Here is a 55,746-nt window from a genome sequence, read left to right as displayed (position 1 = left end):
TCATATTTTAGAAATCCTTGCAATATTTTCACAGGGTAGAAATCAGTTTTTCCCAATAGTTATGCGGGCTGGACGGGATTTTAAGGGAGGACTATATAGGAAAGCAATCTTTTAAATACGCATCGCACATCACGTGACTCTCGGCGTTCATTCCTCGCCATAACTATTAGCGGCTAATTTTTTAATCGCTAGTCTCCTAGCCTTTGCAGAGGCTCGCCACCGATTTTAAAAGAGGCGTTCTTCCCAGCAAAATGAAAAGCGTAAATCCGTTTTATCAAAAAATCATGAAAATTTGGAACGACGAAACCATAAATTTCCCGGTAAAATTTTATCCCAAACGCAGCCGACGACATTCACTTGAAAAGATTTCTTGAATTCATATGCGGAACGACAAGAATTTTTAGAGCAAAATACTTCTGCCGTTTTTCCAAAGGAATCGTTTACAATCCCCTAAAAAACTATCTTGCAGAACATGATTGCTTTACCCATTTTATCTACCGTAGCAGCTCTTGCCATTGCGATAGAACTGGTGCTGACCTGGAAAGAAATAAAACCAGAAATGCGAAAAGCCCTGGTTCTTCCCTCGCTGTTTCAAATTTTTGCGATTTACGTTGTTTTAGCTCAAGGAGGATGTTCCCCACGATGGATTCCCGAAGGCATTCAATCCGGCATCTGCTATTTTTTCAGCATTTATTTGACCTTTACTTCGATTGTCACCTTCTGCGCTGTCGGTAAAAAGCACAGCTTCAGAAATGCCATCCTATGGAGCATAGCCTCACTCTGCTTTTGGATTTTATCCATTTGCGGATGAGTCAAACTTTTTCGCTTCAACGTTCCGTAGCATTCGCCTTCCAGCTTTTAAATCCATGCCAGAATAGAAAAATCCCGAACGGATGTTCGGGATTTTTTTGTCGCTAAAACAGACTAGGCTTGCGGCGGCTCTGCGGGAGCATCTCCCTGCGGCTCTGCCGGTTTTTCCTGATGCTGAAGTGCCTTGATCGAAAGCTTGACCTTTCCCTTCGGATCAATGCCGAGACAGAGAACGGTAACTTCGTCACCCACGTGAACAATATCTTCGACCTTTTCGACTCGATAGTCGGCAAGTTCGGAAATATGTACAAGTCCATCTCGTCCGGGAAGAATTTCAACGAATGCGCCAAACGGCTGAATCGTTTTGACTTTTCCCTTATAGATGCGACCCGGTTCGGGTTCGGCAGTCAGCTCTTCAATCATACGGCGACAGATGGCACCAGCCTTGGCGTTCGGTGCCGCGATATCGATATCGCCAGATTCTTCGATATTGATTTGGCAACCCGTCTGCGCCTGCATTCCCTTGATAACGGAGCCACCGGAACCGATGACGTCGCGAATCTTGCTTGTCGGAATGCGCATCTTGAGCATGGTCGGAGCTTTCGGAGACAAATGGTCTCGCGGAGCCGGAATCGCTTCCTTGATTTTGCCCAAAATATGCAAGCGGCCTGCACGAGCCTGTTCCAAAGCGCTGCGCATCAATTCCGGGGTGATGCCCTTGATCTTGATGTCCATCTGGAACGCAGTGATACCTTCTTCAGTACCCGTGACCTTGAAGTCCATATCGCCAAGGTGGTCTTCCGTTCCGGTAATGTCGGTGAGGATTTTGATCTTGGCATCATCGGCATGACCCGTTTCGGAAATGAGTCCCATCGCCACGCCCGCAACCGGAGCCTTGATAGGAACACCGGCGTCCATCAACGAGAGAGTTCCGCCACAGACGGATGCCATCGAAGAGGAACCGTTGGATTCCAAAATTTCCGAAACAATGCGAATGGTGTACGGGAAATCTTCCGTGACGGGAAGAACCGCCTTGAGCGAACGTTCCGCCAAGTGGCCGTGCCCGATTTCACGACGAGACATGCCGAGCTTTTTGCATTCCCCGACGCAGAACGGCGGGAAGTTGTAATGGAGCATATAGCTCTTGGAGCCTTCGCCCTGCAAGGTTTCGTAGCGCTGTTCATCGGCCTTGGTGCCGAGAGTGCAGCTGACCAGAGCCTGGGTTTCGCCGCGCTGGAAGACGGCGGAGCCGTGCACGCTTGGAAGGAGTCCCAACTGAATTTCAATCGGGCGAACCTCTGTCGTGGCACGACCATCGATACGACGACCTTCATTCAAAATCATCATACGCATCGTCGTGCGTTCCAATTCGGCAAAAATGGCCTTCGCATCGGCGAGGAGCGCCGGATCCTGGGCATCGCCTTCACCGATAATCGAAAGAATCTTGGGATCAGCGACGACCTTGGCTTCCAGTTCGGCCATTTTCGGATAAAGCTGCGTCTTCACCATATTAGCGTGAAGCGCCTCGTTCAATTCGTCAAAAATGACTTCCTTGACCGTGGAAACGAGCTTTTCATGCGCTTCGCCCTTGTTCTTCGGGGTGAGGACCATTTTCGGCTTGGCAAATTTGGCGACGAGTTCAGCCTGTGCTTTGCAAAGAACCTTGATCGCTTCATGCCCGGTCGTAATCGCCTTGATCATCGTATCTTCGGAAACTTCGTAAGCACCGCCTTCCACCATGCAGACCGAGTTTTCCGTACCGGCGACCACGAGATCCAGATCGGCTACAGAAACCTGTTCATAGGACGGATTGACAATGTATTCGTCTCCGATGACGGCAACACGAACCGCCGCAACCTGTTCTTCAAACGGCAGTTCGGAAAGACCGATGGCCAAAGACGCCGCAGAGACACCGAATACGTCCGGCGCAAACTTCTTGTCCGCAGAAAGGACGTTTACAATGACCTGTACTTCACGGGTGAAGTTTTCCGGAAACATCGGACGAATCGGACGGTCGATGATACGGGCGGAAAGAATTTCCTCGTCGCTCGGACGGCCCGCTTCACGCTTATTATATCCACCAGGAAGACGTCCGGCAGCATAAGCCTTTTCGCGATATTCCACAGTCAGCGGGAAAAAGTCTCCGTCCTTTTCCGGTCCAAAGCAGACCGTAGCCAGAACAAAGGCATCTCCGATTTTAACAACCGCAGATCCCGAAGCCTGCTTGGCAAGACGCCCCGTCTCCAGAACGACTTCCGTTCCGTCGGGGAGCTTTGCCGTCGCCTCTTTAGGCGCTAGCATTTGATATTCCATAAGCATCCTTAAAAATTAACCGCGGAGGCCGAGGTCTTTGATAAGCTGACGAGCCGCATTGATGTCCTTATTGCTGAAATACTTCAACAGATTTCTGCGCTGGGCAACCATCAAGGACAAGCCACGAAGAGAATGGTGGTCATTCTTGTTGGCCTTGGCGTGTTCCGTGAGGTTCTTGATTCTTTCCGTGAGAATCGCAATCTGTACACGGACGTTTCCGGTATCGTTTTCATTAGCGCCGAACTTGGCGGTGAGTTCCTGAATCTTTTCTTTTGTAATGGTAGCCATATGCCGTCCATTTCCTTTTTGGTTTTATGTGAAAGAATTACTTTTAGCCCCATCTCTGCCTGCACCCAGTGGAATTTGGCGATTCTGGTCTGCAGATCCGGGACAAATGCAACTACTTGGCGCAAAAAATAGAAAATTGTCCCCGCCGTCAAGCGAACTTCTCCACAAAAGACGCCCAAATACGGATATTCGCCGACATGGATGGGCAAATGGACGAATTCAAGGTTGCCGGTGATATTGAGTGGGCAGTTGGGAAGTTGGAAGTGAGAATTCAGTTCTCTGTTCCGACTCCCAACTCCTAACTCTTAACCGGTCCCTGCCCTTCGATAAACTCAGGAACCGCCTGTCGAAGGGCAAGCAAATCGGGTGGAGTTTTGTATATAAGTCCCAAATTTTAAAAATGGCCTAAAACCACTTCTGGGGAATTTTTTGCACGACTTGCCGCATTTCCTCTGGGAAATTGGCAGCCATAAACCACTCCGAATTTTTGCCAGGAATGGCAATCTGTGCGCGATAGGCGAAAAGCATCTGCGTGTGCGCGCCCAGAATCCGGAAATCGTCTTCCGAAAGCGGCCCTTCGACGAGTTTCAAATAAAACGACCCGTCAAAATCGTAAAGTTTGTCCCCGACAATCGGATGGCCAAGGCTCGCGAGATGCGCCCGAATCTGGTGCTTGCGACCCGTGAAAAGTTCCGCTTCGACAACGGAAAAAGGGGCTTCGATATCGCCGATGTTTTCCCGAAATTCCGCCACTTTGCGAAAAACGGTTTTGCAGGGCTTTCCATTTTCGCGAGGGAACATCTTGATGCGAATCTTATGCTGCGGATCTTCGGCTAAAGGCAACTCGCAAACCGTTTCGCCTTCGGGGAAACTCCCGCGGACAACGCACAAGTACAACTTGCGCAAAAGAATGTGCTCCAGTGATTTTTCAAAGCGCTTTAAAGTATCCGCATTCATCGCCAAAACCATGATGCCGCCCGTGTCCCTGTCCAAGCGGTGCATCGGCGAAATTTCATCGTTTTGAAAAGCGCGGCGCACGACTCCGGTAAACGTATTGTAAAAGATGCGGCCCGTATGGTGCACAGGGATTCCCGCCGGTTTGGAAAGAATCAAAAAATCGTCGTCGCGATAGAGCGTTTCAAAATGCGTAGGCACTTCCGGTTCGGCGTAATCGTCCACCCGATAGACAATTTTATCCTTGGCCTGCACAATCGTTTCGGGACTTGCCACTTCGCCGTTCAAAGTGACTACGCCGTTTAAAATCTTTTGCCGCCATGCGTCCCGGGAGAGGTAGGTAAAGCGGGCTGCCAGCGCATCTACAAGGAAAAAGCCTCGCTGTTCGTTGCGGACGACGCTTTCAAAAAAAAGAGTGCTCGGAACTTCGTTCATAGACGGTACAAATTATTGTTTCGGATATAGTCGAACACTTTTTCATCCAGGCCTTCCGGCTTTTTTCCGGAACCAAAGAAAAGTTCCTTGCGGATTTCGCTGCTCGCATATTTGCCGTCAAAATTCTGTTCGCGTCCTACCCAGAACATCTGCGCATAGCCTTTTGCCAAGTGCCCCGCCATGTCGGGTTTCGGAGAACCCCGGCGTTCAAAAACAATCAGTTCAAATTCTTTGAGGAGCTGAGCACCGTTAAATTCCGTTCCAAAAAAATGCAAGGGATCCCGCCAATGCGGAATGCCCAGATAGCTGTCCGCCCCGACAAGGAGCCGGAAATTCACGCCCGGAAATTTTTCGCGGAACAAACTCATCGAAACATAGGAACCCCGATAATCTCCCATGTTCAATTCCATTTCAGAAACACGAATGCGCGGATCGTCGCCCACCACCAGATCCAGCATGGCAAGCCTATCTGCCGGAGAGGCAAAAAGTTTTTTGTCCCATCTGTCGGGACTCGGAACAAACCAGAGTTCATCGCAAAGTTTTAAATCCAAGCAAAGGCGGGCAAGGCGAACATGATCCCGATGAACCGGGTCAAAAGCTCCGCCGAAAATAGCGACCGATTTAGAAGACATAGACCATAAAACCGACATTAAATTGAAGACGGCTTCCTTTTACACGCAAATCCGCGACCGGATCGTAATGGGAAAGAATCCAGCGGTATTCCAACTCCGTGACGATAGCCGCCGTGGGAAGCACCTGAAAAGTCGCCCCACCCCCAACACCCCATTCATACCAGGTTACGTCCCCGATATTGGAGAGCTTTCGGGCGCGGGAAAAAGACCCGATGAAATAAGGACGTCCGGCTCCGCCCGGCGCGATATTCAAAGAGACGTTCAATGCCCGGGAACGAACCGAAAGATGATCGCCCTCGCCGTCCGTTCGCGAATAATTGTAAATGCCATAGCCCAAGCGCAATGCGCCTATGCCCTGCAACCAGATGCCGACAAAAGGAGTCATCCTGTTTAGCCCCGCCCCTTCCGAACCGTCATCCAAAATGCCGTAACCGGATTCCGCGACAGCGCCGACAACAAAAGGCATTTTTTGAGCAAAAGAAGCCGAGAAAAAACAGAGTGCCAAAAACAGAATTTTTTTCATGGTCCCTCTAAAAATGGCGCTGGAGAAGGAACGTCGAGAGAGACCGAGGATATTTCGACGGGTTCGGCAACCGATAAGACACCCCGAAAAGCGGAGCAACGAAGCAACCCGAAACAGCGCAACGCGTCGCAACCGAATTTTTGAAAAGGCATTTTTAGAGAAGGTCCTATCATAGAACAAGCACAAGGAGCAAGAAGGCACTCAAAAAGATATTCAGCAGGGCGTCCGCTTTGAGAAGCCCGTAAAAGCGTCTGGAAAGCGTACGTTCCCTGTGGATGACAAGGCAATGCAGCTTGTCCGAGAAGCAGCAGGAAAGCGTAAATTTCGCAGCCATTAAAGCGAGAAACCACAAAGTGAAACCGGCGAGATGCGCCAGCACGACATAACCCAGCGCCAGAAAGCCGTTTTGCAAAGTATTGATCCGGCGGGTCGCATCAGGAGGGGCTTCGTATTCCGCAAGCATCTGCCGATAATCCTGCATTTTCTTTTGAACCGTGCTAAAGCCATCGATAAGGCGAGAAAGGCTGTAACCAAATAGAACTACAGACGCCAAGATCAAAACGTAGGAGCAGATATCCACCATCGCGAGTCAATATAATTTATTCTCGAGGGCACAACCATCTGCGCGCCGTTTCCAACGTCCAATTCTTGCGCCGGGCGTATTCCAAAAGCTGGTCTTCGCCAATTTTCCCGATGGAAAAATAGCCGCTTTTCGGATGCGCAAAATAATAGCCGCAAGTCGCATTTTCGGGAATCATCATAAACGAGTCCGAAAGAGCGATCCCCGTTTTTTCCTGAACCCGCATCGCTTGCCAAATCGGCAGTTTTTCCGTATGGTCCGGGCAAGCCGGATACCCGGGAGCAGGCCTTATTCCAAAGGGTTCCGCATTTTCCGGCAAATAGCCCCAATACTTTTTCATCACGTCCAAGTGCAATTTTTGGGAAAAAGCCTCGGTCAGGCGACCGCCCAGCGATTGGAGAAGTAGCGCCGAATATTCATCGCCTTTCTTTTTGAACTCTTCCGACTGTTCCGCGATCTGGAAACCGGCGGAAACCGCAAAGAGTCCCATGTAATCCGTTTCCTTCGGGTTCACAAAATCCGCCAGCGATCGATTTCTGCAAATGCCACTGCGCACTTCCTGTTCCCGCAAAAATTCAAAGCGGAACGAGCCAAATTCGGAACGCAATTCCAGAGTTTCTCCATGGCGATTTACCGGAAACACTCCACAGATTCCATTCGCCCGAATCCACTTTTTCGCTATCGCCTTTTGAAGCAATTCTTGCGCATCGCCGTAGAGTTTCCGCGCGGCTTCCGCCTTAGGCGAGTCCCCTTCCAAAAGTTCCGGAAATTTTCCCGGAATCCGCCAGCCGTAAAAAAAGTAAAACCAGTCGATAAACGGAACCAGCTCTTCGAGATTCTGGTCGAGAATCACCTGCACGCCAGGCATTTTAGGGGGCGGCGACGAACGCCATTTTATTTTTTCGTCTTGCATTTCTGCGCACCAAGGGAGTTCCTTTCCCAAAAAATACCATCCGTATAACCCTGAATGGAATTGTCCGATTCCGCCAGCTCCAATCTTTTTTCCGCAAGGCAGGCGTATTCCAGATTTTGCTCGATTCCACAAAAACGGCGGCCCAATTTTTTAGCGACAACGCTTGTCGTCCCGCTTCCCAAAAAGGGATCAAAAACCATATCGCCCGGATTGGAAGAAGCTAAAATCAGTTTTGCCAAAAGCTTTTCCGGTTTCTGGGTGGGATGATCCGTATTTTCGGGCATACTCCAAAAGGGAATGCTGATGTCGTCCCAAAAATTCGATGGAGCCGTATCACGAAATTTTCCGCAATCCGAATCGAGCCAATCCTTTGGAAGGCCATCCGTTTTATAGGGAGCGATTACCCGTCGGCGCAAGCGCACCGCGTCCGCATGAAAGGTGTAAGCATTCGGATTTTTGACGGCGAACCAAATATCCTCCATGCTGTTTTTCCAGTTTGACAAAGCCCCTCGTCCCTTTTCGCGTCCCCAGGAAATGCGGTTCATCACCGTTAATTTGTTTTCAATAGAACGCTGAATTGCCGACGTGCATTTCCAATCGCCACAAACGTAAAGCGAGCCCTCCGGTTTCAAAATCCGGACAAGTTCCCCCATCCAAGAATCGAGATAGGCTTCGTAATCCTCAGACGACATGGCAGAAAAGCGGTTGCCATTAAAATTTTTGGAAAGGTTGTATGGCGGATCCACAATGAGCAAATCCGCAAAAGAGGACGGAATCTTGGGAAGGACTCGCAAAGAATCCCCAAGAATCGTTTTTTCGACAAGCGTCGGCAAGGAATTTTCCCCGGAATCCACAACAAGCCGCTTTTGCAAGCGAGCGATTTCTTCGGAAGAAATGGTCAGCGTCCGATTGCGAGGAGCCCGAGTTTTAGAGTTCAGCGAGGCCATAGGTCATAAAGGGACTGTTCGTCGTTCACCAGCATTTCGCGGGGCTTGGAACCGCGTTTCGGTCCGCAGACTCGCAACCTTTCCAGCTGATCCAGAATTTTTCCCGCACGGCTGAACCCGACAGAGAAATGGCGTTGCACTTCGGAAGCGGAAAGGGAGCCTCGCTCCATGCCGTAGCGAGCGACATCCATGGCCAACCCGTCAATTTTACCAGACAGATTGGCGGCGCCGTCGGCGTTTTCGGCATCCTCGGCAGGATCGTCCACGTCAAAGGACTCCAATCTTTCAAAATGCACATTCTGGTCCGCGCAAAAATCCGCCAGCTTCTCCACTTCTTCATCCGTCAAAAAGCCGCCGTGCACACGAATCGGTTCCGGATCGTCCCCAGAACGGTAGAGCATATCGCCCCGACCGAGCAGTTTTTCTGCACCGCCCCGATCCATTACGGTCCGGGAATCCACAAGGGAAGCGACCTTAAAACTGATTCGCGCGGGAAGGTTCGCCTTGATAAGCCCCGTAATCACATTGACCGAAGGACGCTGCGTCGCAATGACCAGATGGATTCCGACCGCTCGCGCCTTTTGCGCAATCCGGGCGATGTATTTTTCCACTTCCTTTCCCGCCACCATCATCAAATCGGCAAGTTCGTCGATGACCACGACGATATAGGGCATATTTTCCATGATGTCCGTGGGCATCGGAGGGATATCCTTTGGGTCGGGAATTTCGGGAACCACCTGAAGAGCCGGAGATTCCCCGCTGGCAGTCGCCCGTTCCACCTCTTGCCGGTTTTCTTCTTCGATTTTTTCGGCAAGGGCCTTCGCCGATTCGTAAGCCGCCTTCTTTTCTTCTATCTGGCGAATCAATTCCTGCTGTTCCCGGCGTTTTTGATTATAGCCGACCAGATTTCGCACTTTATACTGAGCGAGAACTTCATAACGGCGATCCATTTCCACACAGCCCCAACGCAAAGCGCTCACGGCGACATCGGGCTGCGTGACCACCGGAGCGAGCAAATGCGGAATGTTCTCGTAGAGTTTCAATTCCACGACTTTCGGGTCCACCAGAATCATCCGCAATTCATCGGGAGACTTGCTGAAAAGAAGGCTCGCCATCAGCGTGTTGATGCAAACCGACTTGCCCGAACCCGTCTGACCGGCAATCAAAATGTGCGGTGCGCGGCAAAGATCCATCGTATAAGAATTTCCGGTAATGTCCTTGCCCAAAGCGATAATCAATTTATCCGGCTGCGGTTTAAATAGAGGGCTTTCAAAAATCTCCCGACAATAGACCGTCTGCAATTTGCGATTCGGCACTTCCACGCCGACCAGGGACTTTCCGGGAATCGGAGCCAGAATCCGAATGGACTTCGCTTTCAGCGCCAGGGCCAAATCTTCATGGAGAGTCGTAAAACGCGAGACCTTCACGCCCGGCCCGGGTTCCACTTCAAAACGGGTAATCATCGGTCCCGTCGAAATGCCCAGAACTTTCCCTTTCACTTTAAAATTTTCCAATTGCTCTTCTAACTGGTGACTGATTTCATCCAGTTCTTCCGCCGTATAGTCTGGCTTCTGCTCCGGCGGCGTATCGAGAATTTCGGCGACCTGGGGAATCACATATTCGTCATAGCGCAATTCCGTTGTCGTATTTTCCGCGGTCTGAGGGGACTCCGACGGCAAATCCGCCGCAGATTCTTCTGCGGGAGCCTTTACTTCCTGAAGATTTTCCGGACCGATCTCCTCGGGCAAATCTTTCTTGGCAAAATCGTTTCCGCGCACCACAACGCCTTTAATTGTCGGACGGCTATGGCGGTCGTTTTCCCAATTGTTCATTTGCTGAACCTGACGCAAGTGGGCAATTTCGTCTCGCAACGCTCGGACTTCCAAGGCGCCCATGCGCTTTTCGTTTTCGCGCAAATAGCGTTCCTTCTCTTCGATTTCCCTCTCCGCCACATTGGAAGAAGCCTCTTCGTTGGAAGGCGTTTCCGAAGCGGTCGCCTCCGGACTCACCAAAGACGGCGTTTCCGTTTCTTCCCGGAACGGAGCGGGCTGCTCTACAGGAAGAGTTCCGTCAAATGCGCCTGCGACTCCGCGAAACGGTTTCGCTTCGATGCCCAACATGGTATAATCGCTATTCCATTCGTTCGCTTTCGCCGCCTTGGCTTTTGCTTTTTCCAAAGATTTTTCCGCAGTTCCTTTTGTTTTTTTCAAATCCGATTTCGGGCTTGCAATTTCCTTTTCCGAACGGGCGAACATCCAGCGGACAAAACCGGCAAAGCCGACAAAAGGCATTTTTAAAAATCCCAATTTCGCCAACGGGAAATGAAAAAAGGCTACAAAAACAACAAGGAGAACTAAAAGCAAAAAGAGGAACGGCAGGACAAAATTTTCTTTTCCAAAAACAGGCCAAAGCAATGTGTGCACCAAAAAGAAACCGAAACGACCTCCCGACGCATACAAAGCTTCGTCATTTAAAGACAGGTTTCCGGAATGGGCGGCGAGCAGAGAAAATATCGCCGGGCAAAGAACGCAAAGGATGGATATGCCGAAACAAACTTTTAAATATTTCGGGCATTCCCTGGAAAGAAGAATCCAAATTCCCCAGCATATCGAGCAGACGGACACCATGGTTGCCGAGAACTTTCCAAACACATAAATAAAAGCCTGCGGAACCGCTGTCCCAAAAATCGGGCCAAGCCCATTTTTTTCACTGCCGATAAACGAGACCAGCGAAACCAGCAGCAAGAATCCAAAAGCCAGCAATATAACGCCCAAAATCCGTCTGGGCGTTTTCGGATCCATTTGCTTTCCCTTTTGTTTGGAACGTTTTTTCATACGGGAGCAAATATAATTTATTTTCCCGAAGGATTTTGCCTCGGTGCAAAAGCAAAACCGTTCCTTTGAAAATGCGCCCCCGAAAGCGACGCGGCGAACCGCCAACATTTCCAATTCGCCGGAAGAAATTGGAAACGGAAGACGCTGCAAAACAAGTTAGTGGTTAGTGGAAAGTTAGGAGAATCGATTTCTTCTCCGCCGCTTGCACTGCCGCATCATTCATTTTCTTTGCTATGTTTTGCTTGTGAAATTCAAGCATCCCAAAAAAATCAAGCGCACATTGGCAGGGCTCCTCGCCGGCGTTATCATGACGCTAGTCCTGCTTCTGATTCCCTCCGACATTCTTCACCGTGCCGAATACATTTTTTACGACGGATTTTCCAAATATCTCTCCGACCATGAAGAAAGCCATTCCGAGGACATTCTGATTGTAGATATCGACGAGAACTCTCTTTCTAAATATGGTCCCTATAACGAATGGACGCGGGAAACCCACGCCAAAGTCGTACAAAATTTGGAAAAAGGCGGAGCGGCCGCCATCGCATTCGACATCCTATTTAAAAACGCCGACTTCGGAAACAGAAATGCCAGGCGCACCGAAAAAGTACTCGGCGAACTTTACCCAGATCGCGATTGGCGTGCGGACTTCAACAAAATCCGCCAGTCCTACGATTACGATTCCATTCTGGTGAGAACCATCGCCCAAAACAACAACGTCATTGTGTGCGGAACATTCAGCTCCAGAACGGACTACAAGCACCAATCGCAATGGATGCCCCTTAGCACGGGAAATCGGGCAAAGCAAATCCGTTCCAGACCGGTATTTCAGCTAGAGCAAGTTTCCGACCCCTCTCAAATCGAAGAGAAAGATCTTCTCGACAATGTTTTCCCGGAGCTTTCCAACGCGTCCAAAAATTTTGGAGTCGTCAACGCGACCCCTGACGACGACGGCATTGTCCGCCGAATGCGCCTGTTTTACCGCTTTCCCAATTCCGCAATATGGCCCGAAGAAAAATCCCAGGTTTACCCGATTCTTTCCATCTCGGCCCTGATGCATCTTTTTCAGGCGAATCCGGATTCGGTACAAATCATTCCGGGGAAATACGCCGATTTGGGAAAACCTTTCGCCATTTACCGCGACAGTTCCGGAATTTTACGCACAACCTATCCGCAAATCACCTACCCGATGATCCGGCATCTCCTGCAATATAAATCGCTCCTTTCCCAGGAACCTCAGGACAGCCTCGCCGAAAATTTCGTAGAAATCACGTCTCAAGTCCAAGCACTCAAAAACGAAGATGGAAACGTCACCATTTTGACCAATGAAGGCGACTTCGATATGGACGACGAAGAATTGAGCGATTACGACAGGGAAATCATCCGCTTTTTCCAACCGGAAATCCAAAATCTGCGCGAAGGCGAAAGCAGCTGGCTCTCCGCCCTGCTGGATTTCCACTACAGCAAAAAAAAGAAACGCTGGGTTTCCAACTTCTCCATTTTCTCGCCCGATGTCCTCGCCGAAATTTTCCAAGCCGACACCAATCAAATCCGCGGACTGAAACCGGGTGAAGAAATCCGTTTTGGCAAGCGAAAACAAGTCCCCATCGACGAACACGGGGATTTTATCCTGCACTACAAAAGCGCTTACAACATTCCCGCACAGCAGCGTACCTTTCAGCACCTTTCCTATTACGACGTCATCGAAGGCAGGATTCCCCCCGAAACCTATCAGGGAAAAATTTTCATTTTGGGCAGTGCGGCTCCCGCCATGTTCGATTTCTACAACGCGCCTCAAGAAGATCATTTCCCCGCCGTCCTCGTCCACGCCACCATCATGGACAACATTCTGAACAACGATTATATGATTTCGGATTTTCCCCATCCGGCTTTATACATCGTCATGGCGATTCTCGCGATTCTCATCGGCCTTTTTGCCTTCCAGTATCTGGCGATTCTGCTTCTTATCTGCCTGATGATGTTAAACGTCTTCATTTCGTTCCACTTTTTCAAAAACGGCTTCTATATCGGCTGTGCAACATATATCATCGAAATTTTCTGGGCGTTCCTCGGTTCCTTCCTCGTCCGCTTCTATTTTGAAAACCGGGACAAGACGTTTTTGGACAAATCCTTCAAACAATATATTTCCAGTGTTTTAATCGACCAGATGCTGAATAGCGAAACGCTCCCGAAACTCGGCGGAGAAAAGAAATACCTGACCGCCTATTTTACGGACATCCAGGGATTTTCTTCCTTTTCGGAAAAGATAGGCGACCCCGAAAAACTGGTCGTCCTGTTGAACAGCTACCTGAGCGTCATGACGGACATTCTCAAGGAAGAACACCAGGGAACTTTGGACAAATACGAAGGGGATGCCATCATCGCCTTTTTCGGCGCGCCATCGCCTTTGAAAAATCAACGAAGAAACGCTCTCCTCTGCGCCCTTTCCATGCAAAAGAACCAGTTGCTGCTGCGCGCCCGCTGGAAAGCCGAATCGGAAAACGGCAAAGCGGACTGGCCGGATTCCGTTTACAAAATGCACACGAGAATCGGCATCAATTCCGGGGAAATCGTCGTCGGCAACATGGGTTCGGAAACGCGGAAAAATTATACCATCATGGGCGACGCCGTGAATTTGGCTTCCCGGCTGGAAAGCATCGCTAAGCAATACGGCGTTTACATTCTAGTGAGCAAGGAAGTCCTGACCGGAGAACAGGATCCCGACGACAAAACGGACTACCGAAACGAATTCATCACCCGATACATCGACAAGGTGAATGTCGTCGGCAAAACCGAACCCGTTCAAATCTACGAACTGTTGGCTTCAAACACCGACGAAGACGCGGGCCAATTCAAGCTCCTGGTCTCCTTCTGGAAGAAAGCGCACGAACTCTACTTTGCCGAAAAATGGGACGAAGCCATTGCCGCATTTGAAGAGTGCAAACTTTTGGAACCCCATACGCAAGAAAAAGATCCGGGTTCTCCGCCCACGCCCTCCGAAGTCTTTATTGCCCGCTGCCAGACGTATAAATTAAATCCTCCAGTCAAAGCAGGAGAAGTCTGGAACGGCGTGTATAAGGCGACAGAAAAATAAAGTCCGACCGGATCAGTGATTAGGGGGTAGCGGCGAGCGGTCAGCAAGCGCGGATTTCCAGGGCAATTTTCCGCAACGCCTGTTCAAAAGCGGACGTTTCCGTCAAAAGGCTCACAACAATCCAACCGTCTTCCGGAAAGTCGAAAAGAAATCCCGGCTGCACCAGAATTCCATGTTTCCGAAGGAGACGCAACGTCAAAACATCGTCCTCTTCCCCGTCAAAATGCAACGCCGCATACCAGCCGCCCTGCACATTCGGCACCACCTCCACTTGGCCAAAAACTGAGCGCAAAACGGACAAATTGTCGCAAATCCGCTTTTGGATTTTCGCCTTGTATTCCAAGGAATGCGAAAGCATCGGAGTCGCCAAAGCAAACGCCGGCGAAGACACGCTCAAGTAGGCGTCCGCCACATATTCCACAGCTTCTTTCAAACGTGCGCCCAAACGCCCCGGACGATAAGCCGTCCAACCGAGCTTCAGCTGCGGCGAGCCGACGGATTTCGAAAGGCCGCCCAGAAAAAACACGGGAACATCCTTGGAATCCCAATTCCACGGGCGTTCCGTCCCATCATAAATAAAATCGCCAAAAACTTCATCCACGACAATTGCCCAATTTTCACGGGACGCCATTTCCACGGCGGCATTCCATTCCTCTTTGGAAAAAACATGTCCCGTCGGATTATTCGGCGACACGATTAAAAGAATTTTCGTCTGCGGCGGAAAAGCGCACAGCGAGCCTGAATCCAGACGCCATTTTCCGTCGGCGCATGTCAAAAAATACGGGAAGGTTTTCAAAAATTCCAAAGCGGCAAGGGAATACAAAAGCGGATAGCCCGGAACAGGCGTCAAAATGGCATCGCCCGGATTGCAAAGCGTTTTGAATAGGATCGAATACGCTTCGCTCGTACTCGCCGTCAGCTGGATATGCTCCACATCAAAAGAGCCGCCCCGTTCCGCAAAATAGCGCGTCACGGCCTCTCGGGTTTGCAGCCAGCCGCTCGAATCCGGATTCCAGACTGAAAAATTTCCAGAAGCTGCGGACAAAACCGAATCCAAATCAAAAGGAATGCCCGCCGAGAGCGGCGTGGAAACCGTCAAATCCGTCCAAGTGCCCACCTTGCGCTTTAACGCCGAAAGCTGCAAAAAAAACGGAGAATCAGAAAGATCCTCCGGAAGTCTGGAAGAAAAGCCAAGCTTCATTTTTTTCGACCTTTCCAAAGGACAAAAAGAATCGTCGCCAGCAAAATGCCCGCCGGGAGCGCAAGCGCCACAACGAGAAGCAGCCCTTTGCGCCACCAGGGAAGATCCTGAATTTTTTCGCGGAAATTCAGAATTCTCCGTTTTGCCTTTTCGATCAATTCCATAGCGACTTCAGCTTACTTCAAATGGGAGAAGATCCAACCGGAAAGATCTTCAATCCGGACGTGTTCCTGCTTCATGGAATCGCGTTCGCGGACAGTGACCATGCCCTTGAGCTCCGGATTCACATTGTCGCCCTCGCCGATCGTGTCGAAATCCACGGTAATGCAGAACGGCGTTCCGAGTTCGTCCTGACGGCGGTAGCGCTTGCCGATGGACTGCGTCTCGTCGTATTCCACGTTGAAGTGCTGAATCAAATCCTTATAGATATTCTCGGCGACTTCCTTCACCTTGCCTTTTTTGACCAGCGGAAGAATCGCCGCCTTGACCGGAGCGACCTTCGGGCTGAAGTGCATCACGATGCGTTCTTCGCCGTTTTCCAGTTTTTCCACATCGTAGGCATCGCAAAGAAGGACAAGAAGAAGACGGTCCACGCCCAAGGACGGTTCCACGACATAAGGAATGTAGCGTTTGTTATTGACCGCATCGAAGTAGTCCATCTTGACTTTGGATTCCTTCTGGTGCTGGGTCAGGTCGTAATCCGTGCGGCTCGCGATGCCCCACAGTTCACCCCATCCGAACGGGAAATTGTATTCGATGTCCGAAGTGCCGTTGGAATAATGCGACAGTTCTTCCTTGGCGTGTTCGCGCAGACGGAGCTTTTCCTTGTTCACGCCCAGGCCTTCGACAAAGGAAACGCAGAACTTTTTCCAGTAATCGTACCATTCCACTTCCGTTCCCGGCTCGCAGAAGAATTCGAGTTCCATCTGTTCAAACTCGCGCGTGCGGAAAATAAAGTTGCCCGGCGTAATCTCGTTACGGAACGACTTGCCGATCTGTCCCACGCCAAACGGGATCTTCGGGCGGACGTTGTCCATGATGTTCTTGAAATTGATGAAAATGCCCTGCGCCGTTTCCGGACGGAGATAGACCTTGCTACCCGTGCCTTCCAAAACGCCGAGCTGGGTCTGGAACATCAAATTGAAAGCGCGCGGCTCCGTAAAATCCTTCTTGCCGCACTTGGGGCATTCGATGGCATGATCGGCCATCATCTGGTGAATTTCCGGGAAAGTCTTTCCGGCGCAGCAGCCTTCACCCAGTTTTTCTTCCAACAGATGGTCCGCGCGAAAACGTTCGTGGCACGCCTTGCAATCGACCAGCGGGTCCGAAAAATTCGAAACGTGGCCAGAAGCCTGCCAAACCCGGGGATTCAGCAAAATGGAAGAATCCAGCCCGACGACATCCGGACGGGATTCCACAAAGGTTTTCCACCAGAGATTCTTGATATTGCGTTTGAGTTCCACGCCATAGGGACCGTAGTCCCAAGTATTGGCAAGGCCATCGTAAATTTCGGAACCCGGAAAAATAAACCCGCGTCTCTTACAAAGGGAAATCACATCCTTGAGTGCATTTTGAACGGTTTTCGCCATGATAAATCCTTTGAACAATTATTTTGCCCAAATATAGGAAATTTCGCCCCGAATGCGGAGAGTTGCCGGTTGTCAGTTAATCGTTAAGGAGAAGCGGCATCCTCCTCCGAGGCTCCCTGAAACTAGGAATCTCTGATTCCATAGTTGAAGTATCCCTGAAAGGGACAATTCGCCTAAAGGAAGCAAGCTTCCAAGGCTCATGGGGCGTGCTGCTTTTTGTTTCTCCTAACTCCCAACTTTTAACTAATCACTAACTCGCTGTCCCAGATGAAAAACGGGCTGTGGCATCGTGCCATTCACTTCTTTTTCCAAAACAGAAAATCCCGAAAAAAACTTTCGGGATTTTATTCATTTTCGCTGAAACCGATTCGATTACTTGGCGCGTTCCACGTAGGAACCGTCGCGGGTATCGACCTTAATCTTCATGCCTTCGGCGATAAAGAGCGGAATCATCACGACGGCGCCGGTTTCCAGAACGGCTTCACGCATGACGTTGCCGCTGGTGTTACCCTGAACCGCAGGAGGAGCGGAAGTGATGGTCATTTCGACAAAGGTCGGCGGAATCACTTCAATCGCCTTGTTGTTCCACCAGGTCACCTGAACAGTCGCCCCGTCCAAAAGCCAGACTTCGCCGCCGTTCAACGCCTCTTTCGGAATTTCCATCGTTTCGTTGGTCGTATTGTCGAGGAAGAACCACGTTTCGCCATCGTTATAGAGATAGGTCATTTCCGTGTAAGTCACATCGGCTTCTTCGACGGTGTCCCCGCTTTTCCAGGTCCGTTCGAGAGTGCGGCCTGTCACCAGATTCTTGATGCGGACACGGTTAAAGGCCTGACCTTTTCCGGGCTTCACAAACTGGTTTTCGACGATTTCCCACGGTTGGGCATCGACGATAATTTTTAACTTTTTGCGGAACTCATTGGTGCTGACTGTACCCATAAATATGCCTCTTATAAAAGATTTTTGGTTAAGATAGAAAAATATGACTAAAACTTCAGCCTTTTTCACCAGCATAAAGGAACTTTTTGCCTTTCTGGAATTGCCTTCCCCGCCGATTCAAGCAGCCAACTCCCGTTTTTCCTTTTTGGTTTCTCGCCATTTTGCTTCCAAGATACGCAAAAACGATCCGAACGACCCGCTTCTGCGCGAAATTTTGCCGACGGAAGAAGAAAATAGAAAGGTCGAAGGCTTTATCGACGATCCCGTCGGAGACTCCCAAAGCGAAAAGGAACCCGGCATTCTGCAAAAATACGCAGGACGCATTCTGGTGGAGCCGACTTTCGCCTGTAGTCTGCATTGCCGATTCTGCTTTCGCCGGGCAGAACCCAAAAGGGCGCCGACCAATTTTGCCAACCGCTTGAACCGCCTGCTTTCGTCTTCGCCAGAGATTCGCGAGATTATTTTTTCGGGGGGCGACCCGCTGATGCTTTCCCCGACGGACCTAGCCAGCCTGTTCGACATCGTTCTCTCCAAGCCCGCGATAACGACGCTCCGAATCCATTCCCGCATTCCCGTGACCCTTCCTCAGGTGCTGGATCCGCAAAGAGACCGTTCCCTGTTCCCCATTTTGAAAAACGCGGCTCTTCAAAAAAAGCTCGTCTTCGTTTCCCACGTGGATCACCCGAACGAACTCGATGACGCTTCCGCCGCCGTATTCGCAAACCTTGCCAGCATCGGAGCCGTTCTTTTGAACCAATCGACTTTGCTGAAAGGCGTCAATGATTCCGCCGAAGTGCTCGCAGCGCTTTCGCAAAAACTTTTTTCGCAAGGAGTCCTCCCCTACTACTTGCACCAGCTGGATCATGCGACCGGAGTCGCCCACTTTGAAATTCCCGACGGCGATGCGCTGAAAATCATGAAAGAATTGCGAAAGCGCCTTCCCGGCTATCTGGTTCCCCGATTCGTCCGGGAAATCGCCGGAGAAAAATCCAAGACGCCGATTCTGTAGGGCAAAAGCCGCAAGCTTTGGTTCAAAAGTCCAGAGGAGCGTTCACAAATCCGCGGAACCACAAAGGCAAAGGCTCGCCTTCCACTAAAAAAGCGTCTTCACACCGAAGTGCAAGAGCCCGTCCAAAGGGTCCTTTCCATTTCGCAGAGCGTAGTAGAGAGAAAAACTCCAATAGCCCCGATACTGGGAAATGCCGACTCCGTAACTGTAGGAATCCTCCCAACCATGAGCCGGAGTTCGGGCACGATGCAGTGCCGGTTCAAAAAACAGATGGAATGCGGTACTTTCCAGCGCACGCCATTGCAAATTCATTTCGGCGATGCCATAGGCTCGAGTCCTGAAAAAGCCGTTTCGGAATCCTTTCAAGTCCGTCATTCCGCCCAAAGCGAACAGTTCCGCATTTTTAAATCGGCGATCGGTCGGAAGCAGCGTTCCGGCCCAAAAAGAAGTCTGCAAAACAAAAGCGGAAGAAAGCGGCGTATATAGGCGGACATCCCCATGCAAATCCGTCGTAAAGGCGTTCAGGGAATCCGATCGATCCTTGCTCACACGGAAAGTGCCGTTCATGCGCATCCCGTGCCGGGGAAGAATCACCCGGTCTTCGTTCCGATAATGCAGTTCCAGGGTGTAAATCCATCTGTCACTTCCCATGCCCCCCAATATCGCAAAGTCAAAAAAGAAGCCGATACTGCGAGAAACTCCCGCTTCGACTTGCGCATCCCGAAAAGACGAGTCTTCTTCAAAAAAGCCACGGACAATACCGTTCCATCCTGTACCAAAAAGCCAGGGTTCCTTGTAAGAGGCCGACAGGGAACGTCCCCATTCCCCTGTTTGCCCCGAAACCGTCAAGTCGCGCCCCGTCCCGCGCATATTGAATAAATTCAAATCGATATTGCCCGCCCAACCGCCAGCGTCTCCGCTAGCATAAGAAAGCAGACCTTCAAAGGAATTGACGGAAAGATCCCGCATATAAAATACCGGTACCAAACGGTTCCGTACCGAATCCCGGAAAATTCTCGGCGAGGCGACCGATTCAAAGTAGCCCGAATTGACGAGTTTGCGTTCCGCCCGTTCCAAATCGGAAAGCCGCACGAGCGATCCCGCTTCCAGCCCGGAAAGCCTGGCAAAATTTTCCTTTTTCGTCTTGGAGTTCTCAGCGTTTTCAGCAAGCGCCCACACATACGCACTTCCCCGGGAAAATGCCACATCCCAAATTCCCGACGAATCCATTCGATACGAAACCGCAGCAAACGGAAAGCCGTTTTCAGCAAAGTCGTCCATTTTTTTTCGGAGACGAATTTCCCAGTCCCCACATTCTTCATCGCTATCAAAATCCTGAAATCCATCCAGCGAATCGCCGTGAAAACGCACGCCTTTCACCACGCAATCCGATGCGCACAGAAAGTTCGTGAGAACTAGAAAAATCAGCAAAAAAAATTTCATCGTCGCCTAAAAATAGGCTCTCGCCTCCATCGACATTTTTTGAAACACGCCGTTTTCGGCACTGCCAAATCGCACCACATAATAAAATCCGAGCGAAAGAAATTCATTGGCATCGACTGTCACGGACGCCGAATTGCGAAAGGTGACGCCCTTGCCAAATCCCGAAATCATCTGGTAAGGCAGCACTTCATTTTGAGTTGTCACATAAGTCGCGCTGAACTCGTCGGAAGCCCTAACAGAACGCTCGTTGTCAAATCCCAGCAAAAGAGATGCTTGACGCAGAAAGGCGTCCATGGAACCGGACTCGTCGTTGCCCTTTCCTTTCCGAATCCAAGCTTTGGGCATCACATACAAATGAAGAGGCAATTCCCTTTTCCAAGACATGGTCGCTTCATAAATTCTCCATTCCATTTTTTGAAAGGTTTCCAAATCCACAAATTCCAATGCCGGAACCAATTCCCACGTTTCTTTTTTCCGTCCCGAATAAACGCCGTCCAGTTTATGCCACGTCCGATTTTCAAAATATCCCTGCGACGTATTGCGTTTTTCACTTTCCGTTCCCAAAGAATATCCCAGAGAGCCACGGTTCTGCGCTTCCGACCACAAAACGGAAAATTCACCTTGAAAAATCCCACTGCTTAAATCGCGAAGCTGGCTGCGAAAAAACGGCGGCAGATAAAGCGTTTTTCCCGTCGTATCCCGTCCTTCGCTAGACCCGTCAAAAGAAAATTCCAAATCCCGTAAAACGCCATTTTGAATTCCCAGCATCCTCGGAACAAATGTCCACGAAAGCGACATGGATGCCGAACTTGCCCGAACCGCTTCCGCCGAATCGCTGCGCCCCATTCCTTCATAAACATAATCGCCGTTATCGACCCCTTCCACAAAAACGCCGGCAATACTGTCGAACATCACATCGCCAGTCCCCTTGGCTACCGCCTTGTAAATGGGAACATAGGGGACTTCGCGAGTCAATCCCAAACGATATGAAGCCTTGCCGACAAAAGGCGTTCTGGAATCTCCCCATTCCACGGATTCTTCCGAAAGCCAGGCGTTTGATGCGCCCGCCGTATCCAAATCGCTTCGTTTGTATTGAAGAACATGTCCAAAAGATAAACGGTTTCCCGAATAATTCGCCGAATGTTCAAAACCGGCAACCCGCAAGGAATCTTCCAGCGTTTCAAAATTTTCTCCGGTCCGAACCCGCAATCCCAAAAGAGTTCCCTTGGTATTCCAATTATCGCCGACGACATTCAATCCGCTTTTCACGTCGGTTTTTTCAGAACGATTTTCTTGTTTCCGCTCCGAATTTTTTTTCCAAATTCCGTAATCGGCATAGCCAAAAGGCCGGAACATTCCCGTCGTGTATTCGGCATCGGCGATTCCCTGATAGCGTTCCATTTCGTTTTCATTAAAAGAGGCGATTCGCACAAATGAAATTTCACTGCGCAGAGTGTTCGTCTTGTGCAGCAAATAAGATCTGGCGCGAGAGGAATTCCATTTTTCCTCTTCGGTTAAACTCCGGCGATAACCCCATTCCGTTCCCCAAAAATAGGACGAAGGCAATTTAATCTGCAAAGCAATTTCGTCATAGCGAAGCGAGCCGTTTACTTTTGACGAGTCCAAATCCCAAAATTCCTGCAAGCGATAAGAATCCCAGTTTCTGTCCGTTCCCTGATAATTTTTTTGAAGAAAACCCTCTTGCAAATAATCGCCGGAAAGCGAAAGGCGCAACCGCGAATACCTTTGCGACTCTGTGCTGTCGGTCGAAAGAAACCAGCGATAGGCCCGCCCGGAAGGTCCACCAATCCGATGCGAAAGCGTATTGGTATCCGCTTCGCTGTAACCGATTTCCGCATCTATATAATAGTGATTTTCCCACTGCGCGCGCAAGCGAGAACCCAAACGTCGCAACATCCACGGGCGTTCCAAAATCCCCAAAGAATCATCCCGTTCAAATTCGCTCCCATCATCTTGCCGAAGCATTTTCAAATCTTCCTCGGACCAGGTATTTCGCCGCATGCGGGCCGTATCGCTCGAAAGTTCGAACCCGACAATGTCCAGCCAAAGATTTTTCCCGCGATACTTGCCGTCCGCCGCCTTGAGAATCTGGAGAGCTCCGGAATTGTACGCCTGAAATTCCACCCGGATTTCATCTTCCGCCCCGGGAATCACCGTTCCCAAAAAATCCAGAACGCCGCCCGCATAATTCACCACGTAGTCTTCTTGCCTATTCAGCTTGATACCGTTCAAATAAACCGTTTCGGAATTCGGCACAACAGCCAGATACGATTCTGTCGTCCCGGTAGAAAGCAAGTAGCCTTTTTGCTGCCCGTCAACGCCGCGAAACACGGAATAGACGCTGTGCAATTCGTCATAACCATAAGCACCCCGCACCTGGGAACGCCCCGCTTTGACTCCAGCCGCAACACCTAAAGTCACCCGTTCCAATCCCGAAAATCCCAAAGCGGATTCCTTCCAAGTCATATCGCCCAAATGCAAAAAAAGCCGTTCCGATTCCACCCGGAAATGCACTTCGTCCACTTCCTGAAGAGTCGCCGTTCTTTCACTACCCGCTTCCCGCCCCACATCGGACAACAGCGCGTCGATATAAACGCCACGGGTCGCTTCGCCCTGCACGGAAAGCCGCAATTCCTGATCCACTTCCGTTCCGCCGTCGCCCACCGTCACCTGAATGGTTTTTGAACCTCTGGTCTGCAAACGCAGCGTATCCCGCTCCGAAGGTTCGGCGTTTCTCTGTGATTTCAGCGAGTCCTGTTTTAAAAACGGAACCCCGCGCCAAATAGGCACGGAATCCAAAGAAAGCTTTGCATAGTCCCCCGCCCAAGCAACTGACGAAAAAAGCAGGAGAATACAAGCAAAAAAAGGCAACGCCTATTCCTTGGACGGTTCCACCTTGAACTGGCGGCTAGAAAGAAGTTTACGTCCGCTGACGGCATCCACGCTCCAATCGCCGGGAACCAGCTTTTGCGGGGCAATGGAACTTTCACAAGCGTTTTCCGCCAAAGTGCATACCACTTTCTGCACCGTATCCGCCCCGTTAAACCAAACGTGTACGATTTTCCCGTCCGGAACAGCCCACGCCCGCTTCGGAAGTTCCGCATAATAATGCAACCGCGTATGTAGCGGGAAAACGGAATCCACGCCAAAAGGAGAACCGCCCACAATGTTCCGACAAATAACGCTGTAAAGGGGCAAAGATTTTTTGATTTCTTCCTTTCTCTGTTGATTTTCCATTGCGCTGAACGACACGAAAATCCGGTGCCCGATAAAACTCAAAAAGACGACCAGAAAAATCAGAGTCGTCTTTCGGATATAGCGTAATGGAGGCATCCCTTGCTCCAAAAATTTCTAGCGGTGAATTTTGCTCGTATTCTGGGTAAATGCGGGCACGGCTTCAATCAATTTTTCAACCAATAATTTATTGTAATCCTCAATGCGATTCGGCAATTTGTTTCCCGAAAAAATCTGGACAAGCAAAAGGGCGCTTTCCACGGGAGCGATATAGATGGAGCGTTTTTCGCCCGTATAGGAAACCGACTTGAACTCCCCTTCGCCGAGCATTGTACCGATCTGCTTGGCACTGCCAAAAGAGGCCGTGCTCAAAACAGCCAGCGGAACCGTATCCATTCCGATAGTTCCGACTTCCGAAATTACAGAACCGTCTCGGTGCACCAGCATGATATAATCCGCTTTCACATTCGTCAAATAGGCCTGCATCAAGCGGCGGAGCCTGTCGGCATCATCTGTATAAACTGCAAAATCGCTCATCAGAAAAATTCCCCACAATCATTTTTTCTTGGGAATATACGGACGCAATTCGATATCGTCATCCGAAATTTCCCCATTGGAATTCGCATTGGACGCACCAAAAGGCTTGGCGTTGGGAAGCGGAGATGCCGCCGGACGTCCAAACGGAGATGCGCTTTTCTGGAAAAATCCGCCCCGGAAGACCGATCCTCCCGACATGGGCGGGACAGGACGCGGACGTTCTGCGAACTTGGGAGCATCCACCGGCTTGGGCGCATCCATTTTAGGAGTTTCCGTCGGCGCGGCAACCGGCTTCAAAGGTTCCGGAGACGCGATAGAAACACCGTTCTTTCCGCCGAAAGTCACATCGTGCACTCCCGTATTGTGAACGCTATCCGCCGCCTTTCGCAAAAATCCCTGTTTGACATTAAAGCGCTGGATGACCAGCATCGCAATCGCCTTGAGAGTCGTCACAACGCCTTTCCCGTTATGGGCTGTCGCCGGGAAAAACGGGATTTTCTTCGGATTCAGAAGCGCATTCATTTCATCCAAAGTGAAAACGTTGTCCATATCCCGCTTGTTGTATTGAAGGACCAGCGGGATTTCATCCAGGCTGACGCCGTAGTCTTCTAGGTTCTGGCGCAAATTCTGCAAGCTTTCCAAATTTTCGGCTTCACGGGAACGCTGGGAATCCGCGACAAATACGATTCCATCTACACCACGCAGCACGATTTTACGCGTCGAGTTGTAAAAGACCTGACCGGGAACCGTATAAAGCTGGAATTTTGTTTTAAATCCCTTAATATCGCCCAAGTTCAACGGGAGAAAGTCGAAAAATAAAGTTCTATCGCCTTCGGTTTCCAAAGAGACCATGTCCGTTCTCTTGTCCTGCGGCATCTTCTGGTGGATGACTTGAAGATTTGTCGTCTTGCCGCTCAAACCAGGTCCATAATACACGACCTTGCAACTGATTTCACGGGTGGCGAAATTTATCGATGACATTTCTTCTTCCTTAAGTTTTCCTCTAATCTAGAAAAAATATAAGCAAGCGGCACAAACTTCCGATAAAAATACAAAAACCGCAGGCATCAGGCTGCGGTTTCCATGAACTTCGGACAAAAAACTTAAGCCTTTGCCGCCAAACCGTTCACGACACGAGCAACCTTCGCCTTGTAGTTTGCAGCGCGATTGGCACTGAAACCTGCGCGACCCTTGGCAGCAGCTTTATCGAGCATGCTGAACAAACGCGGCATTTCCTTGAGAGCGGCGTCCTTGTCGCTGGCAGAACGAATCGTCTTAAGACTCGTGCGGATTGCGGAACGGACGGAACGGTTGATTTCGGTCAGCTTCTTGGTCTGACGAATACGTTTTTTGCAAGACTGATGATTAGGCACCTTTATATCTCCGGGTGAAAATCTTAAAAATGTTGAAACAATATTAGTATAAATTGGGGATTTAGTCAAGTCTATCCGGCGGGAGCAGTCCATTTTTATAGCTTTACGGCATGATTCCGTTCGTCAATCTGGCCGCCCAATATAAAATGTACCGCGAAGAATTGGACTCGGCGATTTCCTCCGTTCTTCAAAGCGGCGATTACATTGGCGGGAAAGCGGTCCGGAATTTTGAAGAAAATCTGCGAATCGACACGGGATGTGCGCACGCCATCTCTTGCGCCAGCGGAACCAGTGCGCTACGGCTCTCCCTACGAGCACTTGGACTAGAACCCGGAGACGAAGTGATTGTCCCGGATTACACGTTTATCGCCACCGCCGAAGCCGTCGTTCTCGAAGGCGGAATTCCCCGTTTTGCCGATGTGAACGAGAATTTTTTGATAGCACCCGAATCCGTTGCGGAACGCATATCCCCTAAAACCGTCGGCATTATCGCTGTGGATCTCTTTGGACAATGCGCCGATTACCCTCGCCTGCAAGAAATCGCCCAAAAGCACCACCTGTGGATTCTAGAAGACGCCGCCCAAAGTTTCGGAGCGACGCAAAACGGCAAAGCGGCCGGCTCCCTCGCCACCATCGCGGCCACCAGTTTTTACCCGACCAAGCCCTTCGGTTCGTTTGGCGATGGAGGAGCCGTTTTTACCAATGACGAGCATCTGGCGGAGCGCGTCCGAATCTTCGCCCGCCACGGACAAAATGCCCAAGGTGTCTATGCGGAATGCGGCACCAACAGCCGACTGGATGCAATTCAAGCGGCAATCCTTTCCGTAAAGCGCAAGCATTTCTCTGCCGAGCTGGAGCGCCGACGAAAAAACGCCGCCCGATACGATTCGTTCTTCAGCAAGCTTCCCGCCATTTCCACGCCCAAAATAGAAACGGGCAACCAGAGCATTTACGCCCAATACGCCTTGCGCATTCCGAAACGAGACGCCTTTCGGCAAAAGCTTTTGCAACTGGAAATTCCGACCCGAATCTATTACGAAAGCCCCCTCTCCCAAGAGCCCTGCTTTGCCCGATTCAAAACGGCAGCGCAGGACGGCAAACAAAATCCGATTTCAAACAAATTAGCGGAAGAATCCCTTTGTCTTCCCATCTGCGCCTTTTCCGACGCAGAAAGCATCATCCAAAAAATCAACGGGCATCTCCCGGAATTTTTAGAACTCCTGTCCTGCCGCTAAAAACGCTTTGTCAGCGTCATGCCGCCGGACGCTTTCAAAAGGACATCGCTGATTTTTCCGCTCTGGTCGCTCAGATGTAAAAAATTGATGGCAAACGGAAAATTGACAGACCAGGTGTCGCTATGATAGCCCAAAACCGCCTGCGGAAAAAACTGGAAGAACACCATCCATTTGTCACGGGTCACATTTTTGCCAACCGTCGTCGATCCTGTCGCCATTAAATTCAGAAACATTCCGCTATCCCACACCCAATTATAGGAATAGCCGACGCTCGGCCCCGCATGAAGAAAGGACTGCCTTTCCGAATAATACGCCATCACAGAATCCTTGGATTCGATGCCATGATAATACGCTCCCAGTCCGCAAATAAAACTGCCGTTGTTCACCCATTGCCGTCTTTCCATGGAATAGAAGGCTCGCAGCGAATGTTCCGGATTCCATAGATAGTTCAATTTCAACGCCAATTCCATCACAAAAAGATTGTAGGAAAGGATTTGGTCGCCATTCTGTTCCTTACTGTAAAAGCCGTCGTCAGCAATCAAAATCGCTTCACCAAAAAAACGATTCCCGTAAAAGCCGAGCTGCAAATTCGTTCCCTTTGTACGTGGGCGATCCTCATCCGAGCCAAAGGAAAAAGAAAGCAGGGAACTCCAGGAAAAAATTCCATAACCGCCGCCAACACCCAATTCAATCGGAAGATTGGTTTGTAATTCCTCGTCATCGGTACTTTCGCCCGAGAACGAAGCGTAATTATAACGCGTAATCAACTGGAGAAAAAACTTTTCGGGAAAGGAGGTGATGACCGGAGTTTCCGGCTTCGCACTTTCCGCCCATAAAGCACCGCACCAAAAAAGGACGCCTATCCAAAGCTTTTTCATTTTTTCCCCAATCCGAAAAGCCAACGTCTCACAGGACGATTCATGGCCCGAACATTTTTCGGCAGGACTTCGGTATGCCATTTCATCCATTTTTCATATTCGCGATAACGCCGTTCCGCCGTTTTAAAATCTTTCCCGTGTACAATGCGGCGCCCATTTTTTACTATCGGCGGATTCACAATATGCAAGCATTCGTGATAGACGACTCCGGCAACCGCGTAAGGGGGGCAATTCGGAAAATCATAGCCGCGGCTGATGCTAATCAGATGAAAATTTTCTCCCGTTGCCGGGTCTTGAAGTTTCCGGTGATAACTGAGTCCGCCTTTGCGATTGCTCCATGTAATGCGAGCGGCCAATCTTCCTTGGAAATAATTTTGATTGACTTCCGCGAGCACTCTTTCCAAATCGTAAAATTTACCGACAGGACGAATGGGCGGTGTCCGGCTAGCGAAAAATTTTTCACCCCGATCCGCTAAAATCCTTTCCGTCTCGTTCCAGACCTGGGAGAGCAAAAGGCGATACCTCTCCCGGCTTTCCTTTTTCTTTTGAAAAGAGAGGCGGCAGCATTCCAATGCGAGTTCCCGGACTGAAGAAAAATCTTCCGTTTCCATATAGGCAGGCAAAAAAAGCTCGTAGGCATTTTCCTGCCTTTTCCACAGAAAACGAATACCCTTTTTTAGGCGTTTTTCAAAATGAAACATCACCGAGGCATTGGGGGCATTCGATTTCAAAATGCTCGGAGCCTTGTCTCGCAAAGGTTCTTCGTCAAGATCAAACAAATCGGTTTGCAAAAACGCCTTTTCCATTACACCACTCCGCCTTGGCTATCGGCATTTGCAAAAAAGGGTTCCAACGTATTCATCGAAAGGATTCCCTCGTAAAGCGATTCCGGCAAAGCGAGTTCCTGATAATGCGCCGAAAGGTCCGCAATCATCCATTCCACGTCGTCCGGCAGATAAACGATGAAGCTCCGATTTTTTTCGGTCTGCAGATATTCCGGAACGCAAAATTCGCCAGGCGTTTCGCTGAAATACATCCGGCAGGTGACCGGACGGCAAGCATAAGTTCCGCAATCCCCGCCGGCAAGAATGAACGGGCAGGCCAAGCCTTTTTTAAAATAGCGGACAAGGGCAAAATCTTCAGGATCCTCCTCCCCGCGCACTTCCCCGCTTTTCAGCAACGCGTAATACGTCCGAGTCCGAAAAACGCATTCTTCCAAATACAATATCAAATCGGGCGATTTACGGATATTCGCATAAAATTCGACCAGTTCAAACGGTTCGACGGACATGGGAAAATGGTGGCAGCAATTTCCGCACCCCGCCTTGCACTGCACGCCGTTTTTATGCTGCGGAAGCGTTGCGTCCAAATAGCGCATAAACGCCTTGTGATATTCCCGACAAAATGCACGGATTCGGGGAAGCTCCTCGCCCAGATTATCCTTTCCAATGGCACTCGCCCGCTCTTTTTTTTGAGCTATCGATTCCAAGCGAGCGATTTCTTTTGCAAGCAGCGAGCGAATCCGCAAGACGGAACGCTTGTAGGCGGGAGACGGGAAATATTCCAATTCAGTAGGCACAAAGACAAATATATGAAGTGAATTTTTCTTTTGCTCGTTCTTTTTTTAAAGATAAAATTATTTTTTGCATTGTATAAAAGATACTCGACGCCGATTTAGGGAGAACCTGAAATGAAAATCAAACATTGGCTATGCGGAACATGGATCCTCTTCGTGTGGGGGTGCAACATTTTCAATCCTTCCGATGACACTTCTGTTCAAAAGGACAATGCTTCCATGCTGATTTACGAAGGGCAAAAAAAATTCCGCGAATCGGAATACGAGAGTGCCGCCAACTTTTTTGCCAGTGCCCTTCAAGCCGATTCCAGCAAATCGGAAGCCTGGTTCGGGTTCGCCAAAGCGAATCTCTACCGGCATTCCAAGAATCCTCTCCAAATCGTTTCGGATATTCAGCAAAAAGAGGACGACCTGCCTCTAATGGGAATTTCTCCCGAACTCGCCGCCGAATACTATGACGCCGTACATTCGGCCATTATGCCCTTGCGGGAACTTGTCCGGCGAGACACGATCACCCAAAAAAATCCCTCGCTAAAACTTTCGGACAGAAAAGTCGTCTATTCCAACTTTTCCCTCAGCTACGGACTTTTGGAATTCGCCTATACCGTCCTTCGCTTTCGCCACTCCGTCGGAGCGGATATCACCGTCCGTCTTGACGACGATAACTCCCTGCAATTCGACCTAGGCTCCCTTTACGAGAGCGCACTGGAAGACTCCGCGCTTCTCCAGTCTTTTAACCAGAGCCTCGACCAGTTGCAGAGCGACTTGGCTTTCGCGATGGACGATGTTTTGCCGATGGTTTCCGAAACGCTGGAAAACAGCGGGCTTTTCGATTCCGACGATTCGAGCGGCGTTTCGCTGATTCTAGACGACCAGACCCGCTCCGCTTCCGAAACCGTTAAATGGACAGTCGGCTTTTACAAAATCGGCGATGGCATCGACAACGACGGAGACGGTTGCATCGACGAAGAAATCCTGGACGGAAAGGACAACGACGGTGACGGGCTTATCGACGAAGACCTGCGCCTTGTCCCTCTGGGCTATGACGCCGATTCGGCCATTGTTTACGTCGGCATCGGCAAGGATTCCATTGACCACGACCAAAACGGAGTCAAAGAGGACTCTCTCGAGCACATCTTTAAACCGGACGGCACATTCCTCTTTGCCGAAAATTTTGAACGCATTCACAGCGGCGACTCCTCTTACCAAGCGAAACAACTCCAGATTCTGAAGGATTCGGATGAAACAAACGTTCGCGTATCCCTTTCGGAACGGCAACGCCTCATCGGACGCTGCTGGAATAATTACACACAAAATCAATTTAAGGTCTGGTTTCAAAACCGCCAAGGAGATGCCGAATGAAATTCTCCACCCGACTCCTCGTCCTTTTCTGCGCAGCCAGCTGCCTTGCAGCCCAAGGGCCCAAACACAAATCCCTGCGCGCATACGCGATGGGAAACGCCCACGTCGCCATTGTCGATGACAAAGAGGCCCTTTACTACAATTACGCAGGCCTGAACCAGATGAACAAACTCGGCAATTACGAGAAACATCCCGAAGTCGGCTACTATCCTCACAACGCCGTCGATATGAGGATCAACCTTGGACTTGCAGGACCGCTGAATGAAGCGCGGCGCATTTATAATCTCATCGACGACTTACAGGATTTATACGACGCGACGGAAAAGGATGCGGAAAACAGTGACGTTTCCATGGAAAAAGCCTTTGCGGATTCGCTGGCAGCAAATCCCAAACTGGTCAAACGGATCAACCGATACGACCACATGCTGCTGAGCCTGATTCTCAAGGCCGACGCCGAAATCGCCTTCCACAATTTTGGAGCGTCCCTTTGGGTCGATGGCAATAGTGCGCCTTACGTCGATGGAGGCATCGTCCTTCCCTTTCTCGGAATAGACACTTTTTATATCGATGCGGTTGCACAAGTCGGCGGAGCCTTTGGAATTACCGACAATCTGGCGGTCGGAGCGGGGCTTAAAATCGCCAATCGCCAGAGAATCGATATGGTCCGCGTGGATGTTTCCAACTTCAACTCCATCGAAGATACTTTGGAAGACCGTTTTTCCGAAGCCTTGAAAATATCGGAGTTTGACGACTTTGGAATCGGCATGGATTTCGGCGTTCTTTATCAGGCGACGCGAGAAATGCGCATCGGCGCATCTTGCAACAACGTTTTCTTCAACGAACTCGCCGGAGAACGGATTCTTCCCAACCTGACCGTCGGCATGGCTTACAGCCCCAGATATTTAAACCGCAACTCGGCATTTTCCCGCAAAGTGAACTTCGCTGTGGACTACGAAAACGCCCTTTTCAAATCCCGCAATTACAAAACTCTCAGCCATCTCAATTTCGGCATGGAACTCGAACAGGTTTTGCTCGCCTTCCCCGGTTACAACAACAATCTGCGGCTTTTAAAAGTACGCCTTTCCGGAGGCTTTCACGGCGGCTATCCCTCCGCGGGAATCGCCCTGGAAGCCTTGCGCTTTATCGAAGTCGAATTTGCGACTTGGGGCGAAGAGCTGGGCTACTATACCGGACAGGAAGAAAGTCGGGTCTATATGCTGCAAGCCAGCCTGGGATTCTAATTTGAAGCGTCACGGCGGCATTTTTGCCGGAAAAGATTTATATAAGCGGCAAATCGCCTGTCATTTTTCAAAAATTTTCTAAATTTGCCGCGGAAATTTACAAACAATCATCTTCCGAGGTATAAAATGGCAGAAAACGAACAGAAAGAAACCACAGAAACTAAAACTGCTCCTGCAGCAAAAGTCAAGAAACCAGCCAGAAAGCCTCGCCGTGCAGGTGATAGACCCCACCAGGCGTCTAAAAAGAACGCTCCGTTTTCCGACTCGCTCGCCGACCGTTTTGGGAATGCGCTGGCCAACAAGCTCAAGCGCGGAATCGAAGACGACATCAAGCGGAAAATCAAAGCTGCCCAATCTGATCCGGCGGTTCAACGTGCAAGTGCCAAATTCGGCAAGTAAGCTTTCTCGGTAAAAGAAAAGTCCGCTTCAAGGCGGACTTTTTTATATCTGGCGTAATCCTATCGGCATTTCGAAATCACCGGGCGCATCCGCTTTCCGCAAATCGTCACGAGAATATCCGCCTGCGCAAACATATAGTAAGCCGTGTCCCGGCAATTGTTCAGCGAAGAATTCGGATCGTAGTCGTCTTTCGCCACAAAAATTTCCGAAACACCGGAAAGAGCAATTTCCAAAGCGCATCGTTCACAAGGAAAACCGATGACATACAATTTGGAACCCGGCGGCACTTTTCCGTGCGCATAATGCAGGGCGTTGATTTCGGCGTGAACCATAAAAGGGTATTTGTTGGCTTCAAATTCATGATGGGAAATCAACTCGCCAGAATCCGCATCCAGCAGGTCATAGGCCAGTTTCTGCTTTTCGCGTGTATAAGGAACCGTCGAATCGTCAAATCCTTTTGGCGCACCATTATAACCGGTACTCAAGACTCTCCCGTCTCCCGAAACCAGAACCGCGCCCATCTGCGTGTTGGCATCCTTGGAAAGGCGCGCTTGCGCAAGCATCATCTGCGAATAGACTTCGTCTCGGAGCTTTCTGCGATCTTCATTCATAAAATCCTCTTTTTTTCAAAAATAACATAAAGAATTTTCAAAAACAAAAACGGATTTCAAAATCTGCTCCATTTCCAAAAGTCGCAACTTTTATTATATTTGGACTGCTACGGGGTGTAGCTCAGCCTGGTAGAGCGTCTGCTTTGGGAGCAGAATGTCGTCAGTTCGAATCTGGCTACCCCGATATACTTTCATAAACTTTAATAGGATTTTTGAAATCCTATTTTTCATTTTAAAACCCCCAAATTTAGAATTGAGCATCTATAAAAAAAGGAACCCCGCCAAACGGCAAGGTCCCTTTTGCACAGGCAAACGCCGATTATTTATCGGTCAGGAAGGCGACGCCCGGAAGCACTTTGCCTTCGAGAAGTTCCAAGGATGCTCCACCACCGGTAGAAGTGTGCGTCACCTTCTTATCGGCACCGAATTTTTTAGCAGCCGTAGCGGTATCGCCACCACCAATTACCGTGATTGCGCCGGCAGCGGTCGCATCGATAATCGCATCGGCCATCGCCTTGGTCGCTTGAGCAAAAGCGTCAAATTCGAACACGCCCGCAGGACCGTTCCAGACAATCGTCTTGGCAGACTGGATCGCATTCACAAAAAGCTTGGTGGATTCAGCACCCACATCGAGTCCCATCCAACCGGCAGGAATGCCTTCGGCGTCGGTCACGACCTTAGTTGCCGCATCCGCAGCAAATTTATCCGCCGCGATGTAGTCCACCGGAAGAATGATTTCCTTGCCCAGGGCCTTGGCCTTGGCCATCAAATCCGGAACGAGCTTTGCGCCTTCTTCGTCAAACAAAGAAGAGCCGATTTCGATGTTGTTCAAAACCTTCTTGAAGGTGAAGGCCATACCGCCGCCGATGATGATTTTGTCGGCCTTGTCCAAAAGGTTGTTGATGAGCTGAATCTTGTCCGCCACCTTTGCTCCGCCGAGAATGGCGAGGAATGGACGCGGAGGATTGTTCAAAACCTTGTCGAAAGCCTTCAGTTCCTTGTTCATCAAAAAGCCCGCAGCACGAACCGGCAGATTGACTCCGACCATGGAAGAATGGGCGCGGTGCGCCGTACCGAAAGCATCGTTTACATACACGTCGGCGAGCTTGGAAAGGGAAGCGCGGAATTCTTCGACCTTGGCCGGATCCGCCTTTATCTTCGTTTCCGTTCCGTCCGCATTCTTTTCCTTGGCCTTGCCTTCTTCTTCAATGTGGAAACGGAGATTTTCCAAAAGGATAATGTCGCCCGGCTGAGCCTTGGCGCATTCCGCTTCGACTTCGGTACCGACGCAATCGTTCAAGAACTTGACCGGCTTCTGGATGAGTTCTTCCAGTTTCTTGGCAACCGGCGCGAGGGAAAATTTTGCATTCACTTTGCCGTTCGGACGTCCCAGATGGGAAGCGAGAATCACGGACGCTCCCTTGTCGAGCGCATACTGAATGGTCGGAAGAGCGGCTTCGATTCGCTTGGTGTTGGTGATTTCTCCCGTCACCTTGTCTTGCGGGACGTTAAAGTCCACACGGATAAATACGCGTTTGCCCTTGAGGTCGAGATCTTCAATGGAAAGTTTTGCCATCGTTGTACCTTCTGTTGATGTGAAAATTTTAGCACACTTAATATAGTAAAAGCCCTACTCGCAAAGCATTATTTCTTGCGGAAAAAAGACTTAATCTCTTCGGGAATCGCGATGGGGCGCCCCCGGTTCAAATCGACAAGAACCCAAGTGGTTACCGCCGAAAAAATTTCTTTCCCGTCGGATTTGCGAACGAATTTTGAATAGCGGTTTGTCGAAATTTTAGAATACTCCGGCACCCACGTCGTTCCTACGATTTCGTCATTCAAAAAGGCCTGCGCCTTGTATTCCACATGCTGCGTCCGAATCATCCAGCCGCAACCGAGTTCTTCCATTTTCTTTGTCCCGCCGGTCACTTCCGAATGTTCCACGGCAATGTCTTGAATCCATTCGACGCAGACAACATTGTTCAAATGGTGATTTCTGTCTATCATCGATTCTTCGACGCGAAATGTTTTCGTGTATTCTTCAAACTGCGATTCCTGTTCCATCACAGCGTGCATATCAGTCTCCGTTTTGTGAAAAGCGTGCGAGAAAAGCCCGCAAACGCTCATTTCGGGATTCTCCAAAGACGAATTGCGGAGTCCCCTGTTCCACGATAATGCCCTCGTCCATAAAAAGAACACGGTTCGCCACATCCCGGGCAAACGCCATTTCGTGCGTGACAATCACCATCGTCATGCGTTCTTCGGCAAGCCCCTTGATAATTTTCAGCACTTCGCCCGTCAGCTCCGGATCGAGCGCACTGGTCGGCTCATCGAAAAACAGAATCTTGGGTTTCATCGCTAGAGCGCGAGCAATGGAAACCCGCTGTTGCTGCCCGCCGGAAAGTTCGTACGGATACATCTTCGCCTTGGATTCCAGTCCCATCCGTTTCAGAAGTTCCATTCCGGTCTCCCGAGCCGCAGCCCTGTTACGGCCAAGCACCCGAACCGGAGCCAGCGTGATATTTTGCAAAACGGTCAAGTGGGGGAAGAGGTTGAAATTCTGAAAAACCAGGCCCGTTAAAAGACGGATTTCCCGCAATTCCCGCGCCGACGCATAACGAAGACGCCCTGCGTTTTCCGTTTCCGAAACAACCATATTCCGGCCATCTACACAAACTTGTCCGCGTTCAAAAGTTTCCAATTGGGTCAAACAACGCAAAAGGGTGCTTTTTCCCGAACCCGAAGGCCCGATGACCGAAAGGACTTCCCCGGCATTCAAATCAAAGGAAATGTCTTTTAAAATACAGTTTTCGCCAAACGATTTTTTCAAATGCCTGACTTGCAGAATCGGAATTATTTTTTGAGAATCGTCCACAGTGCGCCTCATCTGTAATAATTCAATTTGCGTTCAATATAGGCAAAGAGCATACTCAACAACAGGTTCGCCAAATAGTAGAACACGCCGGCAACAAACAGCGGAAAAATGCTCGCATAAGCGGCCTGCTGCTTTTTCGCCAGCGCAAAAAGTTCCGTTACGGCGATGACTTGAGCCAGCGAAGTGTCTTTCACCAGAGTGATGACTTCATTGGCGCTAGCCGGAACAATCCGCTTGATGACCTGCGGCAAAATGATTCGGAAAAAGGTCTGTCTGCGAGAAAGCCCAAGCATCGCCGCCGCTTCATATTGTCCACGGCTAATCGACTGAATACCTCCTCGGAAAATTTCGGCAAAATAGGCGGCATAATTGATGGAGAATGCTGCAATGACCGCCGGAAATCGATCAAAAGAAAGTTGCATTCCCGAATATTCCGACAAATAATACGACCCAAAATAAATAGCGACGATTTGCAATAAAAGCGGCGTTCCCCGCATCAAAGAAATGTAAAACGAAACCGGATAACGTATCGCCCGAAAACGACTCATTTTCAGCACGGCGACAAGCAATCCCAGGGGAAGCGAAAAGAGCAGGGTCAGTCCGAAAATGGCGAGAGTCGTGAGGAATCCGCCCCACAAAATCGGCAAAAGCGAAGCGAGATCTGACATAAGCCGATTTATTTGCCAAACCACTTTACGGAAATTTCGGCAAAAGTGCCATCCGTGCGCATGGTATTCAATACGCTGTCCACGGCATCCCGCAATTTCAAGTCCTTTTTGCGAAAACCGATGGCGTATTCTTCTTCATTCATCCCTTCTTCCGCTAGCACGCGGAGCGATTTCGCATAAGCCGCAATCAGATAGTCCGCGACAACTTCATCGAGAAATACCGATTCCACGCCGCCCTTTTCCAAATCCATCAACGCCGTCAGATTGTCATCAAATGGAATCAACGCCGAGGCCGACTTGCCCGCATCGGAGGCTTCAAGCAGTTTTTGCGCAGTCGATCCGTTCTGCACCGCAATTTTTTTGCCGGCGAGCATGGAAACTTTTTGAATCGCCGAATCCTTGACCACAAATACCATGCGATTTTGCAAGTAAGGAGCCGAAAGGCTCATCGCAGCAGCCCGAGAAGAATCGACGGACATCCCGTTCCAGATGCAATCGATTTTGCCCGTATTCAATTCCTGTTCCTTGGCATCCCAGGAAATCGGCTGGATGCGAAGAGTCACTCCCAAACGGCTCGCTACTTCCTTGGCCAGATCGATGTCAAATCCGACAATTTCATTTTCCGTATTGCGAAATCCCATCGGCGGGAAAGAATCGTCCAATCCGAGAACCAGTTCGCCGGCAGCTTTGATTTTTTCCAAAGCGTCGGATTCTTTTGTTTTTTCCGTTTCCCGGCAAGCGAGCAGAGCAAATGCAATACAAAAAAGAGGAATCCATTTTTTCATGACGATCTCCATTCGAATTTGACACAAAATCTAGTTAAATGAAAAAAAGCCTCCACAAAAAACTCGCAAACGATTTCATTTTGCGCCCCATTTTCAGAGCGGGATTCCTAAAAACGGAAATTTTCACGTTTCCGATTCCTCCCCGAGCAACTTCCGGCATCCACAACAGAAGCTAGTCCGCAGACGCCGAAAGCCTTTCTGCGTCATCATTCCGCGTCGGAAAAAAGTGCGGGTTTCCAAAAAGTTTCTTCCGCAATTTTTGTATCGTCTGCGATTGCATAGCCAAATCGAGAGAACCCAACTTGACCGCCTCTTCATATAAACGAATTTTGAACTCCACTTTTCCAAGAATCGTCTTGAGCGTTTCCATTTCCTTTAAAACGTCTGCTTTGCGTTTGCGAAAAAGTTCCAACCGATTTGGCAAAGAAGAATCGCCTTCGCTGAACCATTCAATGTATTGGCGAATATCCTTGAGCGACATTCCCGTCATTTTAAGACATTCGATCATCGAAAGCCAGCCAATATCTTCATCGTTATAAGTACGAATGCCGGAATGCGTCTTTTTGACAAACGGCAGCAAACCTTCTTTTTCGTAATAGCGAAGAGTATGTGCGGAAAGCCCTGTCTTCTGTGCGACCTGACCGATGGAATAAGGCATAGAAACTCCTAAAAACGTTTTAAATATAGACCTTGGATTTGCGCAAAATCAAGAAACTGGGCCCCTTCGTCCCGTAATTTTATTTTTACACTAAAAGAAAACAAAAACGCTTGTCTTAAAGTCAACTCTAACTCGTGTATTATTACTTGAAATTCGCACCATGGGATTTCTTCATTTCATAAGGAGTTTTGAATGGCCTGTTTTGTTGTTCCAGCGGCAGAAGCCGCCATCGTTACCATCGCCACCCACGTTCTGGAAAAAAAGGCGATTCAAAAGGAATCCAAGGAACTTTCTGTTGAAAAAGTGGATTTTGCGCCAAAGGAGCCGCTTTATAAAAAATTGAAATTGCTCTCCAATTTACTTTGGGGCGGTTCAGCTTTGCTGGCTTTTGAACACCTGTGGCACGGGGAAATCCAACCTTGGTATCCGTTCCTGACGGCGGCGCAAGATGCGGCGGAAACCCAAGTGATGTTACACGAAATGGCTACGGTCGGCGTATCCATGGCGGCGTTGGTCACCACCGTCTGGGCGGGAATCATCGCTTTCAAGAGCGTTATGGCCAAGCGCGCCGCATTGCAGCCTCTTCCGATTGAAGAGAAAAAGGAAAACTGATATGACGCTGCTGGTCGTTTTATTCGCAGCCATTTTTGCAAGTATTCTCTGGTATAAGGACGCTCCGAAAAATCTGTGGCGTTTTTCCACATTGTGCTATTGCTATTGGGGAGCTTCCCTCATGTGGCTTGTGGATGCAGCTTTTGAATACGCCGAGCAAAAGGCTGAATTTTTCACGCCGGCTCTTTCCGATATGCTGAACGATGCCGTTCTCGGATTTGCCGCCGTGGCTCTAGGGCTTTTGATTTGGCTTGCCAACTTAATCGTCAAAGATCCTAAACGGGTCATTCGTCCCTAAAAATTTTAAATCAAGAGGATTCAACATGGACAGAAGAGAATTTTTGAAAGCATCCGCAGGCGTTGCCATTGGCGGAACTGCAGCTGCAACTTTGGGCGTAAAGCCTGCCGCTGCCGCCGGAAAATCGGAAGCGGTTTCCGACGTGTATTTTTCTAAAACACTGGACGCAAAAACCCTCATCGCCCTTTATCAAAAAATCAAAGGGGACCGAATTCGGGGAAAAGTCGCCATTAAACTCCACACCGGCGAAAAGAACGGCCCGAACATTTTGCCCCGGGAATGGGTAAAGGAGTTTCAGGCGCAGGTTCCCAACAGCACCATTGTGGAAACCAACACGCTTTACAAAGGCGACCGCTACACCACGGAAGATCATCGGGAAGCTTTAAAAGTGAACGGCTGGACTTTTAGCCCGGTGGATATTATGGACGAAGAAGGCGAGACGGCGATTCCTGTCAAGGGCGGCAAGCACCTGAAAGAATTGCACGTGGGAAAGCACATGCTGAATTACGATTCCATGATTGTGCTGACTCATTTCAAAGGCCACGCCATGGGCGGTTACGGCGGCTCCTTGAAAAACATCGCCATCGGTTGCGCCGGCGGACAAATCGGAAAAAAGGAAGTCCACGGCGTCCCCTTGGATGCAGACGCTTCAACTGTTTCCTGGCCGGGAAAATCTTACTTTATGGAACTGATGGCAGACAGCGCCAAAGCGACTTGCGACCATTTCGGAAAGAATATTGTATTTTTGAACGTGATGCGTCGTATGTCCGTGGATTGCGACTGTGCGGGGCTTCGGGCTGCGGAACCTACCTGCCGTGACATCGGGATTCTCGCTTCCACAGACCTTTTGGCTATCGACCAGGCGTCCATCGATTTGCTTTACAAGTTGCCCGCCAACGAATTGCACGACATCAAGGAACGCATTGAAAGCCGTGAAGGTCTGCACCAGTTGGAAGCTGCCGATGCATTGAAATTGGGCAACCGTCGCTACAACTTGATAGAAATTTAACCAAGGAGTTTTATGTCTCTCGGAATTCCCGAAATCATCTTGATTGCCGTGGTGGTGCTTCTGCTTTTTGGTGGCAAGCGGATTCCTGAACTTGCCCGCTCTCTGGGCAAAGCCAAATACGAATACAAGAAGGCAAAGGAATCGCTGGAAAAGGAAGCCGCCGATTTGGAAAAGACCATTGACAAAGCGGGCGAAACTGCAGTAAAAGCAGAAAAGGCTGACCTTTCCGAAAAAGAAAAATCTTCGGAAGCATAACCCAAAGCCCAAGAAAAATTTTGCAAGACCAAGACAATCCAAACGAAAGCAGCCTGATTTTTCATCTGGAAGCATTGCGGAAAATGCTTATCCATAGCTTCATTGCACTGGGAATAGGCTTTATCCCTATGTTTTTTGCCGCTCCCTACGCTTTGGATTTTCTTTCGGAACGCATTATTGTGGACACCCACGCCACCCTCCATTACTTTTCGCCCATGAAGGTTTTTTTATTGCAGCTGAAACTTGCCGCCCTTTTGGATGTGGTCATCTGCTTTCCGTTTATCGCTTGGGAAATCTGGAAGTTCATCCTTCCGGCTTTATACGACGATGAACGGAAATTTTTGCGGGGACTGGTTTGGCTTTCCAGCAGCTTGTTTGTAATAGGCGTCGTCTTTTTCTTGACTCTTTGTTTCCCCCTGATTCTTAAGTTCGGAGTCAGCTTTTCAACGGAATCCTTGCAGCCCGTTTTCGGCGTTTCCAATATCGTGACCCTTGGCATTTGGCTTTCTCTGGCCTTTGGCGTTATGTTCCAATTTCCCATTCTCACATACGCATTGGTGCGCTGGGGATTTTTTTCATACGAATCTGTTCAAAAAAAGCGTCCCTTTATCATTATCCTGATTTTGATTCTGGCAGCTCTTTTGACTCCGCCGGACATTGTAAGCCAACTGATGCTGGGCACTCCCACTTATTTGCTTTTTGAAGCGGGGCTGTTCTTTGCCCGAAAATACAGGAACGCTCCCACCATGAAAGAGCAGCGGGACGCTCGGGATATTGCGTCGTTTGACGTGTTTGCGCCTAACGGCGGCAGTAAAAAAATAGAGGAAAGTGAAAAAGCAAAAGAAGCGGACAATCGTCAAGGCGGTGAAAAATGAAAGAGAACTATCTGGAACTGGGATTTGCCAAATTGGATCTTTCTCGTCGGGAGCGCACAGGATTTGACGAAACGGTTTTTTGCTCTGGAAAAACGAAGGAACAGCTGCTCCAGATTTTTTCGGCATTTCAAAAAAATTCCTGCAATGCTTTGGGCGCCCGATGCTCATGGGAACAGTATGAATTTGTACGAAACGCCATGCCGGAAGTGCACTACGACACCACTTCAAAAATTCTTTCTTTAAGGAATCGAAAGCCCCAAGCCCTTGCCGGGAAAATCGCCATTTGCTGTGCCGGGAACCGCCGACTTGCCCATCGCCGAAGAAGCGGCAACTGTTGCCGAATTTCAGGGAGCGACCGTTGAAAAATTCTTTAACATAGGCGTTGCTGGGCTTCATCGACTTTTGTCCAAAATTGAACAAATTCGCAGGGCAAATGTGGTTATCGCCATCGCAGGAATGGAAGGAGCCTTGACGGGAATTCTTGCTGGACTTGTGCAAGCGCCCGTTATTGCCGTGCCTACTTCTGTAGGTTATGGAGTCTCCTTACAAGGAATCGTTCCTTTGCTTTCCATGATCAATTCCTGCGCCGAAGGAATTTCCGTAGTAAACATCGACAACGGATTTGGTGCCGCCATCCAAGCCTGCCGCATTTTAAAACAAATCGCCCACCATTAAGTTTCAAGTCCCATTTTTAGGAGATGTTATGGCAAAGTATTTATATCTGGAAGGTGCCAGCGGAATTAGCGGAGACATGACAGTTGCCGCTCTTTTGGATTTGGGAGGAAGTCGGGAAAAACTGAACGCCCTTTTCGCCGATTTACACAGCCTGGGTTTGCATTACGCTCTTGAACGGAAAAATTCCTATAGCATTTCCGGATTGGATTTTCAGGTTTTCGTTCACGGAAAAGACGCGGACCATACAGAGCACCACGAAGAATCTTATCACGAAAATCACGAGCATCACTACCACGAATCTCATGGACATCATGGGCATTCTCACCGCCACCTTGCCGAAGTTTTTGAAATCGTGGACCAGGCGAAATTGACACCTCGTGCCAAAAATCTCGCCCACCGCATTTTTGAAATCATCGCCGACGCGGAAGCCAAAGCCCATGGCGTTTCTAAAGAAGAAGTGCATTTCCACGAAGTGGGCGCGCTGGATTCCATTGCGGATATTTTGGCAGTCTCCGTTTTAATGGATGATTTGGGCGTTGAAAATACCGTTGTAGAATCGCTGCACGAAGGTTCGGGAGAAGTCCTGACCCAGCACGGTGCGCTCCCGGTTCCCGTTCCTGCCGTGGCAAACATCGCAGCCACTTACGGAATTGCGCTCCAAAAGACAAGCGTCAAAGGAGAAATGGTCACCCCTACAGGCATCGCCATTGTCGCCGCTTTGCGTACAAAAAAACGCCTTCCCGAAATTTACCAAATTGAAAAAATCGGCATCGGGCTGGGCAAACGGGATTTTGGAAAAGCGAATTTTCTGCGGGCTATGATTTTAAATGATGAGGCCAACTCTTCTGAAAAGAAAAATGCAAAAGAAAAATCCATCCAGATTTTAGAAGCGAACATCGACGATTCCACCCCAGAAGAATTGGGATTTGCCATGGAAAAATTATTTACTGCTGGAGCTGCCGATGTGAATTTTATTCCCTGCCAAATGAAAAAGAACCGTCCGGGAGTTTTGTTGAAAGCCATCGTTCCCGAAGGGGAAAAAGGGGAAAACGTCGCCGATGCCATTTTGCGTTATACCACAACCATCGGCGTTCGGCAATACGCCGCCCGGCGAATCTGCATGGAACGGAAAATTCAGGAGGTTCCTACAAAATACGGAATCCTTCAAGTCAAAAAATGCAGTTGGAAAGACATTGTCCGCTTTTATCCGGAATACGAAAGCGTCTGTGAAGCCCAACAAAAAAATCCGGCTGCTACCTTCCGGGAAATTTTTGACGAAGCCCGTCGCATTGCCGAAGCCTCGTTCACCGAAGGATTCGCCGATTAAAACGAAAATTTTCCATTGATATGACTCCGGAATTACAAAATAAATTGCAGACTTTGCAAAATTTTCTGTGCAAACAAGAAAGTGTCGCCGTAGCTTTTTCAGGCGGAGTGGATTCTACGTTTTTATTGAAAGTTGCCCACGACGTTTTAGGTGAAAAAGCGGTTGCCATTACCGCAATGTCTGAATTTTTCACGGAACGCGAAAGGCTAGAAACGGAAGCGTTTTGTACAAAAGAAAAAATCCGGCAAATCTTTTATCCTTTTAAAGCACTCCATGTGGAAGGCGTTGCCGCAAATCCAAAAAATCGATGCTACTTGTGCAAGCGTCATCTTTTTTCAGAATTTCAAAGGATTGCCGCCAGCAACTTTTTATCCGCCCTTTGCGAAGGCAGCAACGTGGACGATTTGCAAGACTATCGCCCCGGATTGAAAGCTATTGAAGAACTTCGCATTGAAAGTCCGTTGCGAGAGGCGAAACTTTCCAAAAAGGACATTCGGGAACTTTCCAAGGATTTGGGACTTTCTACATGGAATAAACCTTCTTTCGCCTGTCTTGCTTCCCGATTTGTTTATGGGGAAAAAATTACGGAGCGCCGTCTGGAAATGGTTTCCAGCGCCGAACAATTTCTTTTTCAACTTGGATTCAAGCAGTTCCGAGTCCGCATTCACGGAAGCGATAGCAACGAGTTGGCAAGAATCGAAGTGCTTCCTAAAGATTTTGAAAAATTATTTCAGCACAAAGCGGCGATTCTCCGCGAATGCAAACAAGCTGGATTCGCTTATGTTTCCTTGGATTTGGAAGGATTTCGGAGCGGCAGCATGAATGTGGAAAATAGCTTTTCGACTTAACGTCAAAATCAAAGTTTGCGAAAACGACGAACGGCAAAAAATGTCATAAGAATATCGGCCAGAAGCGTAAGCAAACCCAGCCACAGCGGAGCAAATGCGTTGGTCAAATAAAAGGAGGAACCCATTTGAAAAAAGAAAAACGCCATAAAGAAAAAGAGTAAAGAAATTTGATTGGCAGCTCGTGCGCTTTTCGCATAAAGAGAAACAAGCAATGCAATGACGGTAAAAAGATTTGTCGAACAAAATCCCATCCAAAGCGTTTTCCATAAATAGACAAACAAACTTTCTGCAAGCATTTTCGCAAAAACGAATTCGGAAAGCACAAGGAAAAAAAGTGGAATCGGAATAAGAGCCAAAACTTTTCCCCAAAAAATACTAAGCGGATGAATCGGCAAAAGCTGCAACAGCTCCAAAGAATTGCGTTCCCGTTCGCCAGCAAAACTATCAGAAGCGAGCGGCACCACCATCGGAGAAATCAACAAAGCACAAAGCAACATGGTATAAGGCAAAACATCCGAATGCATCTGCTCCGAAAATAAGAACAGATGAGATCCTATTAAAAATAAGGGCGGCAGTAAAAAGGGAATGAGAAATTTCGGTTCCCGCAAAATTTGGCGCATTTCATGCCGAGCAATTCGAATCGCATTTTTCATTTTTTCAATCCCTGCGATTTCAAAGACGCCACGCATTCCCAATAAAATTTTTCCAGCGAAGGACGAACGGTTTTCACATTCAAAACTTCTCCCATCGTCTTTTTTGCCGAGGAAAGGAGGTGTTCGCAAAATGCCGCTTCCGTTTCTCCTTCCGGAATCCGCACCCGAATTTCCACTTCCCGATTTTGTAAATCCGAGACTTTTTTGCAACACAAAAGTTTTCCCCGTTCCAAAATGGCAAAGGATGTTGCGACTTTATCCATTTCGGCAAGAATATGCGAACACACAACAAGGGTTCCATTCGTTTGCCTTTTCCAATCGGCAAGAAGTTCCCACACCGTTTCTCGCGATTCCGGATCCAGATTCGCCACAGGTTCATCGAGAAGCAAAAGCGATGGACAAGGAAGAAGCGCGCGCATTATTTGCACTTTCTGCCGCATCCCCTGCGAAAGAGTTCCCATCTTTTGAAAGAGATTCAAAATACCGAGCGCATCGGCAAGTTTGGATAGACGCGTTTTCAAGTCGGGAACAGCGTAAAAATCCGCAAAAAAACGCAGATATTCTTCGATGGAAAGACGGGGATAAACGCCGGGATTTTCCAAGAGAATGCCGCACTTCGCCAAATTCAGCATTCCATTGGGGAGGCGCATTTCCGAATCCAATTTCACACATCCATTCAAAGCGGAAAGCCTTCCACAAAGAATTCGCAAAAGCGTTGTTTTGCCCGCACCATTAGGGCCCAAAAGCGCAAAGGATTCCCCTTTTCCAATGGCAAAGTCCACATTGTCCAAAGCCAAAGAGGACTGTTTAGAATAAGCGAAAGACAAATGGGAAAAATGAATACAGGCGGACATCGCTTCAATAATAGAAAACGAGAAAATTTTAAGAGTTTCGCCAAAAGGGACTACCCTATTTTTCACCCAATAAGAACGCTTTAAGGCAACCTCCAAAAAGGCATTTTCAAAAAATCGCTGGCCTTATCTATATTTGCCGTATGTCCGATTTTATTTCTCAAGAAGGATTCGACAAACTGATGGAAGAGTGGAAACGCCTCAAGTTTGTAGAACGTCCCGAAATGCAACGCCAAGTAGGAGCCGCCGCTGCTGAAGGCGACCGCTCCGAAAACGCCGCCTACACTTATGGAAAAATGCGGTTGCGGGATATCGACAGGCGATTGCGCGAACTCGATAAAATAATCGACCATGCAAAAGTCGTTTCGACGAACGCTCCTGCCGACGGATCCATCCGCTTTGGAGCGACCGTAACCCTCCAAGATAAAAAGACAAATAGACAGCGCATTTACACCCTTGTCGGCGTTCAGGAAATCGATCCCATCGCCGGAAGAATCAGCGTCAATTCCCCCGTTGGCATGGCTCTTATCGGTAAAAAACAGGGCGACAGCGTGACCATAGAAATTCCACGCGGAAAAGTGGAATACGCCATCATTGGAATTACGTACAAATGAACTTTGTCGATTCGCATTGCCATATGGATTCCTTCACCGAAAAATCCGGAATCGATTTAGATTCCTGGTGGAATACGGTTTCTCCCAAACCCGATGCGATTCTCCACGTCGCCTGCGAAAAATCCGGATTCGACTACGCCGAAAAAATTTCCCGTTTGTACCCGAACGTTTATACCGCTTTTGGCATTCATCCGCAAAATGCCGACTCTTATGACGCCGAAACCGAAGAATGCCTCATGCGACTTTGGGCTTCTCCTAAAACCGTCGGCATTGGCGAAATCGGATTCGACTACCACTATGAAACAGCATCCCGAAAAAAACAACGAGAAGTTTTTGAGCGCCAATTGGAAATCGGCTTGCCCTTTCATAAAGTTTTTGTTTTGCACTTGCGCGAAGCCGACGACGATTCTCTAAATGTTCTTCGACACGCCAATCTGCAAAATGCGACTCTCCATATTCACAGTTGCACGGCGAGTTGCCGTTTCGTAGAAGCGGCCCTTCAGTTGCCTTGCCGCGTTTACGTCGGCTTCACCGGAATTCTCACGTTTAAAAACGCCGAATCCGTCCGAGAAGCCGCAAGCCGCGTTCCTCTGAATCGATTGCTGCTCGAAACGGATTCACCTTACCTGGCTCCCGTTCCTTTTCGGGGCAAGCCAAGTCACGCAGGCATGATTCCCCAAATCGGCGAAGTTCTCGCCCAGGTAAAAAACATCCCTTTTGAAGAATTGATGAAGCAGGTTCGCCAAAACACCCGAGATTGCTACGGAATCTGACAGTTCTTGCGCGACAAAAAATACGCAAAGCCAATCAGCAACGAATCTAAAATGGAAAAAGCGCTAAAAGCGAAAAAGACGCTGGGAGAATAACCGTAACTGTGGAGACCGACACCCAAGAGGTTTACGCCAAAAAGACAGAACGCAATAACGACCAGCAAAAAAGCGGACAAAGCATCCCAAGTTTTTGCAGAAATCCAATTTCCGTGTTCCAGATGCAAAAGAATCAACGTCCAAAGCAGCACCAATAAAGCGGCGCATTCCTTGGGATCCCAGCCCCAAAAACGCCCCCATGCGATATCCGCCCAAAATCCGCCCAAAACCGTCCCCAAGGCAGAAAAGACAAAGCCAATCCGAAGAGTCGCCCGCAAAATGGAACGAAGCGATTCGGACGGTGCCTTTCTAAAAACGCCAAGCCACAAAGAAATATGGGCGGCAACACTCGAAAAAATCAGCGCGCAAAAGCCAAAAGCAATCGTCAGAACGTGCAAGGATAGCCAAAACGGCGAATTCAAAAGCAGGGAAACCGGTTCAAATGCGCCGCTGACCGGAAACGCCAATCGAAGAAGCGTCACCAGCAAAAATACGGTTCCCGCGCCCCCCAGCAAAACTCCCGACATCTTCGTTTTTGGCGCAACAATTCCCGTGAGAGCCGCAATGCCAAAAGCCACCGTCATCACCATTTCATAAAGCGATGCAAACGGCAAGCGCCCTTCGCAAATTCCCCGCCAAACAAATACCGTAAAAATTCCGAAAGCGAGCAGAACTTCTAAGATCCAGCCTGCCCGAAAAGCTCGCCGAGACCGGTTTCCCAAAGCCGCAAGGCAAAACGCGCAACAGGAAAGAATCCAAATAAAAAACATGGGATCAATGGACAGATAAAAAGCTTCCGCCTGCAATTTTCTCAATTCCTCCGATGATAGCGACTCCTCAGGCACAGCCCGATGCACAAGAAAATCCGACTGGATGGAATCGTACAAATCCAGCACCGAATTTAAACGGATGAATTCCCGCGTTAAAGGATGAGAGTCCTCGCGTTCCGCATATTGCCGAAGCAAAGGCCGAGCATTTTCAAATTCTGAACGCCGAAATGTTCTGCGGTTCTGCGGCAAATGCAGAATTTCCACCGCCGTCGAACGGCTAATGCGAAAAACTTCCAGCGAATCCGCAGTTCCATTCCAAATTTTCTGCAAAATTTCCGCGGCGGAAAAACCGTCGCATTTCGTTTTTTCACACAAACGCTCCGCCAAAAGGATTTCGAACGATTGGCGAGGGCGAATCCTAGATTCAAATCGGATCCAGTCGGGGATTTTCTTTTCCGTTAAATTCCAAGCACCGGCCAAAACCGGCAACAAAAAGAGTATCCCCATCAGAATGCGAATCATAAGCGGCGATTTCTCCAAAGCGGCAGTAGAGTTCCCAAAAGTCCGACAATCAGCAGGACGGAAAATAAATACGGTACAAAGCCAAACGGATCCCGCTTTACGTGCAGACGGGCGATTCCTTTTTCTGCGGAAAGCCACAACGACTCTTCAAAATAAAGCCGGTAAGCGCCTATGTTTTGCGGTTGGTTGTAGGCAACGCGAAGCGTGTCCCCATGGGAAAGGGAAATTATCGAGCAACCGTTGGAATCCACCGCCAAAATCTGAAAACCATCCGCCCGCTCTTCGTTCAATACAATGCGACTCCCGGCAAAACCCAATGCGGTAAAAGATTCCCGGGTACAAGAAGCGGCGAAACTTCCCGCTATCAGCACAAGAAGCGCAATGTGCGAGAGCAAAACTCCCCACTTTTTGGAAGTGTGCGGCATTCGGAAGAGCAAAGAACAAGTGATATTCACCCCAAAAAGGACTGCCCAGGTTTTCAAAGCCGGCAAAGGAAAAATGCCTGCGGCAAAAAAAATCCAGCTATTGAAAAAGCGTTCCGTCCCCAAATCCACACCCATCTGCGCATCAAAAAGAATTCCCCAGAACGACAGGACAAAAAGGGAGGCCAATAAAAAGATTCCCACCGGCAAAGAACCCAGAACCCGGACGCTTCGATACAATACTTTCACGGATTAAATTTAGCTCTTTTTGAAAGTACATTTCCTGCGTCGTTGCAGCGCAAAAAGCCACTCCACAAAAAAACAGCGATTCTCGAAAGAACCGCCGTTATCCATTTTCCGTCGAATTATTTATTGTTCACCCGGCAACGCTTCTTTTGAAGGGGCGTCATTCCCGGCTGGTCGCAAGGATCCGACGAAGTGGAAGCTGGCGTTGCCGTCGCTTTCGGAGCGCTTTGCTGGGCCTGCATCGCCTGGCGCTTGCGTTCCCGCGGAGAAAGTTCCTCTTCGGACTCTTCCACAGGTTCCGCTTTGACCTTCTTGACCTTTTTCCGGATAATCCTACGCTTGACAGTCTTTGTCGGCACGGAATCTTCTGCAGCTTCGACGACCGGCGGGGTTTGCTGCGCTTGCTTCTTTTTGACGGCTTTCGCGGCGGCTGCAGCTTCAGCAGCTCGTGCCGCTTCAGCTTCTGCGGCAGCAATGGAATCCCGGCGCGCTTTGGCGGCATTCTTTTTCTTTTCAAGGGCCGCCTTGCGAGCGGCCTGAGCCTGAGCCTTAGAAAGGGGGCGGGCTGAAGCCTTGAAAATTGCATCAGAATTAGCGGGATCCTTAAAAACGCTGCCCGGAGCACCACGACGGCCTTGCGCATCCGCCAAAGAACCCGTCGCCCAGGAATCCCCGGCAATAGGCGGCAAAAGCGAAACTTTCAAATCCTTGATTTTCGTGTCGAATTCGTCCGTGCCGTCGGAATAGAAAATCATCACGTCGTAAATTCCCGCCTGGTATTCCAAACCGTCGGACGCCCCCACGGGAGCCTCCGCATAAGCGACTTCAATATACAACTGGTCGTTGTCCATGCTGTTGAAAAGCAAATCGACGTCTCCTTGCGGAGCTTTTACCTTTCCTTCGGCGACAAAAGCCCATGGCGCATAGTCGACGCGGATTTTAAACTGGTGATAGCCGTTCACCGCTTCGTCCAGAACCAAGTAATCGGCATTAAAGGCCTGGAATGACGGTTTTATTTGCGCAAAGGACAATGCCGTCACGCAAAGCACAAGAAACATCGATAGTTTTCTCAGCATTTTCAACTCCTCAATCTTGAAATTCAAGCACCATCCGAAAATCAAGAACTTCATCCCTCTTTTCCGATAGCGCCCATATCCCTTATTTGTTAAAGAACAAAGATTTTGCGGCTTCGAACATGGCGTCCTTTTCCGTTTCCTCTCGGCATTCCGTATAAATACGAACTTTCGGTTCCGTTCCAGACGGGCGAATGAGCATCCAGGAATCGTCCTCGAAGATGATTTTGACGCCATCCACGGTCAAGAGTTCGCGCACCGTCTTTTCTTTGTCACCTACCTTGACCTGGGCCCCAGCCTTGGCCTTATCCGCAACAGCCATTACCTGTGCAGCAAGCGGAGCGCCGACTAGCGATTTGTCCACTTCAAAACCGGCACGGCTCGGATAGAATTTACCGAACTCCTTATACAAATCGTCCAGGTATTCCCCGAGGTTTTTGCCCGTCGTCGCCATGATTTCAAGGGCGAGCAAAAGGCCGAACTGCGCATCCTTTTCAAGGGTGTTGTTCAATCCCGAGATGCCATCCGATTCTTCGAATGCGATAAGTCCTTTCGGATTCGCCGAGCGAGAAAGCCAGGGACGGAAATTTTTGAATCCCACGGGAGTTTCCATCACGGGAACGCCCAACTTGTTCGCGATGACATTCACAAAATTGGAAGTCGCCACGGACTTGGCGACAACGCCCTTTTCCTTGCGCCACGTCACCATATAGTGGAATGCAATCGCGCCAAAACGGTTCATGTCAATTTCACGGGAACCGTCGTAGAAACGCACGCGGTCGCCATCCGGATCAAAAATGCAACCCAGCCGATACCAGCTCTTGCTCTGATCCAAAATACGCTTGACGCCTTCCAAATTTTTGGAACTCGGTTCCGGTGCGATGCCACCAAAAAGCGGATCATCCTCGGTGCGCAGACAAAGCAGGCATTGCGGATTGCCGAGAATGGCATTCGGACGCCCACGGGTAGCGCCGTGCACATGATCGCAGACCAGAGTCAAGCGACCTTCGTCCAAAAGCTTCTGGATTCGAGCAAACTGGATTGTCCCCTGCTTGTGCAAGAATTCGTTGTAAATCGCCACGGAGTCGATTTTCTTGACTTCGACGGATTCCAAGTCTTCCCGCTGGAAATCCTTCATCATTTCATTGGAAAGCCGAGTGATAACGCTCGTGATTTCGGGGCCTGCGGGGCCGCCGTCCACCGGATTGAATTTGATGCCCGCGTAATTCGACGGGTTGTGGCTCGGGGTCATATTGATAGAGCAAGCCGCCTTGAGCATTTCTATCGCCGCCGAAAATTCCGGGGTGGCCATTTCGCCGCCGTAATAAATTTTCTTGACGCCCGCTTTGGCAAAGACCTGCGCTACCGCCATGCAAAATTCGTCGCCGAGAAGACGGTTGTCGTGTCCCAAAACGATGCCGCGTTCCTGCAATTCTTCAAAGCCGGAAACGCCGAGAGCAGCAAGCAAATCCGCATCCGCTTCCCGATACATGCGGATAATCGCCGAAGCGATCACTTCCACCGTGCGCAGGGTAAATTCCGTTCCGATTTCTCCGCGAAAGCCGGAAGTCCCAAAACTGACCGTGCAAGGCGTTTCACTGGCAAGCGCGATTTTTTTCACGCTTTCTACCAGATTCATGTCGTTAGCCGATTTAAAATCGGGAGATTGGATTTTTTTCCAAAGTTGTGCAGCAGTTTCCATTCGTATTCCTATTGGATAAATTTGACCTGTATAATTTAATAAATTTCAAAAATTCCGGACAGCAAAAGCAAAATGGGAGGCCGAACCGTTTATGCTGTCCATTTTACGGGCACACTTCTGAATCAAAACGCCCGGATTTTTACGCGCAGCCACCGTGAAGATGGTCGTGCGAACCCAAAACCCGATGCGGCACTCCATGCGCTATCAAATCGACTTCACAGCCATACATTCCCTGCACCATCTCCGGCGTTATCTGCGATCCGGAATGAAAATGCACGTCCCGGTTCACGCAGGCGACGCTCTTGACATGGCTGGATAGCACCATCAAATCGTGACTGACAATGATAATCGTCATCCTTTGATTCAGTTGTGCCAGCAGCCCGTATAAATCCTCTTGGCCCTTGGCGTCGATATTGCTGGAAGGTTCATCCAAAAAAAGAATCTGCGGATTGGACGCAAGGGCCCGCGCAATCAGCACCCGCTGACGTTCCCCGCCGGAAAGCTCCCCCAGCCGCCTTTCAGCAAAAGACTCCATTTTGACGGTTTCCAGAGCCTGTCTCACCTGGTCCGAATGGGACTTGTAACGGAGAAGCCCCGTCGCCACCGTTTCCTCGACCGTTATTGGGAACTCCAGATTGCCGTTCGTATTTTGCGGGACATAGCCGACCGAGATCTTTTTTGTCGGAACCTTTTCTCCGAAAAGCCGGACACTTCCCGCCGACGGATTCAAAAGCCCGACAATCAATTTCATCAATGTACTTTTGCCGCCGCCGTTCGGACCGATAATCGCGAGAAAATCGCCGGCACGAACGCTCATGTTCACATGGGAAAGAACCGGCGTTTTGCCATAAGAAAAGCTCACGTCCCGAATTTCTATCGCCGGGAAAAGATTCATTTTCCATCTCCCGCAAGCGTTTTCAAAAACAAAAGCAGATTTTCGTTAAAATCGTAGGCCAGCGGATCTATCGATACGATTTTCGCCCCGATTTCCCGCGACAAGGATTCTGCGGCCCGGCGGCTGAATTGCGGCTGCACAAAAACGATTTTTGCACGGTTCGCCTTTGCCGTCTGGATCAGGCGCTGCAAATCCTGCGGTTTCGGTTCTTTGCCGTCCATTTCCACGGCAATTTGTTTCAATCCGTAATCCCGCGCCAAATATCCATAAGAAGGATGAAAAACGATAAACGTCCGACGTTCCTCCGGCAGACTACGCACCGCTTCCGTAAAGCGGACGTCCAGAGCCGAAAGTTCGCGAGAAAAATTTTCCAGATTAGTCCGGTAAAATTCCGCCGACGCCGCATCCGCTTCCGAAAGGACCTTGCAGATATTGGACGCAACCAAAATCACTTGCCGTGGCGAATTCCATAAATGCGGATCGAGTTCATGATCATCCCCGTGCCGATGCCCGTGTTCTTCAGGTTCCGAAATAAAAGAAATCCCTTCGGAAAGGTTCGCCACCCGGACTTTGGAATTCACGCTTAAAAAACGCGGACGCCAGGCTTCGTCCAAACCGGAGCCATCCGAAAAATAAATCGAAGCGGAAGCGAACTTTTTTAGCGCGTCCGGTTTGGGTTCAAAAGAGTGCGGATTCGCATTGGCGGGGACGAGGGTAACGACATCCACGCGATCCCCGGCAATTTTTCGCACCATTTTTGCATACGGAGCCAGCGTAACGGAAACCGTGATCGCCGGAGCCGCAGCGACTTCCAAAAGAGCAAAAACGACAAGGATAAAAAAACGCAGCATGAAAAAATTTCCTCGGATGCAACAATATATAAAATTGCCGTCGCTCTAGTTTCCGCATTGTCGAAAATCAGTTCGAGTCCAGTAAAATAAAGCGTTTCGGAGGGGGCGTTTTCCATCTAAATCGGCGATTGCACAAAAAAATCAACTTAAAATCAAAACGACAATGGTCAATATAGAAACAAAGAACGACCATTTCACGGCATTCGACGACCTCGCAGACATCTTCAACGCATTTTCCAAGAACGGGTTGTCAAGACGCTGCACCTCGTAATGCAGCGCACGCGGTGAAACGACGACCTTTTCAACGGCGAACACATCTATCGCGCCATTGTCACGAACGACTTCGGCTGGACGCACATGCCCTTCTCGCATCTTTACGAAAACACCGCATTCCTTGTCATGACAAACAATAGCGAAGAAGTTCTACCGGTACTTCATGGAACGCTGTTTGAAACACATTGGCGGACTCGAAAGGAGGAGCAGGGTAAAACGCTCGTGAACTGGTTCATTTCCGTGCCCGCGAAGTGGATAGTTCCGGTCGGCGGCTGGCGCTCAAGCTGTACACGCCTTGCGGCTTTTACAATCGATGGCCGCTGAATCTTCTCCGCAGCTTGGGGAAGGGCTGTTTTTGAGCAAAAGGGCGATGCTTGCTGTTTACTGCGGCGTTGAGGATGCGGTAAAATTCGCAAGTTTTCTCTTCAACGTCATGTTTCTACGCGGAAATCAGGGAGCATATCTTTAAAGGATTTTTTCTGTTCTCGCCGCTAGACTTTGAAAAGCTTGGAAAAACGAAGATTTGAAGCCCCAACTTCCATCTTTCCGAGAATCGAACGATAAACTTTTCCTTTCTTAATCAATCTATATTTATGCAAAAATTCGCATTTACGCATCGCTTTAACAAAAAATCTTGCTATATTATTCGCATGAGCTTCAGAAAACCCAAAAACATCGCTTTAGAATTGGTTCCGCGCACGCTCGACGGCGTCCTTGCCGAAGCCAGAGAGTCCCTTTCCTCGTTTCCGTTCGTAACGTCCATCAACATTCCTGAAATCCGACGCCTGCCCATCAAATCGTTTGAACCTTCGAAGCGCCTTCTGGAATCTGGCCTGGTGACGACTCCGCATTTTCGGCTCATCGATAGAAGCGAAAAAGATCTGCTGCAAAAAATTGCCGTCCTAGTGGAAGCGGGACTATCCCAAGTTCTGCTTATCGGCGGCGATCCGCCCAAAGAATCCCCGGATTTCGTCCCTTCCGGACTCACCACGCTTCAGGCGATTCAAGCGGTCAAACGGGAATTTCCCCAGCTCAAAATCTATACGGGGCTGGACCCCTACCGCTCTTCGTTCCGCGAAGAACTCGACTACGCCCGAGCCAAGCGGGATGCGGGAAGCGACGGATTTTTTACGCAGCCGTTTTTTTCCGTTGGCATGCTGGAACTCTGGCTGGAACAATTGCCGGATGCCGAAATCTGGTTCGGCATTGCGCCCGTCTATACGGAACGCAGCCAGAATTACTGGGAACGCGTGAATAAAGTCGTTTTCCCGCCGAATTTCAGTTTCGACAGGGACTTTAACACGAGGCTTGCCCGCCAACTTCTGGTGACGATTTCCGAAACGCAGCAGCGCGCCTACTTGATGCCGGTCGCCAATGGAGCTCTCGCGTATCTGCGGGATATTTTCGAAGCGTAAAGAGAAAACGCAATCTAAACGCACTACGGCATTGTCAAAGTCAAAGCTTTATTCGAAAACAAAGCGACCGCTCTCGTCGGAAAATAATTTTGACGAAGTGGTTAGTTCGACCAACGGTCCCTGAGTTTATTGAAGGACGCCAACCAGGGTTCGGCAAGCTCACCATCCAAGACTCAGCCGCAGAACACTAATCCCGAACCAAGCAACTCGAGAGGAATTTTGTACATAAGACCCGAAAATTTCGCCCGGCTACCTTCAGAGTCCGCGGTCCGAAGCTAGAGCGTTCTCTTAAGACTTTCGATTTCCGCAAGGGATAGGCCGGAATACCTGGCAATCTCGGCTTCGGTCAGCAACTTTTCCCGCAGCATCGCCGTGGCGATTTCCCGTTTTGCAGACAGGGAGCCTTCAGCATGACCTTCTGCACGGCCTAGGCCAACCCCTTCCGCAAGTCCCGCAGCATGGCCTTCAGCGCGTCCTTCCTCGCGCCCCAGCCTGCGTCCCCGCAGAACGCCGTCGGCGATGCGCACATCGATTTCGTCCTGAGTCACCATTTCCTTCGCCTGCTCCTTCAACAGTTCGTCCTGCGCCGAACCCACGCGGATGCGTTCCAGTGCGCCGCTGGCCAGGGGGTCGCCGAAGTCCCGGACGTTTCCCCTTTCGCCGGCGTGGGTGAGGAGGTAGAGCCACAGGTCCTCCCGGGATTCGGGACCGGACAGCTCGCCGCGCTCCTTCACGAAGTT

Annotated in this window: 56 protein-coding genes, 1 tRNA gene and 2 pseudogenes; 20 read left to right on the top strand and 39 right to left on the bottom strand. The window is 49.5% G+C overall.

The genetic code is table 11. The annotated features are described in order from the left end of the window. The first annotated feature begins 472 nt into the window (after positions 1 to 472). Complete coding sequence (locus B5D40_RS06910; protein WP_078776323.1) at positions 473 to 811, top strand: hypothetical protein; 339 nt, start codon at positions 473 to 475, stop codon at positions 809 to 811. A gap of 113 nt (positions 812 to 924) precedes the next feature. On the opposite strand, the gene pnp is transcribed toward B5D40_RS06910, so the two are convergent. The 9 genes from pnp to B5D40_RS06860 form a co-directional block, all read right to left on the bottom strand. After that, on the bottom strand, positions 925 to 3,123 hold the full coding sequence (gene pnp, locus B5D40_RS06905; RefSeq protein WP_233134248.1) for a polyribonucleotide nucleotidyltransferase: 2,199 nt from the start codon (positions 3,121 to 3,123) through the stop codon (positions 925 to 927). Between the two features lie 15 nt (positions 3,124 to 3,138). Beyond that, positions 3,139 to 3,411, bottom strand: a complete 273-nt coding sequence (gene rpsO / locus B5D40_RS06900) for a 30S ribosomal protein S15 (protein ID WP_073302082.1) — start codon at positions 3,409 to 3,411, stop codon at positions 3,139 to 3,141. A gap of 405 nt (positions 3,412 to 3,816) precedes the next feature. Then, complete coding sequence (locus B5D40_RS06890) at positions 3,817 to 4,800, bottom strand: pseudouridine synthase (RefSeq protein WP_078776321.1); 984 nt, start codon at positions 4,798 to 4,800, stop codon at positions 3,817 to 3,819. Continuing rightward, positions 4,797 to 5,432, bottom strand: coding sequence for a nicotinate-nicotinamide nucleotide adenylyltransferase (locus tag B5D40_RS06885; RefSeq protein ID WP_073302087.1), 636 nt, complete (start codon positions 5,430 to 5,432; stop codon positions 4,797 to 4,799). The genes B5D40_RS06890 and B5D40_RS06885 overlap by 4 nt, the downstream gene beginning before the upstream one ends. Continuing rightward, positions 5,422 to 5,955 (bottom strand): hypothetical protein, encoded by a 534-nt coding sequence (locus tag B5D40_RS06880; protein ID WP_073302089.1) that lies wholly within the window; start codon positions 5,953 to 5,955, stop codon positions 5,422 to 5,424. The genes B5D40_RS06885 and B5D40_RS06880 overlap by 11 nt, the downstream gene beginning before the upstream one ends. 169 nt (positions 5,956 to 6,124) lie before the next feature. Then, positions 6,125 to 6,538, bottom strand: a complete 414-nt coding sequence (locus B5D40_RS06875; RefSeq protein ID WP_078776320.1) for a hypothetical protein — start codon at positions 6,536 to 6,538, stop codon at positions 6,125 to 6,127. A 16-nt stretch (positions 6,539 to 6,554) separates the two neighbouring features. Further along, complete coding sequence (locus tag B5D40_RS06870) at positions 6,555 to 7,448, bottom strand: vitamin B12 dependent-methionine synthase activation domain-containing protein (RefSeq protein WP_078776319.1); 894 nt, start codon at positions 7,446 to 7,448, stop codon at positions 6,555 to 6,557. Continuing rightward, complete coding sequence (locus B5D40_RS06865; RefSeq protein ID WP_078776318.1) at positions 7,430 to 8,395, bottom strand: DNA-methyltransferase; 966 nt, start codon at positions 8,393 to 8,395, stop codon at positions 7,430 to 7,432. Before B5D40_RS06865 ends, B5D40_RS06870 begins: the two co-directional genes overlap by 19 nt. Then, on the bottom strand, positions 8,383 to 11,229 hold the full coding sequence (locus B5D40_RS06860) for an FtsK/SpoIIIE family DNA translocase (RefSeq protein ID WP_158222102.1): 2,847 nt from the start codon (positions 11,227 to 11,229) through the stop codon (positions 8,383 to 8,385). The genes B5D40_RS06865 and B5D40_RS06860 overlap by 13 nt, the downstream gene beginning before the upstream one ends. Before the next feature lie 244 nt (positions 11,230 to 11,473). Here B5D40_RS06860 and B5D40_RS06855 point away from each other — a divergent pair, with 244 nt between their 5' ends. Next, positions 11,474 to 14,320, top strand: a complete 2,847-nt coding sequence (locus B5D40_RS06855) for an adenylate/guanylate cyclase domain-containing protein (protein WP_143394397.1) — start codon at positions 11,474 to 11,476, stop codon at positions 14,318 to 14,320. Positions 14,321 to 14,360: 40 nt separating this feature from the next. Here the strand turns inward: B5D40_RS06855 and B5D40_RS06850 are convergent, their stop codons facing one another. From B5D40_RS06850 to efp, 4 genes are all read right to left on the bottom strand, one after another. Then, positions 14,361 to 15,521, bottom strand: a complete 1,161-nt coding sequence (locus B5D40_RS06850) for a pyridoxal phosphate-dependent aminotransferase (RefSeq protein WP_078776315.1) — start codon at positions 15,519 to 15,521, stop codon at positions 14,361 to 14,363. Next, the gene (locus B5D40_RS15615) at positions 15,518 to 15,685 is read right to left on the bottom strand and encodes a hypothetical protein (protein WP_158222103.1); all 168 of its coding nucleotides are present in this window, start codon (positions 15,683 to 15,685) and stop codon (positions 15,518 to 15,520) included. The genes B5D40_RS06850 and B5D40_RS15615 overlap by 4 nt, the downstream gene beginning before the upstream one ends. Positions 15,686 to 15,697: 12 nt before the next feature. Beyond that, positions 15,698 to 17,110 (bottom strand): glycine--tRNA ligase, encoded by a 1,413-nt coding sequence (locus tag B5D40_RS06845; protein ID WP_078776314.1) that lies wholly within the window; start codon positions 17,108 to 17,110, stop codon positions 15,698 to 15,700. Positions 17,111 to 17,482: 372 nt separating this feature from the next. Further along, positions 17,483 to 18,049 (bottom strand): elongation factor P, encoded by a 567-nt coding sequence (efp, locus tag B5D40_RS06840; protein WP_073302103.1) that lies wholly within the window; start codon positions 18,047 to 18,049, stop codon positions 17,483 to 17,485. 43 nt (positions 18,050 to 18,092) lie between these two features. On the opposite strand from efp, the gene B5D40_RS06835 reads away from it, so the two are divergent. Next, on the top strand, positions 18,093 to 19,058 hold the full coding sequence (locus B5D40_RS06835; protein ID WP_078776313.1) for a KamA family radical SAM protein: 966 nt from the start codon (positions 18,093 to 18,095) through the stop codon (positions 19,056 to 19,058). 84 nt (positions 19,059 to 19,142) lie between these two features. Here B5D40_RS06835 and B5D40_RS06830 read toward each other — a convergent pair whose 3' ends face one another. From B5D40_RS06830 to rpsT, 6 genes and pseudogenes are all read right to left on the bottom strand, one after another. Next, positions 19,143 to 20,501 carry a BamA/TamA family outer membrane protein gene (locus B5D40_RS06830; RefSeq protein ID WP_078776312.1) on the bottom strand — a complete coding sequence of 453 codons (1,359 nt, stop codon included), beginning with the start codon at positions 20,499 to 20,501 and terminating at the stop codon, positions 19,143 to 19,145. Between the two features lie 6 nt (positions 20,502 to 20,507). Beyond that, positions 20,508 to 23,393, bottom strand: a complete 2,886-nt coding sequence (locus B5D40_RS06825) for a hypothetical protein (protein ID WP_078776311.1) — start codon at positions 23,391 to 23,393, stop codon at positions 20,508 to 20,510. Positions 23,394 to 23,396: 3 nt separating this feature from the next. After that, positions 23,397 to 23,855 carry a hypothetical protein gene (locus tag B5D40_RS06820; RefSeq protein ID WP_078776310.1) on the bottom strand — a complete coding sequence of 153 codons (459 nt, stop codon included), beginning with the start codon at positions 23,853 to 23,855 and terminating at the stop codon, positions 23,397 to 23,399. An 18-nt stretch (positions 23,856 to 23,873) separates the two neighbouring features. After that, a complete protein-coding gene (locus B5D40_RS06815) occupies positions 23,874 to 24,293 on the bottom strand; it encodes a roadblock/LC7 domain-containing protein (RefSeq protein ID WP_073302254.1) in 420 nt (139 codons plus the stop codon). A gap of 417 nt (positions 24,294 to 24,710) precedes the next feature. Beyond that, positions 24,711 to 25,274: pseudogene (locus B5D40_RS16485) on the bottom strand (GTP-binding protein); the annotation flags it as partial. A 122-nt stretch (positions 25,275 to 25,396) separates the two neighbouring features. Continuing rightward, a complete protein-coding gene (rpsT, locus tag B5D40_RS06805; RefSeq protein ID WP_073302114.1) occupies positions 25,397 to 25,666 on the bottom strand; it encodes a 30S ribosomal protein S20 in 270 nt (89 codons plus the stop codon). 110 nt (positions 25,667 to 25,776) lie between these two features. Here rpsT and B5D40_RS06800 point away from each other — a divergent pair, with 110 nt between their 5' ends. Beyond that, positions 25,777 to 26,901 (top strand): DegT/DnrJ/EryC1/StrS family aminotransferase, encoded by a 1,125-nt coding sequence (locus B5D40_RS06800; RefSeq protein ID WP_078776308.1) that lies wholly within the window; start codon positions 25,777 to 25,779, stop codon positions 26,899 to 26,901. Here the strand turns inward: B5D40_RS06800 and B5D40_RS06795 are convergent. From B5D40_RS06795 to B5D40_RS06785, 3 genes are read right to left on the bottom strand one after another with little or no spacing between them, the layout of a single operon-like run. Next, complete coding sequence (locus B5D40_RS06795; RefSeq protein ID WP_158222104.1) at positions 26,898 to 27,779, bottom strand: DUF4421 family protein; 882 nt, start codon at positions 27,777 to 27,779, stop codon at positions 26,898 to 26,900. The genes B5D40_RS06800 and B5D40_RS06795 overlap by 4 nt on opposite strands. Then, positions 27,776 to 28,585 (bottom strand): SprT-like domain-containing protein, encoded by an 810-nt coding sequence (locus B5D40_RS06790; protein ID WP_078776306.1) that lies wholly within the window; start codon positions 28,583 to 28,585, stop codon positions 27,776 to 27,778. The genes B5D40_RS06795 and B5D40_RS06790 overlap by 4 nt, the downstream gene beginning before the upstream one ends. Further along, positions 28,585 to 29,358, bottom strand: coding sequence for a YkgJ family cysteine cluster protein (locus B5D40_RS06785; protein ID WP_143394398.1), 774 nt, complete (start codon positions 29,356 to 29,358; stop codon positions 28,585 to 28,587). The genes B5D40_RS06790 and B5D40_RS06785 overlap by 1 nt, the downstream gene beginning before the upstream one ends. Before the next feature lie 111 nt (positions 29,359 to 29,469). On the opposite strand from B5D40_RS06785, the gene B5D40_RS06780 reads away from it, so the two are divergent. From B5D40_RS06780 to B5D40_RS06770, 3 genes are all read left to right on the top strand, one after another. Then, complete coding sequence (locus B5D40_RS06780; protein WP_078776304.1) at positions 29,470 to 30,717, top strand: homeobox domain-containing protein; 1,248 nt, start codon at positions 29,470 to 29,472, stop codon at positions 30,715 to 30,717. Continuing rightward, positions 30,714 to 31,958, top strand: coding sequence for a hypothetical protein (locus tag B5D40_RS06775; protein WP_078776303.1), 1,245 nt, complete (start codon positions 30,714 to 30,716; stop codon positions 31,956 to 31,958). The genes B5D40_RS06780 and B5D40_RS06775 overlap by 4 nt, the downstream gene beginning before the upstream one ends. A 126-nt stretch (positions 31,959 to 32,084) precedes the next feature. Continuing rightward, the gene (locus B5D40_RS06770) at positions 32,085 to 32,357 is read left to right on the top strand and encodes a hypothetical protein (RefSeq protein ID WP_073302130.1); all 273 of its coding nucleotides are present in this window, start codon (positions 32,085 to 32,087) and stop codon (positions 32,355 to 32,357) included. Between the two features lie 59 nt (positions 32,358 to 32,416). Here B5D40_RS06770 and B5D40_RS06765 read toward each other — a convergent pair whose 3' ends face one another. Continuing rightward, on the bottom strand, positions 32,417 to 32,968 hold the full coding sequence (locus tag B5D40_RS06765) for a deoxycytidylate deaminase (protein WP_073302256.1): 552 nt from the start codon (positions 32,966 to 32,968) through the stop codon (positions 32,417 to 32,419). Positions 32,969 to 33,078: 110 nt separating this feature from the next. Here B5D40_RS06765 and B5D40_RS06760 point away from each other — a divergent pair. Continuing rightward, positions 33,079 to 33,152, top strand: a tRNA-Pro gene (locus B5D40_RS06760). A gap of 135 nt (positions 33,153 to 33,287) precedes the next feature. On the opposite strand, the gene pgk is transcribed toward B5D40_RS06760, so the two are convergent. The 6 genes from pgk to B5D40_RS06730 all read right to left on the bottom strand — a co-directional run bounded on the left by pgk (position 33,288) and on the right by B5D40_RS06730 (position 37,954). Further along, positions 33,288 to 34,544 (bottom strand): phosphoglycerate kinase, encoded by a 1,257-nt coding sequence (gene pgk, locus B5D40_RS06755; RefSeq protein WP_078776302.1) that lies wholly within the window; start codon positions 34,542 to 34,544, stop codon positions 33,288 to 33,290. 68 nt (positions 34,545 to 34,612) lie between these two features. After that, positions 34,613 to 35,044 (bottom strand): acyl-CoA thioesterase, encoded by a 432-nt coding sequence (locus tag B5D40_RS06750; protein WP_073302134.1) that lies wholly within the window; start codon positions 35,042 to 35,044, stop codon positions 34,613 to 34,615. 1 nt (position 35,045) lies between these two features. Further along, a complete protein-coding gene (locus B5D40_RS06745) occupies positions 35,046 to 35,822 on the bottom strand; it encodes an amino acid ABC transporter ATP-binding protein (protein ID WP_369832908.1) in 777 nt (258 codons plus the stop codon). A 29-nt stretch (positions 35,823 to 35,851) separates the two neighbouring features. Beyond that, entirely contained in the window at positions 35,852 to 36,511 is a 660-nt protein-coding gene (locus tag B5D40_RS06740) for an amino acid ABC transporter permease (RefSeq protein WP_073302136.1), read from the bottom strand. A gap of 8 nt (positions 36,512 to 36,519) precedes the next feature. Beyond that, the gene (locus B5D40_RS06735) at positions 36,520 to 37,296 is read right to left on the bottom strand and encodes an amino acid ABC transporter substrate-binding protein (protein ID WP_078776324.1); all 777 of its coding nucleotides are present in this window, start codon (positions 37,294 to 37,296) and stop codon (positions 36,520 to 36,522) included. 172 nt (positions 37,297 to 37,468) lie between these two features. Continuing rightward, positions 37,469 to 37,954 carry a MerR family transcriptional regulator gene (locus B5D40_RS06730; RefSeq protein ID WP_078776300.1) on the bottom strand — a complete coding sequence of 162 codons (486 nt, stop codon included), beginning with the start codon at positions 37,952 to 37,954 and terminating at the stop codon, positions 37,469 to 37,471. 192 nt (positions 37,955 to 38,146) lie between these two features. On the opposite strand from B5D40_RS06730, the gene B5D40_RS06725 reads away from it, so the two are divergent. The 9 genes from B5D40_RS06725 to larE are packed head-to-tail and all read left to right on the top strand — an operon-like array spanning position 38,147 to position 43,853. Beyond that, on the top strand, positions 38,147 to 38,566 hold the full coding sequence (locus tag B5D40_RS06725) for a hypothetical protein (protein ID WP_078776299.1): 420 nt from the start codon (positions 38,147 to 38,149) through the stop codon (positions 38,564 to 38,566). 1 nt (position 38,567) lies between these two features. Then, positions 38,568 to 38,864: a hypothetical protein gene (locus tag B5D40_RS06720; protein WP_078776298.1), complete on the top strand. Its 297-nt coding sequence runs from the start codon at positions 38,568 to 38,570 to the stop codon at positions 38,862 to 38,864. A 25-nt stretch (positions 38,865 to 38,889) separates the two neighbouring features. Then, a complete protein-coding gene (locus tag B5D40_RS06715) occupies positions 38,890 to 39,873 on the top strand; it encodes a DUF362 domain-containing protein (RefSeq protein ID WP_078776297.1) in 984 nt (327 codons plus the stop codon). 12 nt (positions 39,874 to 39,885) lie between these two features. Then, complete coding sequence (gene tatA, locus B5D40_RS06710) at positions 39,886 to 40,128, top strand: twin-arginine translocase TatA/TatE family subunit (protein WP_078776296.1); 243 nt, start codon at positions 39,886 to 39,888, stop codon at positions 40,126 to 40,128. 20 nt (positions 40,129 to 40,148) lie between these two features. Next, positions 40,149 to 41,003: a twin-arginine translocase subunit TatC gene (gene tatC / locus B5D40_RS06705; RefSeq protein ID WP_078776295.1), complete on the top strand. Its 855-nt coding sequence runs from the start codon at positions 40,149 to 40,151 to the stop codon at positions 41,001 to 41,003. Next, complete coding sequence (locus B5D40_RS15905; protein ID WP_198951013.1) at positions 41,000 to 41,365, top strand: hypothetical protein; 366 nt, start codon at positions 41,000 to 41,002, stop codon at positions 41,363 to 41,365. The genes tatC and B5D40_RS15905 overlap by 4 nt, the downstream gene beginning before the upstream one ends. After that, on the top strand, positions 41,292 to 41,678 hold the full coding sequence (gene larB, locus B5D40_RS15900) for a nickel pincer cofactor biosynthesis protein LarB (protein WP_198951014.1): 387 nt from the start codon (positions 41,292 to 41,294) through the stop codon (positions 41,676 to 41,678). The genes B5D40_RS15905 and larB overlap by 74 nt, the downstream gene beginning before the upstream one ends. 28 nt (positions 41,679 to 41,706) lie before the next feature. After that, the gene (gene larC / locus B5D40_RS06695) at positions 41,707 to 43,005 is read left to right on the top strand and encodes a nickel pincer cofactor biosynthesis protein LarC (protein WP_078776294.1); all 1,299 of its coding nucleotides are present in this window, start codon (positions 41,707 to 41,709) and stop codon (positions 43,003 to 43,005) included. A 20-nt stretch (positions 43,006 to 43,025) separates the two neighbouring features. Then, complete coding sequence (gene larE / locus B5D40_RS06690) at positions 43,026 to 43,853, top strand: ATP-dependent sacrificial sulfur transferase LarE (protein WP_078776293.1); 828 nt, start codon at positions 43,026 to 43,028, stop codon at positions 43,851 to 43,853. Positions 43,854 to 43,861: 8 nt separating this feature from the next. Here the strand turns inward: larE and B5D40_RS06685 are convergent, their stop codons facing one another. Together B5D40_RS06685 and B5D40_RS06680 are read right to left on the bottom strand one after the other, a co-directional pair. Further along, positions 43,862 to 44,542: an ABC transporter permease subunit gene (locus B5D40_RS06685; protein WP_078776292.1), complete on the bottom strand. Its 681-nt coding sequence runs from the start codon at positions 44,540 to 44,542 to the stop codon at positions 43,862 to 43,864. Beyond that, the gene (locus tag B5D40_RS06680; RefSeq protein WP_143159288.1) at positions 44,503 to 45,360 is read right to left on the bottom strand and encodes an ABC transporter ATP-binding protein; all 858 of its coding nucleotides are present in this window, start codon (positions 45,358 to 45,360) and stop codon (positions 44,503 to 44,505) included. Before B5D40_RS06680 ends, B5D40_RS06685 begins: the two co-directional genes overlap by 40 nt. Before the next feature lie 140 nt (positions 45,361 to 45,500). On the opposite strand from B5D40_RS06680, the gene greA reads away from it, so the two are divergent. Both greA and B5D40_RS06670 read left to right on the top strand, forming a co-directional pair. Beyond that, positions 45,501 to 45,971, top strand: a complete 471-nt coding sequence (gene greA / locus B5D40_RS06675) for a transcription elongation factor GreA (RefSeq protein WP_078776291.1) — start codon at positions 45,501 to 45,503, stop codon at positions 45,969 to 45,971. Then, positions 45,968 to 46,744 carry a TatD family hydrolase gene (locus tag B5D40_RS06670; RefSeq protein ID WP_078776290.1) on the top strand — a complete coding sequence of 259 codons (777 nt, stop codon included), beginning with the start codon at positions 45,968 to 45,970 and terminating at the stop codon, positions 46,742 to 46,744. The genes greA and B5D40_RS06670 overlap by 4 nt, the downstream gene beginning before the upstream one ends. Here B5D40_RS06670 and ccsA read toward each other — a convergent pair. From ccsA to B5D40_RS06635, 7 genes are all read right to left on the bottom strand, one after another. Beyond that, positions 46,732 to 48,129, bottom strand: coding sequence for a cytochrome c biogenesis protein CcsA (ccsA, locus tag B5D40_RS06665; RefSeq protein ID WP_078776289.1), 1,398 nt, complete (start codon positions 48,127 to 48,129; stop codon positions 46,732 to 46,734). The genes B5D40_RS06670 and ccsA overlap by 13 nt on opposite strands. Beyond that, on the bottom strand, positions 48,126 to 48,800 hold the full coding sequence (locus B5D40_RS06660) for a hypothetical protein (protein ID WP_143394399.1): 675 nt from the start codon (positions 48,798 to 48,800) through the stop codon (positions 48,126 to 48,128). The genes ccsA and B5D40_RS06660 overlap by 4 nt, the downstream gene beginning before the upstream one ends. A 116-nt stretch (positions 48,801 to 48,916) precedes the next feature. Further along, a complete protein-coding gene (locus tag B5D40_RS06655; RefSeq protein ID WP_143394400.1) occupies positions 48,917 to 49,873 on the bottom strand; it encodes a hypothetical protein in 957 nt (318 codons plus the stop codon). An 82-nt stretch (positions 49,874 to 49,955) separates the two neighbouring features. After that, complete coding sequence (locus tag B5D40_RS06650) at positions 49,956 to 51,572, bottom strand: phosphohexomutase domain-containing protein (protein WP_073302168.1); 1,617 nt, start codon at positions 51,570 to 51,572, stop codon at positions 49,956 to 49,958. Positions 51,573 to 51,711: 139 nt separating this feature from the next. Further along, entirely contained in the window at positions 51,712 to 52,467 is a 756-nt protein-coding gene (locus tag B5D40_RS06645) for a metal ABC transporter ATP-binding protein (RefSeq protein ID WP_073302170.1), read from the bottom strand. Further along, on the bottom strand, positions 52,464 to 53,318 hold the full coding sequence (locus tag B5D40_RS06640) for a metal ABC transporter solute-binding protein, Zn/Mn family (RefSeq protein WP_078776286.1): 855 nt from the start codon (positions 53,316 to 53,318) through the stop codon (positions 52,464 to 52,466). The genes B5D40_RS06645 and B5D40_RS06640 overlap by 4 nt, the downstream gene beginning before the upstream one ends. A 141-nt stretch (positions 53,319 to 53,459) precedes the next feature. Further along, positions 53,460 to 53,690 carry a hypothetical protein gene (locus B5D40_RS06635; protein WP_078776285.1) on the bottom strand — a complete coding sequence of 77 codons (231 nt, stop codon included), beginning with the start codon at positions 53,688 to 53,690 and terminating at the stop codon, positions 53,460 to 53,462. A 551-nt stretch (positions 53,691 to 54,241) separates the two neighbouring features. Here B5D40_RS06635 and B5D40_RS06625 point away from each other — a divergent pair. Further along, complete coding sequence (locus tag B5D40_RS06625; RefSeq protein WP_158222107.1) at positions 54,242 to 55,006, top strand: methylenetetrahydrofolate reductase; 765 nt, start codon at positions 54,242 to 54,244, stop codon at positions 55,004 to 55,006. 275 nt (positions 55,007 to 55,281) lie between these two features. Here the strand turns inward: B5D40_RS06625 and B5D40_RS06620 are convergent. Beyond that, positions 55,282 to 55,746: pseudogene (locus tag B5D40_RS06620) on the bottom strand (hypothetical protein); the annotation flags it as partial.

Source organism: Fibrobacter intestinalis (assembly GCF_900167415.1).
Classification (GTDB): domain Bacteria; phylum Fibrobacterota; class Fibrobacteria; order Fibrobacterales; family Fibrobacteraceae; genus Hallerella; species Hallerella intestinalis.
This window is presented reverse-complemented; position numbering and strand designations above follow the sequence as displayed.

Coding starts and splice junctions, on each gene's coding strand:
- B5D40_RS06910 (WP_078776323.1), top strand. CDS start 473: ATGATTGCTTTACCCATTTTATCTACCGTAGCAGCTCTTGCCATTGCG.
- pnp (WP_233134248.1), bottom strand. CDS start 3,123: ATGGAATATCAAATGCTAGCGCCTAAAGAGGCGACGGCAAAGCTCCCC.
- rpsO (WP_073302082.1), bottom strand. CDS start 3,411: ATGGCTACCATTACAAAAGAAAAGATTCAGGAACTCACCGCCAAGTTC.
- B5D40_RS06890 (WP_078776321.1), bottom strand. CDS start 4,800: ATGAACGAAGTTCCGAGCACTCTTTTTTTTGAAAGCGTCGTCCGCAAC.
- B5D40_RS06885 (WP_073302087.1), bottom strand. CDS start 5,432: ATGTCTTCTAAATCGGTCGCTATTTTCGGCGGAGCTTTTGACCCGGTT.
- B5D40_RS06880 (WP_073302089.1), bottom strand. CDS start 5,955: ATGAAAAAAATTCTGTTTTTGGCACTCTGTTTTTTCTCGGCTTCTTTT.
- B5D40_RS06875 (WP_078776320.1), bottom strand. CDS start 6,538: ATGGTGGATATCTGCTCCTACGTTTTGATCTTGGCGTCTGTAGTTCTA.
- B5D40_RS06870 (WP_078776319.1), bottom strand. CDS start 7,448: ATGCAAGACGAAAAAATAAAATGGCGTTCGTCGCCGCCCCCTAAAATG.
- B5D40_RS06865 (WP_078776318.1), bottom strand. CDS start 8,395: ATGGCCTCGCTGAACTCTAAAACTCGGGCTCCTCGCAATCGGACGCTG.
- B5D40_RS06860 (WP_158222102.1), bottom strand. CDS start 11,229: ATGAAAAAACGTTCCAAACAAAAGGGAAAGCAAATGGATCCGAAAACG.
- B5D40_RS06850 (WP_078776315.1), bottom strand. CDS start 15,521: ATGAAGCTTGGCTTTTCTTCCAGACTTCCGGAGGATCTTTCTGATTCT.
- B5D40_RS15615 (WP_158222103.1), bottom strand. CDS start 15,685: ATGGAATTGATCGAAAAGGCAAAACGGAGAATTCTGAATTTCCGCGAA.
- B5D40_RS06845 (WP_078776314.1), bottom strand. CDS start 17,110: ATGGCGAAAACCGTTCAAAATGCACTCAAGGATGTGATTTCCCTTTGT.
- efp (WP_073302103.1), bottom strand. CDS start 18,049: ATGGGTACAGTCAGCACCAATGAGTTCCGCAAAAAGTTAAAAATTATC.
- B5D40_RS06835 (WP_078776313.1), top strand. CDS start 18,093: ATGACTAAAACTTCAGCCTTTTTCACCAGCATAAAGGAACTTTTTGCC.
- B5D40_RS06830 (WP_078776312.1), bottom strand. CDS start 20,501: ATGAAATTTTTTTTGCTGATTTTTCTAGTTCTCACGAACTTTCTGTGC.
- B5D40_RS06820 (WP_078776310.1), bottom strand. CDS start 23,855: ATGCCTCCATTACGCTATATCCGAAAGACGACTCTGATTTTTCTGGTC.
- B5D40_RS06815 (WP_073302254.1), bottom strand. CDS start 24,293: ATGAGCGATTTTGCAGTTTATACAGATGATGCCGACAGGCTCCGCCGC.
- B5D40_RS06800 (WP_078776308.1), top strand. CDS start 25,777: ATGATTCCGTTCGTCAATCTGGCCGCCCAATATAAAATGTACCGCGAA.
- B5D40_RS06795 (WP_158222104.1), bottom strand. CDS start 27,779: ATGAAAAAGCTTTGGATAGGCGTCCTTTTTTGGTGCGGTGCTTTATGG.
- B5D40_RS06790 (WP_078776306.1), bottom strand. CDS start 28,585: ATGGAAAAGGCGTTTTTGCAAACCGATTTGTTTGATCTTGACGAAGAA.
- B5D40_RS06780 (WP_078776304.1), top strand. CDS start 29,470: ATGAAAATCAAACATTGGCTATGCGGAACATGGATCCTCTTCGTGTGG.
- B5D40_RS06775 (WP_078776303.1), top strand. CDS start 30,714: ATGAAATTCTCCACCCGACTCCTCGTCCTTTTCTGCGCAGCCAGCTGC.
- B5D40_RS06770 (WP_073302130.1), top strand. CDS start 32,085: ATGGCAGAAAACGAACAGAAAGAAACCACAGAAACTAAAACTGCTCCT.
- B5D40_RS06765 (WP_073302256.1), bottom strand. CDS start 32,968: ATGAATGAAGATCGCAGAAAGCTCCGAGACGAAGTCTATTCGCAGATG.
- pgk (WP_078776302.1), bottom strand. CDS start 34,544: ATGGCAAAACTTTCCATTGAAGATCTCGACCTCAAGGGCAAACGCGTA.
- B5D40_RS06750 (WP_073302134.1), bottom strand. CDS start 35,044: ATGCACGCTGTGATGGAACAGGAATCGCAGTTTGAAGAATACACGAAA.
- B5D40_RS06740 (WP_073302136.1), bottom strand. CDS start 36,511: ATGTCAGATCTCGCTTCGCTTTTGCCGATTTTGTGGGGCGGATTCCTC.
- B5D40_RS06735 (WP_078776324.1), bottom strand. CDS start 37,296: ATGAAAAAATGGATTCCTCTTTTTTGTATTGCATTTGCTCTGCTCGCT.
- B5D40_RS06730 (WP_078776300.1), bottom strand. CDS start 37,954: ATGCCTTATTCCATCGGTCAGGTCGCACAGAAGACAGGGCTTTCCGCA.
- B5D40_RS06725 (WP_078776299.1), top strand. CDS start 38,147: ATGGCCTGTTTTGTTGTTCCAGCGGCAGAAGCCGCCATCGTTACCATC.
- B5D40_RS06720 (WP_078776298.1), top strand. CDS start 38,568: ATGACGCTGCTGGTCGTTTTATTCGCAGCCATTTTTGCAAGTATTCTC.
- B5D40_RS06715 (WP_078776297.1), top strand. CDS start 38,890: ATGGACAGAAGAGAATTTTTGAAAGCATCCGCAGGCGTTGCCATTGGC.
- tatA (WP_078776296.1), top strand. CDS start 39,886: ATGTCTCTCGGAATTCCCGAAATCATCTTGATTGCCGTGGTGGTGCTT.
- B5D40_RS15905 (WP_198951013.1), top strand. CDS start 41,000: ATGAAAGAGAACTATCTGGAACTGGGATTTGCCAAATTGGATCTTTCT.
- larC (WP_078776294.1), top strand. CDS start 41,707: ATGGCAAAGTATTTATATCTGGAAGGTGCCAGCGGAATTAGCGGAGAC.
- larE (WP_078776293.1), top strand. CDS start 43,026: ATGACTCCGGAATTACAAAATAAATTGCAGACTTTGCAAAATTTTCTG.
- B5D40_RS06685 (WP_078776292.1), bottom strand. CDS start 44,542: ATGCGTGGCGTCTTTGAAATCGCAGGGATTGAAAAAATGAAAAATGCG.
- B5D40_RS06680 (WP_143159288.1), bottom strand. CDS start 45,360: ATGTCCGCCTGTATTCATTTTTCCCATTTGTCTTTCGCTTATTCTAAA.
- greA (WP_078776291.1), top strand. CDS start 45,501: ATGTCCGATTTTATTTCTCAAGAAGGATTCGACAAACTGATGGAAGAG.
- B5D40_RS06670 (WP_078776290.1), top strand. CDS start 45,968: ATGAACTTTGTCGATTCGCATTGCCATATGGATTCCTTCACCGAAAAA.
- ccsA (WP_078776289.1), bottom strand. CDS start 48,129: ATGATTCGCATTCTGATGGGGATACTCTTTTTGTTGCCGGTTTTGGCC.
- B5D40_RS06655 (WP_143394400.1), bottom strand. CDS start 49,873: ATGCTGAGAAAACTATCGATGTTTCTTGTGCTTTGCGTGACGGCATTG.
- B5D40_RS06650 (WP_073302168.1), bottom strand. CDS start 51,572: ATGGAAACTGCTGCACAACTTTGGAAAAAAATCCAATCTCCCGATTTT.
- B5D40_RS06645 (WP_073302170.1), bottom strand. CDS start 52,467: ATGAATCTTTTCCCGGCGATAGAAATTCGGGACGTGAGCTTTTCTTAT.
- B5D40_RS06640 (WP_078776286.1), bottom strand. CDS start 53,318: ATGCTGCGTTTTTTTATCCTTGTCGTTTTTGCTCTTTTGGAAGTCGCT.
- B5D40_RS06635 (WP_078776285.1), bottom strand. CDS start 53,690: ATGCGAGAAGGGCATGTGCGTCCAGCCGAAGTCGTTCGTGACAATGGC.
- B5D40_RS06625 (WP_158222107.1), top strand. CDS start 54,242: ATGAGCTTCAGAAAACCCAAAAACATCGCTTTAGAATTGGTTCCGCGC.